The organism is Bartonella sp. CR127HXZ, assembly GCF_042194555.1.
GTDB classification, from domain to species: Bacteria; Pseudomonadota; Alphaproteobacteria; order Rhizobiales; family Rhizobiaceae; genus Bartonella; species Bartonella grahamii.
In genome coordinates, this window is the sequence record NZ_JBHIMZ010000007.1 from 57,672 (window position 1) to 115,342 (window position 57,671).

37 protein-coding genes and 2 pseudogenes (1 of these 39 only partly in view) are annotated in these 57,671 nt (G+C 38.8%); 13 read left to right on the forward strand and 26 right to left on the reverse strand.

Annotated elements, in window-relative coordinates; all coding sequences use genetic code 11:
• Positions 1-984: 984 nt before the first annotated feature.
• Together ACFIKY_RS05510 and rpmF are read right to left on the reverse strand one after the other, a co-directional pair.
• Positions 985-1,050, reverse strand: a pseudogene (locus ACFIKY_RS05510) (50S ribosomal protein L32); the annotation flags it as partial.
• Between the two features lie 108 nt (positions 1,051-1,158).
• Positions 1,159-1,338: a 50S ribosomal protein L32 gene (gene rpmF / locus ACFIKY_RS05515; protein WP_005774555.1), complete on the reverse strand. Its 180-nt coding sequence runs from the start codon at positions 1,336-1,338 to the stop codon at positions 1,159-1,161.
• A gap of 426 nt (positions 1,339-1,764) precedes the next feature.
• On the opposite strand from rpmF, the gene ACFIKY_RS05520 reads away from it, so the two are divergent.
• On the forward strand, positions 1,765-2,667 hold the full coding sequence (locus ACFIKY_RS05520; RefSeq protein WP_375652697.1) for a polyprenyl synthetase family protein: 903 nt from the start codon (positions 1,765-1,767) through the stop codon (positions 2,665-2,667).
• Between the two features lie 1,805 nt (positions 2,668-4,472).
• On the opposite strand, the gene ACFIKY_RS05525 is transcribed toward ACFIKY_RS05520, so the two are convergent.
• The 3 genes from ACFIKY_RS05525 to ispG form a co-directional block, all read right to left on the reverse strand.
• Positions 4,473-4,637: a hypothetical protein gene (locus ACFIKY_RS05525; protein WP_375635504.1), complete on the reverse strand. Its 165-nt coding sequence runs from the start codon at positions 4,635-4,637 to the stop codon at positions 4,473-4,475.
• An 809-nt stretch (positions 4,638-5,446) separates the two neighbouring features.
• Positions 5,447-6,598, reverse strand: a complete 1,152-nt coding sequence (locus ACFIKY_RS05530; RefSeq protein WP_375661524.1) for an MFS transporter — start codon at positions 6,596-6,598, stop codon at positions 5,447-5,449.
• A gap of 339 nt (positions 6,599-6,937) precedes the next feature.
• Positions 6,938-8,179 carry a flavodoxin-dependent (E)-4-hydroxy-3-methylbut-2-enyl-diphosphate synthase gene (ispG, locus tag ACFIKY_RS05535; RefSeq protein ID WP_375635501.1) on the reverse strand — a complete coding sequence of 414 codons (1,242 nt, stop codon included), beginning with the start codon at positions 8,177-8,179 and terminating at the stop codon, positions 6,938-6,940.
• A gap of 870 nt (positions 8,180-9,049) precedes the next feature.
• On the opposite strand from ispG, the gene ACFIKY_RS05540 reads away from it, so the two are divergent.
• Positions 9,050-9,334 (forward strand): hypothetical protein, encoded by a 285-nt coding sequence (locus tag ACFIKY_RS05540; protein WP_375635500.1) that lies wholly within the window; start codon positions 9,050-9,052, stop codon positions 9,332-9,334.
• A gap of 474 nt (positions 9,335-9,808) precedes the next feature.
• Here ACFIKY_RS05540 and ACFIKY_RS05545 read toward each other — a convergent pair whose 3' ends face one another.
• The 10 genes from ACFIKY_RS05545 to ACFIKY_RS05590 all read right to left on the reverse strand — a co-directional run bounded on the left by ACFIKY_RS05545 (position 9,809) and on the right by ACFIKY_RS05590 (position 22,288).
• Entirely contained in the window at positions 9,809-10,816 is a 1,008-nt protein-coding gene (locus ACFIKY_RS05545) for an HlyD family secretion protein (protein WP_273787657.1), read from the reverse strand.
• A 29-nt stretch (positions 10,817-10,845) separates the two neighbouring features.
• Entirely contained in the window at positions 10,846-12,474 is a 1,629-nt protein-coding gene (locus ACFIKY_RS05550) for an MFS transporter (protein WP_375635499.1), read from the reverse strand.
• A 24-nt stretch (positions 12,475-12,498) separates the two neighbouring features.
• Positions 12,499-12,915 (reverse strand): ATP synthase F1 subunit epsilon, encoded by a 417-nt coding sequence (gene atpC / locus ACFIKY_RS05555; protein ID WP_015856985.1) that lies wholly within the window; start codon positions 12,913-12,915, stop codon positions 12,499-12,501.
• Between the two features lie 108 nt (positions 12,916-13,023).
• Positions 13,024-14,667 carry a F0F1 ATP synthase subunit beta gene (atpD, locus tag ACFIKY_RS05560; protein ID WP_375644439.1) on the reverse strand — a complete coding sequence of 548 codons (1,644 nt, stop codon included), beginning with the start codon at positions 14,665-14,667 and terminating at the stop codon, positions 13,024-13,026.
• A 19-nt stretch (positions 14,668-14,686) separates the two neighbouring features.
• Positions 14,687-15,598 carry a F0F1 ATP synthase subunit gamma gene (locus ACFIKY_RS05565; protein WP_375635497.1) on the reverse strand — a complete coding sequence of 304 codons (912 nt, stop codon included), beginning with the start codon at positions 15,596-15,598 and terminating at the stop codon, positions 14,687-14,689.
• Between the two features lie 20 nt (positions 15,599-15,618).
• Positions 15,619-17,154, reverse strand: a complete 1,536-nt coding sequence (gene atpA, locus ACFIKY_RS05570) for a F0F1 ATP synthase subunit alpha (RefSeq protein ID WP_026500438.1) — start codon at positions 17,152-17,154, stop codon at positions 15,619-15,621.
• On the reverse strand, positions 17,154-17,738 hold the full coding sequence (gene atpH / locus ACFIKY_RS05575; RefSeq protein WP_375635496.1) for an ATP synthase F1 subunit delta: 585 nt from the start codon (positions 17,736-17,738) through the stop codon (positions 17,154-17,156). Before atpH ends, atpA begins: the two co-directional genes overlap by 1 nt.
• Positions 17,671-18,048 carry a hypothetical protein gene (locus ACFIKY_RS05580; protein ID WP_375661525.1) on the reverse strand — a complete coding sequence of 126 codons (378 nt, stop codon included), beginning with the start codon at positions 18,046-18,048 and terminating at the stop codon, positions 17,671-17,673. The genes atpH and ACFIKY_RS05580 overlap by 68 nt, the downstream gene beginning before the upstream one ends.
• Positions 18,049-19,729: 1,681 nt before the next feature.
• Positions 19,730-21,937 carry a primosomal protein N' gene (locus tag ACFIKY_RS05585; protein ID WP_375661526.1) on the reverse strand — a complete coding sequence of 736 codons (2,208 nt, stop codon included), beginning with the start codon at positions 21,935-21,937 and terminating at the stop codon, positions 19,730-19,732.
• 135 nt (positions 21,938-22,072) lie between these two features.
• The gene (locus ACFIKY_RS05590) at positions 22,073-22,288 is read right to left on the reverse strand and encodes a hypothetical protein (RefSeq protein ID WP_375644438.1); all 216 of its coding nucleotides are present in this window, start codon (positions 22,286-22,288) and stop codon (positions 22,073-22,075) included.
• Positions 22,289-22,454: 166 nt separating this feature from the next.
• Here ACFIKY_RS05590 and ACFIKY_RS05595 point away from each other — a divergent pair, with 166 nt between their 5' ends.
• Positions 22,455-22,613: a hypothetical protein gene (locus ACFIKY_RS05595; protein WP_375661527.1), complete on the forward strand. Its 159-nt coding sequence runs from the start codon at positions 22,455-22,457 to the stop codon at positions 22,611-22,613.
• Positions 22,614-23,074: 461 nt separating this feature from the next.
• Positions 23,075-23,728 (forward strand): fructose-6-phosphate aldolase, encoded by a 654-nt coding sequence (gene fsa / locus ACFIKY_RS05600; RefSeq protein WP_375661528.1) that lies wholly within the window; start codon positions 23,075-23,077, stop codon positions 23,726-23,728.
• Here the strand turns inward: fsa and lptE are convergent.
• Together lptE and leuS are read right to left on the reverse strand one after the other, a co-directional pair.
• Entirely contained in the window at positions 23,725-24,321 is a 597-nt protein-coding gene (gene lptE, locus ACFIKY_RS05605; protein ID WP_375635492.1) for an LPS assembly lipoprotein LptE, read from the reverse strand. The genes fsa and lptE overlap by 4 nt on opposite strands.
• Complete coding sequence (gene leuS / locus ACFIKY_RS05610; protein WP_375661529.1) at positions 24,308-26,968, reverse strand: leucine--tRNA ligase; 2,661 nt, start codon at positions 26,966-26,968, stop codon at positions 24,308-24,310. Before leuS ends, lptE begins: the two co-directional genes overlap by 14 nt.
• A gap of 165 nt (positions 26,969-27,133) precedes the next feature.
• On the opposite strand from leuS, the gene ACFIKY_RS05615 reads away from it, so the two are divergent.
• The 6 genes from ACFIKY_RS05615 (at position 27,134) to ACFIKY_RS05640 (ending at position 36,035) form a co-directional block, all read left to right on the forward strand.
• Positions 27,134-27,823, forward strand: coding sequence for a YggS family pyridoxal phosphate-dependent enzyme (locus ACFIKY_RS05615; RefSeq protein WP_375652692.1), 690 nt, complete (start codon positions 27,134-27,136; stop codon positions 27,821-27,823).
• Between the two features lie 1,117 nt (positions 27,824-28,940).
• On the forward strand, positions 28,941-29,234 hold the full coding sequence (locus ACFIKY_RS05620; protein ID WP_375635490.1) for a hypothetical protein: 294 nt from the start codon (positions 28,941-28,943) through the stop codon (positions 29,232-29,234).
• A gap of 2,017 nt (positions 29,235-31,251) precedes the next feature.
• Positions 31,252-33,195 (forward strand): acetate--CoA ligase, encoded by a 1,944-nt coding sequence (gene acs / locus ACFIKY_RS05625; RefSeq protein ID WP_375661530.1) that lies wholly within the window; start codon positions 31,252-31,254, stop codon positions 33,193-33,195.
• Positions 33,196-33,753: 558 nt separating this feature from the next.
• Positions 33,754-34,413 carry a cell division ATP-binding protein FtsE gene (gene ftsE, locus ACFIKY_RS05630; protein WP_015856996.1) on the forward strand — a complete coding sequence of 220 codons (660 nt, stop codon included), beginning with the start codon at positions 33,754-33,756 and terminating at the stop codon, positions 34,411-34,413.
• Positions 34,406-35,359 carry a cell division protein FtsX gene (locus tag ACFIKY_RS05635; RefSeq protein WP_375647345.1) on the forward strand — a complete coding sequence of 318 codons (954 nt, stop codon included), beginning with the start codon at positions 34,406-34,408 and terminating at the stop codon, positions 35,357-35,359. Before ftsE ends, ACFIKY_RS05635 begins: the two co-directional genes overlap by 8 nt.
• 4 nt (positions 35,360-35,363) lie before the next feature.
• Positions 35,364-36,035 carry a YdcF family protein gene (locus tag ACFIKY_RS05640; protein ID WP_375661539.1) on the forward strand — a complete coding sequence of 224 codons (672 nt, stop codon included), beginning with the start codon at positions 35,364-35,366 and terminating at the stop codon, positions 36,033-36,035.
• 1,307 nt (positions 36,036-37,342) lie between these two features.
• Here ACFIKY_RS05640 and ACFIKY_RS05645 read toward each other — a convergent pair.
• From ACFIKY_RS05645 to ACFIKY_RS05680, 8 genes and pseudogenes are all read right to left on the reverse strand, one after another.
• A complete protein-coding gene (locus tag ACFIKY_RS05645) occupies positions 37,343-42,301 on the reverse strand; it encodes a DEAD/DEAH box helicase (RefSeq protein ID WP_375661531.1) in 4,959 nt (1,652 codons plus the stop codon).
• A gap of 968 nt (positions 42,302-43,269) precedes the next feature.
• A complete protein-coding gene (locus ACFIKY_RS05650) occupies positions 43,270-45,279 on the reverse strand; it encodes a MacB family efflux pump subunit (RefSeq protein WP_375635487.1) in 2,010 nt (669 codons plus the stop codon).
• Positions 45,280-45,282: 3 nt separating this feature from the next.
• Positions 45,283-46,509: an efflux RND transporter periplasmic adaptor subunit gene (locus tag ACFIKY_RS05655; RefSeq protein WP_375635486.1), complete on the reverse strand. Its 1,227-nt coding sequence runs from the start codon at positions 46,507-46,509 to the stop codon at positions 45,283-45,285.
• On the reverse strand, positions 46,506-47,987 hold the full coding sequence (locus tag ACFIKY_RS05660; RefSeq protein ID WP_375635485.1) for an efflux transporter outer membrane subunit: 1,482 nt from the start codon (positions 47,985-47,987) through the stop codon (positions 46,506-46,508). Before ACFIKY_RS05660 ends, ACFIKY_RS05655 begins: the two co-directional genes overlap by 4 nt.
• A gap of 67 nt (positions 47,988-48,054) precedes the next feature.
• On the reverse strand, positions 48,055-48,864 hold the full coding sequence (locus ACFIKY_RS05665) for an exodeoxyribonuclease III (RefSeq protein ID WP_375635484.1): 810 nt from the start codon (positions 48,862-48,864) through the stop codon (positions 48,055-48,057).
• Between the two features lie 30 nt (positions 48,865-48,894).
• Positions 48,895-49,503, reverse strand: a complete 609-nt coding sequence (locus ACFIKY_RS05670; protein ID WP_375635483.1) for an outer membrane lipoprotein carrier protein LolA — start codon at positions 49,501-49,503, stop codon at positions 48,895-48,897.
• Positions 49,504-49,625: 122 nt separating this feature from the next.
• Positions 49,626-49,890, reverse strand: a pseudogene (locus ACFIKY_RS05675) (DNA translocase FtsK); the annotation flags it as partial.
• A gap of 716 nt (positions 49,891-50,606) precedes the next feature.
• Positions 50,607-53,048: a DNA translocase FtsK 4TM domain-containing protein gene (locus tag ACFIKY_RS05680; protein ID WP_375635482.1), complete on the reverse strand. Its 2,442-nt coding sequence runs from the start codon at positions 53,046-53,048 to the stop codon at positions 50,607-50,609.
• A gap of 733 nt (positions 53,049-53,781) precedes the next feature.
• Here ACFIKY_RS05680 and ACFIKY_RS05685 point away from each other — a divergent pair.
• Positions 53,782-55,059, forward strand: a complete 1,278-nt coding sequence (locus ACFIKY_RS05685; RefSeq protein WP_375661532.1) for a ubiquinone biosynthesis hydroxylase — start codon at positions 53,782-53,784, stop codon at positions 55,057-55,059.
• A 1,535-nt stretch (positions 55,060-56,594) separates the two neighbouring features.
• Here the strand turns inward: ACFIKY_RS05685 and ACFIKY_RS05690 are convergent.
• Positions 56,595-56,882 carry an H-NS family nucleoid-associated regulatory protein gene (locus ACFIKY_RS05690; protein ID WP_375635480.1) on the reverse strand — a complete coding sequence of 96 codons (288 nt, stop codon included), beginning with the start codon at positions 56,880-56,882 and terminating at the stop codon, positions 56,595-56,597.
• A gap of 128 nt (positions 56,883-57,010) precedes the next feature.
• Between ACFIKY_RS05690 and ACFIKY_RS05695 the strand changes: the two genes are divergently transcribed.
• Positions 57,011-57,625: a hypothetical protein gene (locus tag ACFIKY_RS05695; protein ID WP_375661533.1), complete on the forward strand. Its 615-nt coding sequence runs from the start codon at positions 57,011-57,013 to the stop codon at positions 57,623-57,625.
• Positions 57,625-57,671 carry the 5' end (the start) of a TrwN protein gene (locus ACFIKY_RS05700; RefSeq protein WP_375661534.1) on the forward strand. 586 nt of this gene lie beyond the right edge of the window, so 47 of the gene's 633 nt are visible here — the first part of the coding sequence; it begins with the start codon at positions 57,625-57,627; its stop codon lies off the right edge, out of view. Before ACFIKY_RS05695 ends, ACFIKY_RS05700 begins: the two co-directional genes overlap by 1 nt.

A 57,671-nucleotide genomic window follows, 5' to 3' on the forward strand; every position in this document is an offset into this window, starting at 1 on the left:
ACCATTCATAAACCAGCGATGAACTGGAGAGTCATACCGGCTTTGATAAAATACCTCGCTCAACCCCATACATAAAACATCTGGTTCTAAGTTTACTTATTTTTACAAGCTGTTCGTAACAAATCCCTTATATTCACAAAAATAAGAAAAAATATATGGACAATTCTTAGTTCAAAAATATAAAAAGAAAGCGTGATATTCATAGAAAAGTCTCATGTGCCTTTATCATCAAAAGCACTAAAGATTATTGAATGTGTACACCTTCTGTCTTGTAACGGTTTTCTCTTTTCTGCTTATAAGAAAACACCCTGGTATCAGCATACACTAACCCCCAATATTACAAAAATCCTTACATTTGAAAGTATTCATTATAGACATTTTGTCCTTTCTTATAGAGTTTTTACCCACATACCAGCCCCACTTATGACCGAAAAGCAAGTGATTGCCATTGATTCAACATGAGCGAAATTTGAAATGAGAAAATCCTACGATAGATCTTTCATTCAAGACGCAAAAAAAACGAATGATCTTTATAAATCAATGTGATGTAAATCTCTATTTTTTTATGGGGAATCACATGTCACAATATAAGCCTATAGACAAACCATTGCCTTAAATATTCTCATAAAAAACACCGGTATGCTTAAAGCCTTACATGGGTCAACCACCTTAAACGACGATATTTTACGGTTTAATAGGATTCCCTCTACAGTCAATAAAAATTAAGTGCGATACAAAATGATTCCATTCCTGACCTAACTTATATCAATACCCCAGCTCTTAACGAAATCATCATAAAAGACACTGACACAAGCAATCCTTTATAGCCTCTCAAAAAAACAAAAAAATCATCTCCCACAATAGAATCATTTTTCTATGGCCAAGCCTTACACATGTTCTCAAGAAAAAGCGAAAATACACGCTCCAAACGTGCATTCACTCATGAATCAAAAGAAGTTTACTACTGGAAAAGAGATAAAACGCTCAGTCTTTAACCACTAAAACGGAACGCCCGCGATACATTCCCGTTTTCAAATCAATGTGATAAGGGCCACATAAGGACACCTCAACATCCATCTTAAAGCGAAAATGCACGCCACAAACGTGCATTCACTCATGAATCAAAAGAAGTTTACTACTGGAAAAGAGATAAAACGCTCAGTCTTTAACCACTAAAACGGAACGCCCGCGATACATTCCCGTTTTCAAATCAATGTGATGAGGACGACGTAATTCACCAGAATTTTTATCTTCGATATAAGTCGGCGCCTTCAGAGCATCAGCCGAACGGCGCATGCCCCTCTTCGCTGGAGAGGTTTTTCGTTTAGGTACAGCCATAAAAAGACACTCCAAATCCATTAAAACAGAAAAAGCAATGTCAAAAATGACAATGCTTCATTTAAAAACACCATAAAATTTTAAGATGTTATACACTGATAAACAAGAAGAGGCAATGTCAAAATGCTCCTCCTCTTACCAAAAATGACCTTCTTTTTATCAAAAATGATGTCAAAATGATCAAATGAATATCAAAAACACCGCAAAATTTGAAAATTTTATACGCCAATGAAAGCATTCTCATAAGACCTTCATTCAATTTTTATTTGGCTTAAAAAGGGATTTGCACATACAATAGAGATACGGATAAAAAGAGAAATTGATTTTTAATAAAAAACGACGCCAATTTATGAAAACAAGAAAAAGCGACAACATTTCTCTTTAAAACTTCGTAATTTCATTTTTGTAAAAACAAAGGAAGCAAGAATGCACGAATTTACTACCCTTCTTGCAAAACATGGACACACCGTTGAAAAGCGGCTTGATACCCTGTTAAGTGATCAAATCCAAAATGGTGAAATTTCACGCCCTAAAAACTTAATCAAAGCCATGCGCTATGGCGTGCTGAACGGTGGAAAACGCCTGCGTCCTTTTCTTGTGATTCAAAGCGCTGCACTTTTTGATATCCCTGTAGAACATTCTCTTGATGTTGCATGTGCCTTAGAATGTATCCATTGTTATTCGCTCATTCATGATGATCTTCCCGCTATGGATAACGATATACTCCGGCGTGGAAAACCCACCGTCCATATAGCATTTGACGAAGCAACAGCAATTCTAGCAGGCAATGCTCTCTTAACATTTGCCTTTGAAATCATTGCCCATAAAGCCAGTACTTTATCTACAGACATTAGAATCAAACTGATCACGTCTCTTGCACAATCGGCAGGACTTGGCGGTATGTTAGGTGGACAAATGCTGGATCTTGCAGCTGAAAAAAAACCGCAAGGAAGTAGTGACATCATCACTCTACAACACATGAAAACAGCAGCCTTGATAAGCTTTGCTTGCCAAGCAGGCGCCATCATTGGCAATGCATCTAAAGAATTAACCGAAAAGCTTACTGATTTTGGTACCTATCTTGGTTTAGCCTTTCAATTAACCGATGACCTTCTTGATGTCACCGCCAACACGCAAACCCTAGGAAAAACTGCTGGGAAAGATGAAACGGCACAAAAAGCAACTTTTGTTCATCTTTATGGCATTGAAGAAACCCAAAAAAAGCGAGATACACTCATCAGTAAAGCAGAAGCATTCTTACATCCTTTTGGCGCTAAAGCACTCCCCCTCCAACAAGCAGCACACTTTAGTGCAATACGCAAAAATTAAACTTCATCTGCTCCATTGCACATAGTGTAAAACATCACCTTTGTTGAATGCATAATAGACTTTTCAAAGAAACGTTACCATTAATCTCCATTATAGTCCTTATCATGAAATGGGTGCGACAAATCTTGAGAGGGATTTCATTAAAACAAACCGCGTGAATTTATAACACAAGTGCATTCTGGGTATCCCATTTTGCATGAAAAATACCTTCCATTAAAGAATGAACGAAAGAAAATGTGAAACAATGCGCAATCACCATGCTTTAAAAGATATTACCGTGGATGCTTTAAAGCCGAATAAAAACGACCGGAAAGAAGAAATCTCGTTTTCTCCTTCATGTCTTTAATTTTCTAACGATAAGGCAAAAAATAAACAGGATAAGTATCAAACAAGGCATTTTATAAACCCGTAAAAAACAATAAAAGAAGTACAATGCCCTAAGTAAATGCCCTCAGTAGAGAATTGTAATTTTTATGCCTTTCCACGCTATCTTGTTGTAGAAGATCAAATATGGTTACATTCTGTAAATTCACTCGTGTATTGCTTGATCTCTAAAAACACTTTTACAAAAGTACTCGTTGTTTAGTTCAAGCATCATTTTTTTGAAGCCCGTATTTAAAATATCAGAAAAAAATGAACACAATGGCTATTTTGATTTTTATGCCACCCTCAAAGAACAAAGTTTTTTAACCCAATCTTCTCTGTAAACAGTCTAGATTCTTAACCGAGTAGGTTCCTCTAGCTTTCCACGCATGCGATTCACTTAAACTAAAGACTCGATAAACAAGACTTACGAATATTCACCATGCAATTTTTAAAATATTTAATGTGTCAAACAGGCGACCTTCACCACCCCTCAAATGACAGTGTATTACGGCATAATAGGATAAATAAAGTCATCAATTTCAATAGAACGAAAGACCAAAGCAGTATTATTACTGATCTCTCTTTTCTTCGCAAAAAAGCTACAAATAATTTATTTATAATGATAATTCAGCGTTATTCATATTGAATTAGAACTCTGAATACCGTAGGATTTTTTCATTTCAATCTGTGTATGTTGAATCAATCAAAATCATTTGCTTGCACCTCACAAACGGAGAAAGCCGCGTGGGGAAAAACATCAAAGAACGGATTAACAAATACCTCTTATGAATCGTCTCAAGAGCCAAGAGCTGTAGCAACCAACATTGGGGGGCAGCAAAGTGAATGATAGTGTCGGCGCGCTCCTTCAAAAGTAGAAACATTTTTACAAAACTATGTAATAATTTCAATTTAATAATAATCACGATCACTGTAGAACTTTAATTCGTCACGCTCTTTATCTCGTTTATTCAATTCATCGCATAAAAAGAGAATTGATAAGATTAAACAGAGAATGATCATTGAAACAGAAAGATAAAAAAGTCCTTATTATTAATATAATAGCGCAATTTAATTTATGATAAGTACTTTTTTCAAGCTAAGTGTAAATTTCCTCCTTTAAGTGAAATTTTCTTATTAAGATGAAGAGCATCATTGTAAGTGAACCTATACCTGTTGCCAAAGCTGGAAAATATGCCTACCTTTTGAAGACATAATAAAAAACACGCAACATAGCTAAGAAAATATCGTGATGATCAATAAAGTATTATAGCCATTTAATATCTTTCGAGAGAGTTTTGCCCATTACCCATTAAATGTCATTTGTAAGTTTTTCTTGGTTTCATCATGTCATATATCGTATTGAGCTCTATACAAAAACGCGCTATTTGTTTAGTGTTTTCATTATGACAAGCTTCCATACTAGACACAAGGTCAATAACTTATGTTGTTGGGCTAATGCCATTTCCGCTTGAAGAATTAAGAAATTTTTTCGCATAATCAATCATGGGACCCGTAGAGTTCATAGACATATTATATGCCCAAATAGAATTGTTTTCTCTCCAATTATAGTCATAACGCAAACTGCTTATAACATTAGGGAACATTGCCCATGACATCTCCTCATTATAATCCACCGCGCAATAAATTAACAAAGCGTCCATATAAAACAATAAGTATGTAATGATGCCATATAATATCAAATTTGGGCGCTATATTCTGATACCACGGCTATATACGAAGTTTCTTGCTTGCTCTTGTTTTTGAAAATGTTCAAAAGCCTCGTATTTTCCATTTATGTATTCTTCGTAAAGTTTATTGTACTGCTCTAGACTATCCACGCGAGTACATCCCAACAATACCAATACAGAGACCACAACCAAAGAGAAAATACTCAAAAATAAGAATGAAAGATGCCGTTATCTCAACAAGATAATTCATATTTTAAAGGAAACAGAAATAAAACGCGTTAGATATATCAACAATAAAATCGGTCATGAGGAAAGCCTTTTTGAACAGGCTAAAATTGTCCGACTGCTTAATGAGCTCTAATGAGATAAAGTGTTACCAGCAAGTAACCAATGAAAATGGGAAAACTGCTCCATCACCATTCCTTAATAAGCATATAATCCAGCACAATCATTTTCTTTATCAGCGTCCAATCTTGTCAGCAACTCTTGGTGCAATATTCATGAGAAGCATTTTTATTTCTTTTTTAATGATTGTGATGCCACGCCCATTTATAACGTACAAGCAGATGACTTTGATTGCTTCAACATACATAGATTTGAAATAAGAATAACGGATAACATTCTGCTTTCCCATTCAACATGCAAAAACAATGATGCGCCTTAATAAATAAAAGCCTTGATCCACTATAAACCCCATGAAACACACGTGAAATACGTTACTATTTTCACTGAGATTTCTTTAGGGCTCCTTCTAAAAAAAACATTGCCAACAGATAAACCAATAAATAGATACCCAAAATATAAACGAGTGAGAAAAAGCCAAATATATCGACCATATACGCACTCATGTAAAAAAATACCAATAAGCTAAATCTCCCAACGGTTGACAAGAAAGATTCATATGTAGCCCTGAAATGATCACTAATACTATCATGCAAAACAACTTCTACACGAAGATATGTATACTTAATTAAGTAAAAAATCATACAGACTAAAATAACAACAATTTCTTTTTTCGGCTCAAAGAAAACCACTGTAAAAATCAGTGAAACCAAAAGAAACAGCAATAAAACAAAATTCACCCTTTCACTTAGTTTTGTAAAGAGAAAACTAGCCAAGAGCTGAGAGAGCAATATCAGTGAAAATGTCACACCAAGATCAAAATAAGTGACATTAATATTATGATCTTTAAATATCCACTGCCAATATTGCGAGAATATATTGAAAAAGATCAGTGAAAAATAAAAGCATAAAGAGATATAAGGAACTTTAATAAAAATAGACAACATCTCTTTAGCATCATAAATGAGAGAATTCGCTTTATTTGTTTTTTTCTCTCCTTTCAGGTCATCAAGAAAAAACAAACCAAATAGTGTTGTCATCAACATTAAAAACGCCGCGATATACCATATATATTGGCTAGAATAATCAGCAAAATATGCACCGATCAAACTGAATATAAACATGCCGATGTAATTATATTGAGAGCTCGCTCCCAGCACTTTTTTAGTCGATGTCACTTTTGCTTTTGCATATTGAACAAGTAAAGCATTATAAGCCCCAGCAATCAATGTCAGCGATAAGGCATTAAAAGATTCTGCCAAAAGAAAACCATAAAAGCTTGTAGAAAATCCCATGAGACATAGCCATGTAGCAGCAAAAGCCGCTGCCAAAACGATCGATATTTTATAACTTTTTCTATCGGCAAAATATCCCAGAGGAATGTCTGTAACCATCATAATAAAAGCCTGAAACGACTTAATGATCCCGATATCAATAAGAGTTAGCCCTTTTTCAAGCATATAAAATACAATAAAGGCACCTGTTAAAATTCTTATACCGTTAAACAAAAATCCAAACGCTAATATATTTGTCATCTATTCCCCAATAACGCCACGAAAGGTGTCAATACATCCTTTTATATAAAGATAAAAGCTTAAATTTTATGACAAATATGGCAATAGCCGCTATGCGGATCTCCAATCCTATCAATTTGATATCCTGAAAATTTCTGGAAATAATGTCACGTTTAGTTTGCTATTGGATCTGTTTGAAAACAGTATTATCAAGGAGAAATGCTTGAAACCAATGAAGAAGCGCCTCAATTTATGAATAATCATCTTGTTCTCAACATGCAACCACAATGAAGACTGATATTGATTTACAAGCAAAAACACAGCCTTTAATGAAGAAAAAATGCACTCCAAGAATTTATTTCAACCCTGTCCAAAGCGTGTATGAATATAATCACTCAAAAGCGCTTCAAATTCTTCAGCAATGTGATCACCCCGCAAAGTTTTTACCTTTTGTCCCTCAATAAAAACAGGTGCCGCAGGACTTTCCCCCACTCCAGGCAAAGAGATTCCAATATCCGCATGTTTTGACTCCCCCGGCCCATTGACGATACATCCCATCACGGCAACCTTCAAACTTTCAACGCCAGGGTATTTTTCACGCCAAATAGGCATATTTTTGTATAAATCTGCTTCAATTTTTTGCGCCAATTGTTGAAAGACCGTTGAGGTTGTGCGCCCACAACCAGGACAAGCCGCAACCACGGGCAAAAATTGCCGAAAACCCATCACTTGCAAAAGTTCTTGCCCCACCTTTACTTCTCGTGTCCGATCACCACCAGGTTTTGGTGTTAAGGAAATTCGTATCGTATCGCCAATACCTTGCTGTAATAAAATACCCAAAGCCACCGAAGAAGCAACAACGCCCTTTGTTCCCATCCCAGCTTCCGTTAATCCCAAATGAAGAGCATAATCACAACGTGCCGCCAAGGTGGTATAGACAGCAATAAGATCTTGAACATCACTCACTTTAGCAGAAAGAATAATTTTATCACGTCCCAATCCCATCTCTTCAGCCCAAAGAGCCGATTGCAGAGCAGACTGCACAACAGTTTCCCGCATCACTTCAGCAACCGATAAAGGATTTTCTTGCTGTGCATTTTCATTCATAAGCCGTGTTAACAACGCATTATCAAGAGAGCCCCAATTCACGCCAATGCGAATAGGTTTATGATACCGACAAGCAATCTCAATAATTTCTGCAAATTGACGATCTTTTTTTGCGCCAAAACCAACATTTCCAGGATTGATGCGATATTTTGCAAGCGCCTCAGCACACGCAGGATGCTCAGATAAAAGCTTGTGTCCAATATAATGAAAATCCCCAACCAATGGTACAAAAAATCCTAACCTCTCCAATCGCTCCCGTATTTTTGGTACAGCTGCCGCCGCTTCATCACGATCAACAGTAATCCGAACCAATTGTGAACCAGCTTGCCAAAGAGCAGCCACTTGAGCAACAGTTGCATCAACATCAGCCGTATCCGTATTGGTCATTGACTGTACAACTATCGGGCTCTGCCCCCCAACGATCACATCACCAACAGCAACACCAATAGACCGACGACGCTCAAGTGGTTTAGATAAAAAATAGGTCGTACTCATCAAGTCCTCAAATTTTTAAAACCTGCGCTATCAATCATCATTTACATTGACTTCCTCCGCGCTTCAAAGGACGAAAATTACACCGCCCCCCAATCTTAACAGATTACTCTCAAAAGGTTCCACCTACTAACCACTGATGCAATTCAACTCATAGGTGCGATTCATCCTATAGACGCACCGGATAAGTTTTACTACTTCTGTTCAAGTTTATACTTCTACACTTGGGTGATTCAAAAAGAAACCGAAACCAAACAGAGACAATACTGTATTTTTAAGTTGCATGCCGATACCGTACATCCACGTCATCGCAAAACGTGTTTTACAACACAACAGATAACGCCTATCAAAGCGCAATTTTTAAAAATTGCATGAAAGACACCGCCAAATTAATCCAACACATTGATTTATAATAATCTATTTTTTACAAATTTGAATAGAAAACCCAAATATCGTAAGATTTTCTCATTTTAAATCTTCTTAATTGAATCAATCAACACCACTTCTCCTAAAGCCGCAAGAGAACATGTAGATAAAAATTCTTTATAAACTATTTCAAGTGCTAAAAGCTATCCCAACACTTTAAACAAACAAAAAAATGAAGATACCGACTTACATCTTTATGAAATAAAGATGATAGAATGAATTCTACACCATTTTGTAAAATTTTTTACCTCACATCCTTAACAAACACCATCATGAAATGAACTCGAGCACATTAAGAAATTCCTCATTAAACCCAAACTCTTAATTCTCATCTCACCCACGCGCGGCATTATCAATGCAACCTTTCAATTTTCAAGCCGTTATAGCAAAACCCCAAACACAATTCCAACTGTCACGCAACAATTTAACACATGAAGGAGTCAATAAATGTGTCTATTTTCACCCAACGCCAAAAATGCTAAAATTAAAAAACGTATAGCACAATTAAAAAGAGAGCTGGTCCCCGTAAATCATTGGAGTTCTCAAAATGATAGCTTTGAAAACATTTCTGAGCTGTTTAACACATGGAAACAAAAAGGCCGTCACGCGCTTTATCACCTCAACGAACATGCTACAGAATTAAAGAAAAAAGCGAAAGAAAATCCTAAAAAAACCCTCGCACTAGCAGCAGGAGTCGTTTTAGTAAGCTTCTTGCTGATCCGTAAAAATTAACAACACAACCAACAACCTTCCCTTTTAATGCCCGACTCAAAGCGGGCATTTTTTATAGTTTACAAAATATAAAATTTACGTCTTTCCCCCTAACTTTACACTTTCCTCCAAAAGATAAGTTTTCATCCATCCCGCCAGTCTATTATCCAATTTTCTATCTGGCAGTCCCCTACCCCTGTCCTCAAAACACGCGGTGACACCACACTTCAAAGGACAGTGTTGTGAGAAATTATAAGAAAATTTTTCAACATTGCATCCATCCCGCTACTGAGTTAGTTCAAAAGAAATGGAAGTGAGTAAACATGCATGCGCTTTAATATTCTAAGGAACATTAATTGACATCATGATATAGAAGTATAAGAAGCCTAAGAGCTTTAAAAGATGTATTATAAAAAACCAAACGAAATCTTCCAATGTGAATACCCATTTGCTATAAGTAAATGACACAAGAATTAAACTGAAAAAACCCAAAATTTATCCTCCAGAATCGACCCGCTGCGAAGTATCCACATACGTAACCACAGACATCCCAGGAATGAGTTTTTCAATCCCCTCCTGCCCAGGATCTAAAGAAATCCGTACTGAAATACGTTGCGCAATTTTGATAAAATTACCAATTGTCGTATCTGTTTTTAACAATGAAAACTCTGAACCTGTCGCTGGAGCAAAACGAACCACACGCCCCGTTAACTTTTTGTTGTTCAATGCATCAACAGAAAAAACAACCGGTTGTCCCACACGCATCTGAGAAAGTTGCGTTTCCTTATAATTAGCAATAATCCAAATGTCATCAGAAATAACAGAGACCAATTGTGTCCCCGGCATAACATATTGCCCTACCCTAGCGCCAACCAATCCAATATAGCCTGTTCTAGGAGATAAAATCTTTGTGTGATCGAGATTAAGTTTTGCCAACTCAACACTCACCTTTGCTCCCGCAACTTCTGACTGTAAACTTTGTTTTTCAAGATTTAATTGTTTTTGCAATTGTCGTTTTGTTTCTAGGGCTGCCAAGAGTTGTGAAAGAGGGCGAGAAACAGAAACTGCCGCATCACCAAAGCCTAACTTTTTACTATCAGAAACAACATTAGAGAATGCTCGTGAACGCGCTAATTCCGCTTCTGCAGCATTAACTTCTCCCTGTAAAATCTGAGCTTGCAATTCAATACTTGCCAGTTTTGCATTTTTTGAATCGAGAACAGCCTGTGCCCGTGCAAGCTGCTGACGAAAAAGAGAATCATCAAGCTCAAAAAGCAGCATTCCTTTTTCAACACGTTGATAATCTTGCACATAAATCCGTGCAATCACCCCAGAGATCTGTGAACTAACCAAAGTAACATTGCCCTTAATGGAAGCATTATCCGTTATTTGAATGTTATTTACAAAAGGAGGAAGTCTCCAAGCCCACAAAATTAGCAAAACACCCGTAATACCTGACAGGAATGCAACAATCGTAGCTTTTGACCGTAATGCTTTTATCATTTTTTGCACCCCTCTTCTATACCATCACTCTACTTTTCTAACGCCCGCAAAGAGCATGACTTAACAACTATTGTGACAAGAAAGATAATGAATACAACCATTGAAATATAAAAATAAAGCCGAAAAACGTCATCATAAGCAAAAATATTTGCTGTTAACTTAAATTTTTCTATCAACAGAGAAGTTCCCTGTTCACTCCCTAAGCCATGAGGGACAGAAGTAGCATAAGAAGGCGAAAACAAAGTATTCATCTCACCAGAAATAAGCGGATCAGTCACAACAATATTTTGTGTTAAGGACTCAAAGTTTTTATGGGCAAAATAAAACTGTAGGCTGCCAAAAAAAGCCGATCCCATCAATCCCCCTGTCACTTGCGTTAGCAAAAAAACCGCAATAAAACTCAAAACATAACGCGGTCCTCGCTCACCAGCGATCACAAACCCTTTGAAAAGAGCAGGAGGCAAAAAAAGTGCATAACTAAAACTCACCAACCCTTGGCTCAACATCATATCTTTCGGACGTGTTAAATAGTTTACACGACTGTCTAAATAAGCTCCCAGCGCCAAACAACCTAAAGATAACAAATAAAAATAATCTTCACGTCCCGCCCGTAAAAAAAAGACACAAACAGCCCCCCCTAACAGAATACCCAATGTCACCGCAAGATACATGGGCGCCATCTCACGATTAAGCAAACCAAAAAGATTAAAAAAACCTACGGGCAAATTTGACCGCTCTAACAAAAAAACATGAAAGATCAATAAAATAAAAACAGATTGGACCATTTCTTTACTGAAAATCCAACGTAAATCAATCAACGGTTTTTCTCTATTAAGCTCAATAATAATAGCAATAGCCAACGAGAAAATAGCAAGTGCAAGCCCCCAACCAATCCATGGTGCTTCATACCACCAATACAATATGCCAACAGACATAATCACGGCATTTAATCCAAGACCAAGAGCAATCAAACCATAACTTATCCAATCTAACTTTTGAATAACCTTACTGCGGACAACAGGCGTTAGAGGCAAAGTATAGATACAGACCAAGCTGATGAGAACCAACCCCATTTCCAGAGCGGAAAGACTGGAAAAGCCACCATTTTCCAGCAAATCAGGAGAAATCAAACGTGATAAAGGCGCCGCTAAAGCCGCATTCATATAATTCAAACTAAGACCAATAGTAAACTTCTTTGCTGGAGCAAAAGCCTCCATCATATAAAGCAGCGCAAGCGAAGCCAAAGGCGCAGCAGCAATCCCAGCAAAAAAGCGAATAATCAATGCAGAACGCAAATCCGTAACAAAGAGTTGCAACACGCAAACCAAAACGAAGCCAAGGATTGATAATTCAGCAAAAGCACGCAACCCAAATTGATAGCGGATTTTGATCAACATAATCGCTACACTCACATTTGGCGCCATATAAGCCGCTACCAACCATGTTGTCTCGGTTAAAGTTGCGTGAAAATCACCCGTAAGATGGACAATGTTAGACTGAACAATATTAGCCCCTAAACCATAAGCCCATTGCAAAATAAGAGAAGCAAAAATATAAACAAAACATTTTGGCAAAGGTCCTGCAAAAATACGACCAGGACGAGGAAAAGGTTTTCCACCCCTTTTAGCAAACACAACCGTACTCTTTTTTCCGCTCATGTCACCTTTTTCCTGTATACGCTGCTACGCTTCTATCAACACAGCACCATCAGCTGACAATTGCTGGAAAAAAGCCTCTATTTTATGATTATCCTCATCTCTTGTCCCCCCTTCTAATGTCGCTTGGACCTGCAAAATCCGCTGTTCCAATACATCAAAAGAAAGATGCTCTACAGCCACAACGTGCTCTACCAATAAAGAGCAGCCCGAAAAGGTAATATTTGCAACGCCCCCGCATACAGCAAATAATTTTTCACCCAAAGAGGTGCGAACACGCACACTACCCAACACAATGCTTGCCACCAATGGCGCATGATGCGCCATAACTGTCAAAGAACCTGAGGCTGAAGGAAGAACAACAGACACTACCTGCTCTGAAAACACAATTTTTTCAGGCGATACAAGCTCAAATAAAAAATGCTCTTCTCTATTGTTTTCCACAAAAGTCTCCACAATACCCGATATAAGGACTCTCTGTTTTCTTCAACGACTTATCCTTTTTAACGAAAAACATCCATGACAGTTTTCTCTTGAACAAGAAGCTTCTCACTAAGACGCCTCCGCCATAAGACGCTTTCCTTTTTCAAGTGCTTCATCAATCGAACCAACCATATAAAAAGCAGCTTCTGGCAAATCATCATAATCGCCAGCACAAAGACCTTTAAAGCCTTTAATCGTCTCTTCTAAAGGAACGAGTTTCCCTGGCGAACCAGTAAAGGCTTCCGCAACATGGAAAGGTTGCGAAAGAAAACGTTCAATTTTACGCGCCCGTCCCACCAGCAATTTGTCATCTTCAGAAAGTTCATCCATTCCAAGAATAGCAATAATATCCTGAAGCGCTCTATAACGTTGTAAAATGGTTTGCACTTGACAAGCAACAGTGTAATGCTCTTCCCCTACAATCAATGGATCTAACATACGCGAGAAAGAGTCAAGCGGATCAACCGCCGGATAAATTCCCTTTTCCGCAATAGAGCGCGAAAGAACAGTTGTTGCATCCAAATGGGTAAAAGATGCCGCAGGTGCCGGATCAGTCAAGTCATCAGCCGGAACATAAATAGCCTGCACAGAGGTAATAGAGCCTGTTTTCGTACTGGTAATACGCTCTTGCAAAGCCCCCATATCTGTTGCCAAAGTTGGTTGATAGCCCACAGCAGAAGGGATACGTCCTAAAAGCGCTGACACTTCAGCACCAGCTTGCGTGAAACGGAAAATATTATCCACGAAGAAAAGAACGTCTTGTCCTTCATCACGGAAACTTTCTGCAATTGTCAATCCTGAAAGAGCGACACGCGCACGCGCTCCTGGTGGTTCATTCATTTGCCCGTAAACAAGGGCACACTTTGACCCTTCCGTTGAACCATTATTCTCTTTTGGATTCACATTCACGCGGCTTTCGATCATTTCATAATAAAGATCATTTCCTTCACGTGTACGTTCTCCCACACCAGCAAATACAGAATAGCCACCATGTGCCTTTGCAATATTGTTTATAAGCTCCATAATGAGAACGGTTTTTCCAACACCAGCACCACCAAACAAGCCAATTTTACCTCCTTTAGAATAAGGAGCTAACAAATCCACAACTTTAATACCGGTGACGAGAATTTCTGAAATGGTTGATTGCTCAACATATGCAGGTGCCTCTTGGTGAATCGAACGCGTTTTGGTTGCAGGAATTGGTCCCACATTATCCACCGGCTCTCCAATCACATTCATAATACGTCCCAATGTTGCTTCTCCTACAGGAACGCTAATTTGCATGCCTGTATCCACAACCTTTTGGCCACGCGCCAACCCATCGGTTGTATCCATAGCAATCGTACGCACAGTATTTTCACCCAAATGCTGCGCAACTTCTAATACCAAGCGATTGCCTAAATTGTCTGTTTCTAATGCATTAAGAATATTTGGCAATTCACCTTCAAATTGCACATCAACGACAGCACCAATAACCTGCTTGATCTCACCAACAGCGCCTTTTGCACGCTCTTCTTTTTTTGCGGATGCATCTTTTTTTACAGGTGTCTCTTTAGCTGCACTACGCGCAGGCGCAGAGGAAGCCTTTACATCCGCTGAAGCCTTTACATCCACTTGAGACTTCGAAGCGGCTTTTTTCACGCCGGAACGAGCAGCTGATTTCTTTTTTTCACCTTTTTCTATTCCTTTGCTTGAGGTTACTGCTTTTACCATCAATCCTTACCTTTTCCATTTAAAGCGCTTCAGCGCCCGCAATAATTTCGATCAGTTCTGTCGTAATCTGTGCCTGACGTTGACGATTATAAGCTACCGTCAATTTATTAATCATTTCACCCGCATTGCGCGATGCATTGTCCATAGCTGTCATCTTGGCACCCATCTCACCAGCAACATTTTCTAGCAAAGCCCGAAAGATTTGCACCGAAAGATTGCGTGGCACAAGCGCCTCTAAAAGAGAAGCCGCATCAGGTTCATACTCATAAACAATTGATTGTGAACCTTTGCTATGATCGGTTTGCTCCTCAACATCTATTGCCTCAATAGCTGCTTTTGGAGCAATCATCGGAATCAAGCCAAAAGCTGTTGGACGCTGATTAATCACAGAAATAAATTCAGAATAAAACAGCGTACAAACATCGAAAGCGCCTTCATTGAATAAATCAACAATCCGTTGACTAATCATCACCGCCTCTGCAAAACCAATGCGCTTTACAGCATGCAAATCGATATGATCAATTATCAAACCTTTGTAATCACGCGATAAAATATCCGCACCTTTTTTGCCCACAGTGATAATTTTCACTATTTTACCAGATGCCAACAATGCCTTAATCTGTTCACGTGCACGACGAGCGATTTGCACATTAAAAGCACCACACAAACCGCGCTCAGCAGTACACACCACCAAGAGATGCACATCATCTCGCCCCGTACCACGCATAAGAGCAGGCGCATCAACACCATCTACATCAGCAGCAACACTGGTCAAAATATCAGCCATCTTCTTCGCATAAGGACGCGCAGACTGCGCTGCCTCTTGAGCACGATGCAACCTTGCCGCTGCAACCATCTGCATAGCTTTGGTGATCTTTTGTGTTGCTTTAACCGAAGCGATACGGTCTCTAAGATCTTTTAGTGAGGCCATTCAAGCATTCCATCAATTCATCACGAGAAATTTTTCGCATAAGTATTAAGAACAGTTATCAACTTGTCTTTCAGCTCGTCTGTTATTTGCTTTTGCTCAGCAATTGCCTTTAAGAGATCTTGATAATCACTACGCAAAAGCACCAAAAGTCCCTGCTCAAACCGCGCAACATCAGAAACCGCCAAAGCATCAAGATAGCCATTCACACCCGCGAAAATAACCACCACTTGTTCTTCTGTTTTGAGTGGAGAAAATTGTGGCTGCTTCAACAACTCTGTCAAGCGCGCACCCCGATTCAACAGACGCTGGGTTGACGCATCCAAATCAGAGCCAAACTGCGCAAAAGCTGCCATTTCACGATATTGCGCCAATTCACCTTTAATCGAGCCAGCAACTTGCTTCATCGCCTTAATTTGTGCGGCAGAACCAACACGCGACACGGAAAGACCAACATTTACAGCAGGACGAATTCCTTGATAAAATAAATTAGTCTCTAGAAAAATTTGCCCATCAGTAATCGAAATCACATTTGTAGGAATATAGGCAGAAACATCATTTGCTTGCGTTTCAATAACCGGCAAAGCTGTCAGTGACCCAGATCCATTTTCCGCATTCAACTTCGCAGCCCGCTCTAAAAGACGCGAATGAAGATAGAAAACGTCTCCCGGATAAGCTTCACGACCTGGAGGACGACGCAACAAAAGAGACATCTGACGATACGCCACCGCCTGTTTTGACAAGTCATCATAACCGATCAAAGCATGTTGCCCATTATCACGGAAATACTCACCCATAGCACATCCAGCAAGAGGTGCAATAAATTGCAGTGGTGCTGGATCAGAAGCGGTCGCTGCAACAATAATAGAATATTCCAACGCTCCACGTTCTTCTAAAACTTTAACGAATTGTGCCACCGTCGAACGTTTTTGACCGATAGCCACATAAATACAATAAACTTTGTCTTGCTCTCGTCCAGCCCCTTTTTCATGAAAAGGTTTTTGGTTTAAAAATGTATCGAGCAAAATTGCTGTTTTTCCTGTTTGGCGATCACCAATCACCAATTCACGCTGCCCCCGTCCAATAGGAATAAGTGCGTCAATCGCTTTCAATCCGGTCGACATCGGTTCATGCACTGACTGACGCGGAATAATTCCAGGAGCCTTAACATCGACACGACGACGCTCCGTTGCTTTAATGGGCCCCTTACCATCTATAGGGTTTCCCAACGCATCAACCACACGCCCCAGCAAAGCGGGCCCCACAGGAACATCGACGATAGCGCCTAACCGCTTTACACAATCACCTTCACGAATATCGCGATCTGAGCCAAAAATGACCACACCAACATTATCAACTTCCAAATTGAGGGCCATACCACGCACACCGTTTGGAAAAGCAACCATTTCCCCTGCTTGGACATTATCCAAACCATAAACGCGAGCGATACCATCCCCTACAGAGAGAACCCAACCAATTTCTGAAACCTCAGCCTTTTGGTCAAAGTTTTTGATTTGCTCTTTTAGAATTTTTGAAATTTCAGATGGTCTAATATCCATCAGCTGACCTCTTTTTTCAATGAAAGCTTAAGCGAAGACAATTTTGTGAGAAGAGACGTATCAATTTGAGACGACCCCACACGAACGATTAATCCACCAAGAATTGTTGGATCCACAATGCTGTGTAGCAAAACTTTTCCTCCAACGACACCTTCCAAAGCCTCACACAACTCTTGTCTTTGTTGAGAACTTAAGGGGCGCGCAGAAATAATTTGCGCAGTCACCTGCCTACGAGCGCGCGCAACACAACGCTGAAAAGCATGTAAAATACCAAATACGGCACTAAGCCTACGGTTTGTTGCAATAACGCGTAAAAAATTACCAATAATCTGACCTGCGTTTTTATCAGCAAATTGGATGTTTGCACAAACAGATTGCATCACCTTAATTTGCTCTTTAACTGAAAAGAATGGACTAAGCACAAAGCGTTTTAAATCTTTATTTTGCTCCAAAACAAGCAAAAGATCTTCCACTGCCTTTTCAACCTTTTCAACGTTTCCAGCTTCTTGAACGCAATCAAAAAGCGCTTGCGCATAGCGTTGATCTACCAACGGCAGCGGTATGAGAGAAAATGAATCCGACACGAAATACCGCCTCTTTCCCTTGAGCGACTCTCTGATAGTTATCAGATGAAATGAAACAGACATTCTCAATCTTAAGAATCTTCTTCTTAAAACCTAGAACAAAAACCTCTTGGTTTCTAGCATAGACATAGCCGACTCGCAACACCACAAATCGCTGCTTTTTAAAAATTTTAATAAAATATTCAAAATATTTTTGAAAAGAATTTTTTTTAGATATCCAGGATGGCGTCACAGTTTTTTTATGCCTCTTTTTGACATTCTCTGAGCGATTTTTCACTCTCTTTGATTTTGCTTCAAATGCTCTTGCCACTATAACAAAACACTTCTTCTCTAAAAATCACTCCCTTTATCACCTCAAGACCTTCAACAAGATGCGACTGCGACTAAAAAAGTCTATTCTTTTAAACTGATAAGAAAGAAAAAATAATGAATATCCTCCTAAAAACTAAAGAAAAAATTGATCTTTTTTCTTCAAATACCCACACCTTTTAAAAAAATTCACCAAGTATATTTTCTTGTAAACACACTCTTTAAGCATACAATGCATTGATTTATAATGATAATGTATCATTTTTCATACCAGATGAGCCCCAAACATCGAAAGATTCTCTTATTTCAAATCTTTCTATCAAAATCACTCCCTTGCTCCATCACAAACAAAAGAGGAAATAATTAAAGAAAAAACACCTCGTATAAACGCTCTCAAGTACCAAGAGCTTTCGTAATCCTAAAAGCTAAATAATAAATGGCGCCATTTTATACCTTTATGAAATAAAGATAGGGAGCCTTAATGCGTTTTTTTCATTCATGAAAGCTTTTACATTCTACACTCGAAAAACATCGTAAAATGAATCCGAGCATGCTGAGAAACATTTGCTTAAACAAGCATATGAATACAGTAATACAATAGATGTTCTGTAATATTCCGTTTTGGGCGTTCTGCTTTACATGAAGCTTTACATGAAGAATGTGCCCCCATTAGAGAACGAAAGTAACAAAAGCGTGAAGCAATGGATAATCTCCATTTCACGACAGCGTCCATAAATGCTATAATGATAACTCCATTGAGCAGCCTCATCTTTACACTTATGAAAGAACAAGCCGGCACCATCACATACTTTGCCATCTCCCAATTTTACGACAGCCCTTAACACTTGAAATGATGAGGTATTTCAGTCCTTTCTTATATAGTTTCACCCGACACAAGCTCCCCCATCTGTAACATGCAAACGAATGGTTTTGATTGATCAATATAAACAGATTTGAAATAAGAGAATCCTACAATAGTTGAAATTCTAAAGCGAATAACGGCATATTATCACTATAAATCAATATGTTATTATTTATAAAATTATAATTATGGGCGCTTTTGAAAATTCTAGAGCCATAAATAAGGACGACAACGATAAATGCTCATTTTAACCTTTACGCTCCCAAATGAGTCTATGTTCTCGTCAAAGATAAATAAAATAGATATATGCAATACTCTCGCCCTAATCTAGCATACAAAAGCAGATACGACTCGTATAGCACTAATACATCTTATGAATGCTGCTTCATAAGTTTTTAAGGTCAAACAACATCAAAAACACGACCTTCATTAAGCCTACATAGCTTCACTTTATATGGCACTATATTGCACTGATTTTAGAAAAAGCATAGATCAATATCAATTTGAACCCGTATAAATTTGGATATTTTTGGTGTATTTACAAGCATTTTCAGCCCCTATAATCAGCCATTATAAAAAAATCCGCCTATCAAAAGGATACTGTCCCTAAAACAAAAAAGGAGTAAAAGCCAAAATGATAGCGCCCTCAAATAAAAGAGACGCTTCTGCTGGTTCCATAACAAAGATATTTTTTCCCGTGGCTCTGCTTAATGCAATGCACATGTATCATATTCTGCTGCTTGGATGCTTATTCTGAATAGATAGTATTAAAGTAAAGCACCTTAAGCTAAAGGGACCTTCACTTTATGCGAGACTGGTTTTAGAAAAAACTTTGCGGATCAATATCAATTTGAACCCGAACGGAACTGGGCATTTTGGGTATACCGCTAAGCATTGCACGTATAAACCCTTGTATATCAAAAGAGCGCTGTCCTTGCAGCAAAAGCCGAAAGCGATAACGCCCCCGAACCAGAGCTAAAGGCGCTTCTGCTGGTCCCATAACCGAGATATTTTTCTCCCGTGGCGCTGCTTGGCGCAATGCGCGCGCATAATATTCTGCTGCTTGGCGCTGTTGTGCAGATACAATCAAAGAGGCAAGCCGCCCATAGGGAGGCAAATGATAATGCTGACGCGCTGCAATCTCACGTGTGTAAAAATCTTCTGGCTGGCATGAAAGTAAGGCTTTGATGACCGGATGATCTGGTTGATAAGTTTGCAATAATCCTAAACTTTCCAATCCCACACGCCCTGCTCTTCCGGTAACTTGAGAAAGCAGCTGGTAGGTACGTTCACTTGCGCGTAAATCGCCATTGGCAAGACCAAGATCAGCATCAATAACGCCAACCAAAGAGAGCTTGGGAAAATGATGTCCTTTAGCGACCAACTGTGTTCCAATAATAATGTCCACATCGCCATTTGCAATGGCTTGTAATTCGCTTCGCAATTGCCCAATCCCTCCTTTGAGATCTGTTGAAAGAATCAATGATCGCGCTTGAGGAAAAAGCATTTGTGTTTCTTCTGCAATTCTTTCCACACCCGGTCCACAAGCCACGAGATGATCTAATGTCCCGCATTCAGGACAGGCTTGAGGAAGTGGTTCATGATATCCACAATGATGACATTTCAATTGCCCTTGCGCACGATGTTCGACCAACCAACTTGAACAATCAGTACAATGAAAACGATGTCCGCAAATTCGGCATAAAGTTAAAGGTGCATAACCACGACGATTAAGAAAAAGAAGAGCTTGTTCGCCCTTATCAAGCGTTTGTTTTAAAGCCCTTTCAAGAGCAAAGGAAATAAAGCGCCCCTTTTGCACCCCTCCTTGGCGCATATCAACTACCCGCAACTGTGGAAGTGCTACTTCTTTAAAACGGGAAGGTAAATGCACCTTTTGATAACGCCCTTTTAAAACATTGGCTTGGCTTTCAATCGACGGTGTAGCTGAAGATAAAATAACAGGAAAATGCTCAAAAGAACCCCGTGCAACAGCCATATCACGCGCATGGTAAAAAATGCGCTCTTCTTGTTTATAAGCGCTATCATGTTCTTCATCGACAACAATCAAGCCAAGCTCATGAAAGGGAAGAAAAAGCGCTGAACGAGCCCCCGCAACGACACGCACCCGCCCTTCTGCAACTTGCCGCCAGACACGTTCTCTACGACGTGGCGTCAAATCAGAATGCCATTCCGCTGCCGCAGCTCCAAAGCGTGCATAAAAACGATCTAAAAACTGCTGTGTTAAAGCAATTTCCGGCAATAAAATTAAAACCTGCTTGCCCCCTTTGAAGGCTTGAGCAACCGCTTCAAAATAAACCTCTGTCTTTCCTGATCCCGTAACACCATCAAGCAAAAAAACTTGAAATTGAGAAGATAAAACACCTTCTCGCAACATTGTTGCTGCTTCATTTTGCGCTCCCTGCAACTGAGGGGGACAAAAGTCAGGATCAGGCATTGCCACAAGATCAGGAGCAGGAACTATAACATCTTCAAAAACCCCTAACGCTTTTAAACCTTCAACAACAGAAACCGAAGTTCCAGCCGCATGCGCAAGACCAGAACGTGTCCATATCTTCTCATTACGCACCAATTCCAAAACCCGTAATCGCGCTGGTGTGAGACGTTCTACATTTCCACCACAATATCGCAAACCCAACATCTGTGCTTCCGGCTCTAAAGCAGCCGGTACAGACAAAACCAATCGCGCCACAAGACCGAAAGGCGCCATTGTATAGCGACTGACAAAACGCAAAAATGTGACCATTTCTGCCTTTAATGGGGGACAATCAAAAACATGAAGCAGAGAGCGTAATTTTTCACACGCCACCAAACCAGACCTTTGCCCATCTGCTGTCTTCTCTCCGACATCCACAACAAAACCGCAAAGCTCACGCCCCATCACCGGAACCCGAACAAAGGAACCAACGTTCACCTCCATAGAAGATGGAACTTTATAACTATAAGCGTGAGCAACAGGAAGAGGAACCAATACGGATACAATCTCTTCCTCTATCACATTTGAATGCATCTTTTAAACCAATCTACGACCTCTTGAGCACCAACAGGTCTACACCTTATCTTTAAACACTCTTATAAAATTCATTGCGGGATTCAATCTCTCCCCCTATCACAACACTTTTCTCACAAAAATTCTTTTTAACACTCATTTCATCACCAAAGTGCCAATAAAAGAACCAATCTCATCGTCTATAATAAAAAACTCTATAGCAAAAAAAACCAGCGCCATTCTTCTGTGCAAATAAAGCTCATCACTATAAGCATTCAACATGATATTGTAAGTGCGCTCTTCAACAAAGCTATCCCATAGTGTAACTTCTTCCCAACACACACGTTTATTTTTTACCGTCTCATATCTCAATTTATCTTCAACAAACTGATTTATAAAGATATAATCATCATTTTACCTATTGTAATAAAAACCCTCAATACGATGAATTTTTCTCATTTCAAACCCATCGAGGAACATTTGTAAATCCTTATTGATGAGAGAGTCTCCCATGATTTTAATTACAGGGAGAATAATATTGCAAATGGAACCGTTACAATATTCACCTTGGCTTTGTGCCAAAACGTGGAAACACGTGCGTACATCTTTCAGCTTGATTGAGAATCAAGCAACAATACAAGCAGCACAAAAGCGTACTGTTGAAGAATGGGTAACACAGAATAAATCAATGTATTGACCATAAAAAACACTTCATGTGTAAAATTTTACATGCCTTCTTCAATGGTGTTTTACGATAAAATAAATCCATTCGCTTCTATTAAAAATGAGGTTAAACCTACCCCCTGAAAAAGGGAGGTATCTTATGATGCACTCTCAAATATCAAGAGCAATCGCAAATAGGAAATGAGCAAAGTGTGTGATAATGCTAGCTTATTTTCATAAGTATAAAAATACCGCTACGCAAAGATTCCAATACGCAAAAATGTTGGTACGCAATGAACTCTATGCCTTATCACGAGCAACGATATAAAATAGGTATGGAAACAATAAGTAATATTTCTTTACTAAAAACGAGTACATGGTTAACATCATAGCATTCTTGTTCTTTACACAGAGATTAATTCTTTCTCTTGCTTTTGCAGTCAACAATAGCGCATAACAAAAAATAGGATAAAAGCTAAAAAGAAGAGGTTAGATATGAAATTTTTTGTGGATAGCGCCAATATCGAAGAAATCCAAGAGTTACAGAATTTAAGCCTTGTTGATGGTGTCACCACCAATCCCTCTCTTATCCTAAAATCAGGACGCAATATTCTTGATGTTACAAAAGAAATTTGTGCTCTCATTAGCGGGCCTGTTTCTGCTGAAGTTGCAGCAACGGAATTTGAAAACATCATGAAAGAAGCGGCTGTTTTAGCAAAGATTGCCGACAATATTTGTATCAAGCTTCCTTTAACACTCGATGGATTAAAAGCCTGTAAAGCCCTCACAAAAGAAGGACTAAAAACAAATCTCACACTTTGCTTTTCTGCCAATCAAGCCTTACTTGCAGCCAAAGCAGGCGCGACATTTGTTTCGCCTTTTATTGGTAGACTTGATGATTGCGGAAATGATGGAAGTGAACTGCTTCATGAAATTCGCACAATTTATGATAACTATAACTTTGAAACACAAATCCTGGCCGCTTCAATCCGCACCGTTAATCATGTCAAAGAAGCAGCACTCAGTGGTGCTGACGTTGCAACAGTTCCACCAGAAATTTTAAAAGCACTGGTCAAACACCCTCTCACTGATAAAGGGTTGCAAATATTTCTCAACGACTGGAAAAAAACAGGACAAAATATTGCTTAATATCTAGAATTTTTATTGGAAAGATCTTTTGAAAGTAACAAAAAAATCTGTTCAGCCAACTCTTCAGCAACACGTTTTTTTGCATCTTCTTCTGCTTGCATCGTTGCATATTCTTGACGAAGTCGGTCAAAAGATGCATTCATCATTGCTGTTCCTTTTGCAACAAGAGTATTTTTCATATCCTGCAAAGTGTAAGAAGCTCTGCTCATAACAGTTCCAACAGAAGGTCGTCCTTTTCGTTTTTTCTCGAAATCAACCTCTATCTGCATAGATTCTCTTGTAGATACGGATATCTGCAATGCCAATCGATAAGCAGGTAGAGAAGGTTTACCACCATTTCCATACAAAAGAAACAGCAGATGATTGCGCACCATTTGACCAAAACGATCCGAAGGCTCTTCCACAACAATAGAGGCAAGCTTTTGCGCAAGCCCCAAAGAAGCTTGCCCAGAAACAGGATTCCTATAGGAAGCAGAATTCATTGTCATTGCACTCTGCAACTCTTGACGATAAAGCGGTTCAACTTTGCATCCACACAACAGTGTGAATACACCAGCTAAAACGACAAGAATCAAACTTTTAAAAAACGACATTTACAATCCTTTGTGGAACAATAATGATTTTTTTCACAGACTTTTCAACCAGCTGTGCCTTTACAAAATCTAAAGCCAAAACCGCTTCTTTAATCATCGTTTCATTTGCTGTTGCTGCAACGCTCACCTCACCGCGTTTTTTACCATTAATTTGTACTGGCAAAGTATAGCATTCCGCAACGGTTAACGCACTGTCATAAACAGGCCAAGCAAGCGCAGACATTAAAGTTTTTCCCCCTAAAGCAGCATGACATTCTTCTGCTAAATGAGGCATCATCGGTGCAATCATGGCAAGAAAAAAATCCATGGCTTGACGTAAAGAAGCTTTCATTTCATCGTCAACACTTGCTATTTTGTTGAGCAACGGTGCCATAATATTCAAGAATTCATAAAGGCGTGCAATAGCCCGATTAAAAGCAAATTTTTCCAAATCATCTTCTACAGCGCAAAGCGTACGATGTGCAGCCTTTGAGAGTTCCAAAGCCGCCCCCTGATGCCCTGCACAAGGCGCCACATCCTTTAAAACAGAAGCGCTCAAAGCCACACAACGCCAGACACGCTGTACAAAGCGATGAGCTCCTTCAACACCAGATTCTGTCCAGATGACATCCCGATCAGGGGGAGAATCTGACAACACAAACCAACGCACAGTATCAGCGCCATAGGATGCGATAATATCATCAGGATCAACGACATTCTTTTTGGATTTCGACATTTTTTCAATCGAACCAATCATCACTTCACTTTGATCAGTCAATTTATAAGCCTGTCGTTTTCCATCCTTTTCAACAATGGAAATTTCTGCTGGAGAAACCCACCCTTGATCATCCCGATAGGTTTCATGAACCACCATACCTTGGGTAAAAAGCCCCTTAAAAGGCTCATCAACAGTCACATGACCGATCAATTTCATGGCACGCATAAAAAAGCGTGCATAAAGAAGATGCAAAATGGCATGCTCAATTCCACCAATATATTGTTGCACAGGCAACCATTCAGAGATTGCTTGTTTGTCGACAGGTTCCTGCGCAAAAGGGGCCGTAAAGCGTGCATAATACCAAGAAGAGTCAACAAATGTATCCATGGTATCGGTTTCACGTTTGGCAGGTTGACCACAGGAAGGACAAGTAACATTCTGCCAGGTTCCATGCCGTGCAAGAGGATTTCCAGGTTGATCAAAAGTAACATCATCAGGCAACACAACCGGTAAATCGGTGCGTGGCACAGGAATCACTCCACAAGATGTACAATGGATCATCGGAATGGGGCACCCCCAATAACGCTGCCGCGAAATCCCCCAATCACGCAGACGAAATTGCACTGTTTTTTTCCCTTGCGGTTGCCCATTGAGCATTTGTTTCTCAAGCCTTTTGGCTGCTTCTTCAAAAGCTTGTTTAGGTGTCAAACCATCCAAAAAGCTGGAATTGATCATCACACCATCACCCGTATAAGCTGTTTCAGCAATGACAAGATCTTCTGCTTGCTCTCCTTTTGGCAAAACCACTGGTTTTATTGGAAGATCATATTTACGCGCAAAATCGAAATCTCTCTGATCATGAGCCGGACAACCAAAAACAACCCCTGTTCCATAATCCATAAGCACAAAATTCGCGATATAAACAGGAATATGTACTGTTGAATCAAAAGGATGAACTGCCAAAAGGGGCGTAAGAAATCCTTGTTTTTCAGCTGTTTCAAGTGCTGCCGTTGTCGTTCCACCACACCGACAGTTTTCGATAAAAGCACTCAACGCTTTATCTTTCTTTGCCAAAGCTTGTGCAATGGGATGGTCAACAGACAGAGCTAAAAAAGAGGCGCCAAAAAGTGTATCAGGACGTGTTGAATAACAAACAACCTCATTAAACATCTCACAAACATCATCAACACCACTTGCATCATCAACACCACTTGTTGCCTTTAAAGCCCAACGAATCAGTAAACCTTGCGATTTTCCAATCCAATTTTTTTGCATAGTGCGAACTTTTTCAGGCCACTGCTCCAGCTCTTCAAGCCCAGCCAAGAGCTCTTCACTAAAGTCGCTAATTTTGAAAAACCACTGTGTCAATTCACGCTGTTCCACCAACGCACCAGAACGCCATCCCCGCCCATCAACAACCTGCTCATTTGCCAAAACGGTGTGGTCAACAGGATCCCAATTCACCTTAGCCACTTTACGTGCAACCAACCCCTTTTGATAAAAATCAAGGAACAACATTTGTTGACGATGGTAATATTCCACATCACAAGTCGCAAATTCACGCGTCCAATCTAGTGAGAGCCCTAATTGCTTTAATTGCCCGCGCATCACAGCAATATTCTGATAGGTCCAAGTTTTAGGATGCACTTTACTTTGCAGAGCAGCATTTTCAGCCGGCATACCAAAAGCATCCCAGCCCATAGGATGAAGCACATTAAAACCCTTTGCCCTTTTATAGCGTGCCACCACATCCCCCATGGCATAATTGCGCACATGCCCCATGTGAATGCGGCCTGACGGATAAGGAAACATTTCTAAAACATAATATTTTTCACGAGCATCTTCTTGAACAGTCTGAAAAATTTTCTTTTCATCCCAAATTTCTTGCCATTTTTTTTCTCTCGCACGTGGATTATAGCGTTCGCCTATATTATAATGTTCAATCGTCATTCCCATTATACTCTTTTAATAAAACAGAACCAAAAACTTGTTTTATTATGCTTGACCATGGATTAACCTCATCGTCAACATTTTCGTGAAATATTTCCCTAAGTATTTTATAAAACTTTTAAAAAAACGACCAACTCTTGAACAAAAAAGGTAAAACACAAAAATATGAATACACAAACGCCCCTCGATGCCCCTTCCATTGAAGCATGGCAAAACCTTCAAAAAGACATTGCTGAAACATGCCAAGAGTTACAACGCCCTGTAGAAGAAATTGAACTTATCGCTGTTTCAAAAACTGTTCCTGCCACTGATATACGTCCCCTTTTACAAGCAGGCCAATCTTTGTTTGCAGAAAACCGCGTACAAGAAGCAGCACAAAAATGGCCTGCTTTACGTCAACAATTTGAAAATATTAAACTTCATCTCATCGGTCCCTTACAATCAAATAAAGCCGCCGAAGCTATCAAAATTTTTGATGTCATTCAAACGGTTGACCGTGAAAAAATAGCCAAAATTTTATCCGAAGAAATGCAAAAACAAAAAAGGCATCTTCCTTGCTATGTTCAGGTCAATATTGGCTTAGAACCTCAAAAAAGTGGTGTTGCACCACAAGAAGCGACATCTTTTGTCAACCAATGCAAAAACAACTATGGACTTGATATCATCGGTCTTATGGGCATCCCCCCCGTCAATGAAAACCCCGGCCCCTATTTCGCACTGTTAGCAAAATTAGCAAAACAAGCAGGTCTTCCAAAGCTTTCCATGGGTATGTCCAGTGACTTCAAAACCGCTCTACAGTTTGGCTCTAACGTCCTTCGCATTGGCTCTACTTTATTTGGAAAACGCCCTGTGTAAAGCAATTTCCTCTCATATAAATTCATTCCCCCTTCATATAAACTCCCATTGAAAATTCTACGAACAAGCCAAAAACAGCAGAAATGAGAAAAAATATTTCCTTCAATATTAATAAAAAAGCAATTCTAGCAAAAAAGATTCCAGTCCCTCTTTCATCCTGTTAGCAAAATAAGCAAAAAAGCTGGTCTTCTCAAATTTCTCACCGGCACATCCACAACACATACAATAGCTTCAAGATAGCATTGCAATTTGGCTCTCATATTCTCGCACATTGGCTCTACTTCACCTCCCCTCTGACCGCCTCTCCAGCAAAAGCAACGTAAAAAATAAATCCTTATATAAAGGCAAAATGATAAGAGGGGCGTTGCGCATGAATGAAAAAACTGTCGCAAAATCACCAATTGCAAAAGAATATTCAATACGATTATCGCAATGATTTCCATTAAAAACCACGAATTCTCTTAACTTCTCCAACACGCGTAAACAATTTCCCCACATGCCAATGGCGTAAAGCAGGCAAAAAGAGGCTTATGGCTGCATAATACAGTAACAAAACTCTTTCATGTAAGTCACTTGAGCAAAATAAACATCTCAAATGCTCAATAGAGCACCAAGAGCCGCGCTAAACAACATGAATAGCAATCCTATAAGATCACAACGATAGCATAGAGACTTTCTATGCTCTACAAAGCGTAAATACAGTCAATATCCGCCTGAAAAATAAAAGAACGAATCCCGTGCATATGCGCATAATACATGCATGCAAAACAATGGCAATGAAACCGATCCCAATAACGATATTTCTTTATCATTATTCCTTTGTGGATTTCTTAAACAAAGAGAAAAACTTCAACTTTTAATATACGCAATTTTTCTAAATTTAAACTTTAATTAAGAAAAAATATGGTGTCATTTCTTATATTTTAAAAACTTATAATTAATATTATTATCTTTTTAAGAAAAAATTCATATATACATAATTTATATATTATTTATACAGTATTTTTATTGTTATTTTTAAAGTTTATCTTTGACATTTCTCTAAAAATACGTGATAGCCATTTGAAATGTATCATTGTGATGCTACTTTTACTGTAGATAATTAAGAAGAATTAATATGTTTGGTTCATTCAACACATTCGGTCATATGGCGACAAAGCATTCTTTTGGTCATTCGCACAATTCAAGACCTACTCATGGAAATGCATTTAGTCCTGGTGCTTTTATGTCTCACATGAATGCACGTGGCAGCGAAGTAGGAGTTCCGGCAGGAGTAGTTGGTGCAATTCAAGGTGGTATAACTGGGGGACCAGTGGGTGCATTTACAGGTGGAATGGGAGCTTTGTCATTGGGATACATAGGAGGTGCTGCTTGGGGCTTTATAGAAAAAGGTCGTGAGTGTTGGTTCTAATTTATAGAGAATAGCGACAAAGATATCTCTGAAATTAATAGTTTTGTAAGTATATTTGAAAGAATATACCAAAGTTAAGTATCTACATCTATGGATAAAATATTTTTCAGGGATATCTATTGCGGATCACCTCTTATAATCAGGATTTTGTTATAATGAATATTCTTTATGAAATCATAAGACTGTTTTGCATTCTCATTGTCTTTATCCCTATATATGCTATTGGTTTAAAAAAAATTGGTGGCTACAGTTGGAAACTATCTATAAAAATAGCCTTATTGTCAGTTATTGTGTTTTTTATTTTTGATAGTTTGTGTAGATACTTCGGTTTATATTAATATTTATCGGATGAGTTTCGAGTATACTGAAAAAATAATTTTCAGAGGTATCTATTGATATCACATACTATAACTAGGATTTTGTTATAATGGATATTCATTATGAAATTGTAAGAATGTTTTGCATGTTAATTATAATTACTCCTATAATTGCCATTTCTTTTAAAATATTCAATGGCGTAGGTTGGAGATTGTCTATTATAATGGCATTATCGTCATTTATTATGTTCTTTATTTCTAATTTTTTGCGTAGATATTTTGGTTTATATTAATCTTTATCGGATGAGTTCCAAGTACACTGAATAAAGTAGCGATGGCGCTATTAATGAGAAATTATAATTTCTAATGACAGATTTTGCTTATAGCAACATTTTTTTGGTTTAATATATCTTTTTTATTATAATTTTATTTCTTATAGTTGGAAAGATTCTCTAAAAAATCATTATTAATAAGCTGTATATTCTTTCTTATTAGTATTTTATTTAACTATATTGGTTTATATCAAATTATAAGTAATATTTTATAATGTATATTTTTAAATATTAATATTATATAGATACATATTTACAAATATGTATATTTAAGATAGCATTCAACGCTGTATGTTACAATCGCAACTTTTATGAAGGTACTTATAATGGATCTTATGGATCTTATGACTATTAGTGATACTCTTCTTCTTATTTATTTTTTTGGTTTCATTTCTGTTTGGTGTATTTTGTAAATATAACGTTGATAATTTAAAAGATATAATATTAAAAGCATTACACTAAAATTATTATTTATACATAATAATTTTTTATATTGTATTTTATACAAATACAATAGATGATTGCGAAATTATTCGCCGTATTAATTATATCTATTACTATATTTATTTTTTTAGAAAAAATTTTGTTACATTTAGAAAATATTATAACGGCATTATAGTCAGTTATTATGTTCTTTATTTCTAATAACTTATTTATATATTTGTGTTTATATTAATTAAAAAACAGTCAAATCGATAAATTACCCAGCATGTTTATAACACTGCTTTAAAGGATGATATTTTTAGGGCGTGCACAATCGGATAGTTAACTTGATTTTTTCCTTTCCCTAAAAAACAAGCAAGAATTAATTTTAGATTTTCAATGCGTTCCTAGCCTTAAGTGGATCTTGAAGGAACATTTGTCCTTGCTCCCAATACCATTTCCTAGTATAATCAGTGAATGGCATAACGCAAAACACTAAGTGTCAGTATTTTACATTTATGGAAGTAATAAATCTGTAGTGTGGTAATATTCGCCCTTCGAAAATGACTTTACAAATAATGCCGATAATCTACGAATCCCCATCTCCTTTTAACTTTTATATGAATTTGTTTTTAAAATTTAATTTCTTATCGGCACATAAAGAGCTCTCTCTACAACAATACGATCTTTTTGTATTTCTATACAATTTACAGCTCTTTATGACGATATACTTTGTCACACGTTACCCCCTAAAACAGCATAAAAAAGCTCTCTTAAAATATAAACGTAAAGACAAACACAGATGATTTTAAAAATTGACTATTCTAATCTTTGTCATTTAGTCTAACCTCACAATGAAAAGCTTTTGGAAAACTCTGCCAAAAATATAAACATACGAAAGTATAGAGGCAAATTTTTCCAAACAATAAATTAAAAGAGGGACACATGACTGAAAAAATTTATCCAATATCAGAAGAAATCAAAAAAAATGCGCTTATCAATGAGGAGACCTATCAACAATGGTATCGAGAAAGCGTCAATGATCCAGAAAGCTTCTGGGCAAAACATGGACAATGCATTGAATGGTTTAAACCTTATACAAAAGTAAAAAACACTTCCTTTAATGGAGATGTATCAATAAAATGGTACGAAGATGGAATAACAAATGTTGCCTATAACTGCATTGATCGCCACCTGAAAACCCATGGAGACAAAATCGCGCTTATTTGGGAAGGAGATAATCCTTATCATGATAAAAAAATAACCTATAACGAGCTTTATGAACATGTTTGTCGTTTTGCTAATCTTTTGAAAAGTCGTGGTATTAAAAAAGACGATAAAGTAACCATTTATCTCCCCATGATTCCCGAAGCAGCCTATGCTATGCTCGCGTGTGCCCGCATTGGTGCCGTTCATTCGGTTATCTTTGCTGGCTTTTCTGCTGAGGCAATAGCAGGACGCCTTGTTGACTGCGAATCAACCTTCATCATTACCGCTGATCAAGGCTTGCGTGGCAGCAAACGGATCAACTTAAAAGACAATGTTGATCATGCTATTGAGATAGCAGCGCGCCAAAACGTGCATGTGGACCAAGTCATGGTTATACGGCGGACTTGTGGACCCATTCAATGGATAGAGGGACGTGATTTTTGGTACCACGAAGAGATAGCTCATGCCAAAACAGACTGCCCACCAGAACCAATGAACGCTGAAGATCCGCTTTTTATTCTTTATACTTCAGGCTCCACCGGCAAACCCAAAGGTGTTTTGCATACTACAGCGGGCTATCTTGTTTATGCCGCAATGACACATCAATACGTTTTTGATTATCACCCTGATGAAATTTACTGGTGTACAGCTGATATTGGTTGGATTACCGGTCATTCTTACTTGGTTTATGGACCTTTATGCAATGGTGCAACCACTTTAATGTTTGAAGGCACACCAACCTTTCCTGATAAAGGAAGATTTTGGGAAATTGTCGACAAGCATCAAGTCAATACACTCTATACCGCACCAACAGCTATCCGCACCTTAATGGGAGCAGGAAATTCGTTTGTTGAACACTCAAACAGGACATCGTTGCGTCTTTTAGGCACGGTAGGAGAACCGATTAACCCAGAAGCATGGGAATGGTTTTATCATACAGTTGGAAATGACCGTTGTCCGATTCTCGATACATGGTGGCAAACGGAAACAGGAGGGCATATGATCACGCCCTTGCCTGGTGCAACCCCCCTCAAAGCAGGATCAGCCACACGTCCTTTTTTTGGTGTTCAACCCCAAATTGTTGATGCTCAAGGCAATATTTTAGAAGGTGAAGCAGAAGGCAATCTTTGTATCAGTGATTCATGGCCAGGACAAATGCGCACGCTTTATAAAGATCATGAGCGCTTTATTCAAACTTATTTTTCCTCCTATAAAGGAAGATATTTTACAGGCGATGGTTGTAGGCGTGATAGTGACGGCTATTACTGGATTACAGGGCGGGTTGATGACATTCTCAATGTCTCGGGGCACAGGTTAGGAACTGCTGAAATTGAATCAGCCCTTGTTTCTCATCCCGCTGTATCAGAAGCAGCCATTGTGGGTTACCCGCATCCCATTAAAGGACAAGGAATTTATAGTTTTATCACCTTAATGGAAGGGACAGCTCCAAATGAAGAGTTGCAAAAAGAGCTTATTAAACATGTAAGACAAGAAATAGGCTCCATTGCCATATTGGATAAAATTCAATTTGCCCCACAGCTTCCCAAAACGCGATCAGGAAAAATTATGAGACGTATTTTACGAAAAATCGCCGAAAACGATTTTGATACTCTCGGAGATATCTCAACTCTTGCCGAACCACAAGTTGTTGAAGATCTGATTGCTAACCGACAAAATTAAAGAACCCACGAAGAAATATAACATACGGTGGTTTTTGTTTTTCTGCTAAAATTATCCTAGCATTGTTACGAAAACCACCCATGAGAATAAAAAAACAAAACAATTCATGGGAAGCTCAACAACTCTAACAACAAACGCTTTTCTTCATAACAAATAAGAAACAATTGAAGAAAAAACTTCACGATTGGAAGATGTCAAGATTGGAATATGAATACAGATAAGAATAAGAAAGTGAGATAAAAAGAGCAACATAGCTTTTTAAAATCGCCCAGTACCCACTCAATGCAAAAAAGCCTCTGAGAAAGAAGGGAAAATAGTTCTGATGTTTATGCTAGAATCACTTTGAAATTCCTGCTAAAATCATAAATAAAGCTAAAAAGAGAAAGTATAAGTGATAATATTTTTGAGCAAAAATATTTATCTATAACGAGGGTGTGTAAAAAATATTGAAAACCATGAAATCTAAAATAACCAAGCTTACAACAAAAATCTAAAGTAATGAAAGTAAGAGTTCTTAGAATAAATGATGCAATATAAAATCAGGAGTAATAATAAAAAGTGATTCATTTTGAAAATGTCGGTCTACGCTATGGAATGGGACCTGAGGTCCTTCGTGATATTAGCTTTCATATTCCTCCTGGATCATTTCAATTTCTCACTGGCGCCTCTGGAGCAGGGAAAACGTCGTTGATGCGTCTTATGTTTTTGGCAATCAAACCCACCCGCGGTCATATTGATCTCTTTGGAACAGACACAGCATTACTCAAACGACAGGAGCTCCCTGCGCTGCGACAACGTATCGGTGTTGTTTTTCAAGATTTTCGTTTACTCGACCACATGACCACTTATGAAAATGTCTCCTTACCTTTACGCATTAAAGGACAAGAAGAGGCAACCTATCGCAGTGAAGTGGAAGATCTTCTCTGTTGGGTAGGTCTTGGAGATCATATTCATGTTTTACCACCAGTTCTTTCCGGCGGAGAAAAACAAAGGGTAGCCATTGCACGCGCGCTCATTGATCAACCTGAAATTCTACTTGCCGATGAACCTACCGGAAATGTCGATCCGCCCTTGGCAAAACGCCTACTCCGTTTGTTTATTGAATTAAATCGTTTTGGAACAGCTGTTATCATTGCTACCCATGATATTGCCTTAATGGAACAAGTTGCAGCACGGCGTATGCTTCTCCATAACGGACGGATGACGATTCATGAATAAGTCTTTCCCCATTTTTACAAGCAACAAAAAAAATACAACAGCGATTATTCCCAGTGGTAATATTTCTGGAAAAGCACTGGTTGCCGTGATTGCTATTATGACATTTCTTTCAAGCCTCACCTTAATCGGTGTTGATTTAGTCCAACGTGCCGCCCAAAATTGGAGTAATCAGATTAGCTATGAAGCAACAATACAAATACGCCCCATGGACAATGTTGATATCAATAAAGCACTCCGTGATGCCGTACAATTGGTTAAAACATTTTCTGGTGTACAAGATGCAAAAATTGTTGACCAAAAAGCTACAGAAAAATTACTGGAACCATGGCTTGGAACAGGCTTTAATGTCAATGAACTGCCCCTTCCCCGTCTTATCATTGTGACCCTGAAAGAGGATGAAAAAATCAATTTTGCAGCCATTAATCACGCCATTAAAACCCAAATTCCAGGAGGTCAATTTGATGATCACCGTGTTTGGGTCCATCGTTTTGCAACCATGGCACACACCACTGTTTTCATCGGTTTTTCAATTTTAGCATTGGTTCTAGGCTCTCTTATTCTTACCATCATTTTTACCACCCGCAATGCATTGGCAGAAAATGCGCATATTATCAATGTCTTATATTTCCTTGGTACTGAAACTCTTTTCATTGCCCGCCAATTTGACTGGCATTTTTTTAAAACTGCGCTGCGTGGTGCTTTATATGGTGGTCTCACAAGCATATTTCTGTTTTTAGCTTTTTGTCTCTGGACGAATTATAACTTGGGAAGAGTGGAAGCTAGCCAAGTAACAGCTTTGTTTGGACATATTTCCATAAGTTCCATTCCTTACGGAAAAATCATTTTTCTTATTATTTTCGTTTCTTTTCTTACTACCCTTACAAACCGCATGACTATTTTAGCGCAACTGAAAAAAATCGATCAATGTGAAAACGGTTTATTTTAATTTTATGACTTACCACTCCTACCATTCCAACTCGTTGAGGCAAAACAATTTAGAACGTCCTCTTCCAAAACGACCCCACTATCGTTGGTCTGTGTGCTTTTTATTTCGCTATTTTCCACCGACAACACTTACTCTTGCAATCATTGTTTTCATTTTCTGGGGCGGTTTTATTGTTTTTTCTGAAAAAACTGAACGACTTTCTCCCCCAAAGCCTCTCCCCAAAGCTGATGCCATCATTGTGCTTACAGGCGGAGAAAACCGAATAGAGACAGGAATCCATCTCTTACAAAAGGGGCTTGGTTCACGACTCCTTATCAGTGGCGTAAACGCCACAACCAATCTGAAAGGTTTCATGCATAACAGGCATATTACCCCACAGCTTGTCTCCTGTTGTATTGACATTGGGCATCAAGCGATTAACACCCAAGGGAACGCTAAAGAAAGTGCTTCTTGGATCAAAAAACACCACTATAAAACCCTTTATATCGTCACCCATGATTACCATATGTGGCGCTCGATGCGAGAACTTAAGTATTTAATGCCTGATATCCATTTCATTGCTTATCCTGTTAAAAAGAACAATGCTGAAAGCGCAATACAACAGATCAATCAAATCCGCATTCTCATATTCCAATATATTAAAACGCTCCAAGTCTATATCAGAACCGCATTCTAATCTTTATCCTTCTGACTTTTTTAAAAACCTTGCCATCTTCTGACCGCTTCATACCGTTCTTTCCATAGCCTTCCACACGAGGTTGCCTCTATAAAAGCTCGACAGAGCTACCCTCATATAACACAGAATACCCCAATACACGTATCACTGTATTGCACATTCACCCAAGACATCTCTCACATCCCAAACATATCTCACAGCACGGGATCTGTACATGCCATCTCAATATATAAGCTCTTGTAAATAGAGCACCCAGCCAACTATAAGATCTCCCGACTTGTTATAGAGATCTATTTATACCACCCTCTTTACGCTTCATAAAAAAGACAAACCGCCCCATCCTATATTTTACCGCCCCCAATATTACGATAGCTCTTACGCCACTTGGGATGATTGGTAAGAGACATGCTTTCGCCTTTTTTAAACATGAGCATACCAACCTCATATGACATGAAAAGAAGTAATTTTAATAGATTTAAAATAAGAAAATTTATGATACTTAGATTTCTCATTCAACAGAGAGAAGGTTAAACTATCATTACAAACCAATATATTAGTAACAATCTCTTCATTCAACAAAGCATCTTCATAAGGGCATTTTAGATCACAGATAGGAATAAGCTCAAAACGCACACCACCACGAACATCCCACACTTTTTATCGCAATCTTTTTTGAAATCATTTCCCACTAAAAACACTTTTTGTTTGGCTGCCTCCCCAAAAAAGAACGAAAATTTTTAAACTCTAGCGATCTGTAAACAATAACAATCCAGCTTCTTGTCTAACGCGTTCTCCCTGTTCACTTCCAATCACCCCCGCTCAAAGGACGATGATTCCTATCAGCAACGGTTTGTAAACAATCCTACTTCTCTAGGCAGGTTCCTCTCTGCTTCCCCATTTATATGGTTTACTCACATAAGACTCAACGAACAAGCTCTGCTTAAAGCTATTCATCACGGTCGCTAAAGCGCATGCGTCATCATTTTATCCGTCTACTACCTAAGATGTTTTATCACATACAACATATTGATTTATAAGGAAAGTTTATACGCTACAACTTGAATGAGATCTCTCAATATCATCAGATTCTCTCATTTTAAATCTATTCTCTGTTGAATCAATCAAAACCATTTTCTTGCACATCACAAAGGACTTGTACATCACAAGGGAAGAGAGCTTGCGTGGCGTAAAACTGTACAAGAAAGGCATGCCTCTTATGGACTTGTCTCAAGTGCCAAAAACTGTCGCAATACCCACGAGCTGGCAAAGTGTATGATAGTGCCAGTTTGTTACGACACAGCGCTGTTTTACCGCACAATGGATAACTGAACATTTTCAGTTTCTCTCACTTCCAATTTTGGAAGACTGCGCACAATTTTCATTGTTTCCAAGCTTACCGTAATAACCCGCTGAAACAATTCCAGAGGATAGGCCGGATTACCCACCGTTTCAACAGCATAGCGATTAGCATCATTAACAATCCCGCTCGCTTTGTCCGTTTTGACAATCTGCCGTTCCATAACCCATTCAAGAGCAGACCTGCCATTGACTACATAATCATAAGCTTCAAGAGGAATATTCTGCATCGTGATATGCGCATTATAAATCACTGTGCTTTTATCAATAGCGCCACGCTTACCAGCAAATTTCATCGCTTCAACACGATAGAAACTCTTCTCATCAGAAATCATCCAAGTTCTTGGATCACCCTGTTTATAGGTAACAGGATAGGGCTCAACCTCTTCATAATTCATATGCAAATCACCAAGCTTTCGCCCCGCTTTTACAAAAGCCCAAAAATCCTCTACCTTTTTAACTGTTGGAATACGCGGCAATTGTTTAGACAAATTATGCGCATAACGAGCACGGTAATCTTCAGAATGCAAAATCCCATAAACATAATAAAACAAATCATCCTTTGTTATCATTTCACCAGGATATGCTGCCTTAAAATATACCAACCCTTCATCCGTGAGAGCATCACGCCGCTGCAAACCAGTTTCTTTGCTTTCCTCTGCAAAATTTGCAAACAAATGAACCTGATCCTTCTCTTTACCTCCTAAGGATGCAGCATCTTCATAAACATACCGTGGAAAACACTGACCTTTTTCCATTGCATCTAAGCTAGGCAAAACCCTGCTCATCAGAACAGAAAAACCACTACTTGCTCCAACTCCTGTAATTTGTATTACCCTATTTTCAACCGCTTTTTCTAATGGAAATATACGCGACATTTGGTAAATCATTTCATTAAAAGCACGATTATAATAGAGCCACTGTCGTGTAAAAGGACGGTATGAGCTCTGAATAAGACATGTCTCTTTAAGTTCAAAAACCTTTCCTTTAGCTAACTGTTGTTTAAGTGCACGACTCCAACTGATCTTTTTGGCATCCGTGTTAACAAAATCGTCTACAGCACCTATACGTGTTTTACGATCAGAATGTGCATAAGCATTATTAAAACGTTTCACTTCATTGTTATAAAAAGTTATCGTGTTACGCATATTCTTCGCTAAAGCTCCACGGCTTGAATTATATGCCCAAGCATCACGACCAGTTTGTATGCCACGAGAAAACGTTTCAAAGAGTTTTTTATCACTGCCCTTCTTATCACCTAAGGCCAGAAATTTTTCAAAATCACTGTTGCGCTGATCCAACCAATCACCATGCTCATCTGGTGTAATCATCTGCCAGCCTTGTGCACGCTTGATCCCACCAACACTATTCAACCGCTGAAGTTGAGATAATTTCTCTTTTGTCGTGAGATTATCACCAATATCGTAATAGTGAATTTTGCAATGCTCCATGACATTTGGATTTTTAATAAATAGTGTCACAGCAATTCCTGCCATACTTCCACTTCCGAAAACATTTTGCCCTTCTTGAGCACGTCCTTTGCTCATCATATTTTTGCGAATATCACCACGCAAATTGAGAACATAAATGCTTGAAAATTCTTCATTCAATTCTTTTCGTAATCCACTCGTAGAATATCCATTGATAAAACCTGAATTTGTCACAAAACCAATAACACCACAGTCTTTTATGCGATCACTTGCCCAGCGAATAGCACGAATATAACTGTCATAAAGTCCATTAACATTACTCGCTTTGGATTGAGCAGCATAAGTTTCACGAATGCGACGATCCAATTTAGGATAGCCAATATTTTTCGCATTGTCGTTTTCACTTTTTTGCCCCGAAGAATAAGGAGGGTTGCCAACAATAACACGAATATCCAGTTCCTTCTGGCGTGATCGGCGTGTGCTGTTATCCACCAGCAAATCACTGATCAGGTCCTTTTCTTGCTCATAAAGCTGGAATGTATCAGTTAAACAAATTCCCTCAAAAGGAACATAACCTCCCCCCATCAGACCATGATAGGTTGTTTCAATATTAATGGCTGCAATATAATAGGCTAAAAGCACAATTTCATTGGCATGAATTTCATGACAAAATTTATGCTTCATCTCCTCTGGCTTTATCAGACCCGATTGTAAAAGCCGCGTGATAAAAGTCCCCGTTCCTGTAAAGGGATCCATGATGTGCACACCCGATGAGCCAAGCGTTTGCCCAAATTCTTGCTCTAAGACATCATTGACAGAGTGCAAAATAAAATCCACAACCTCAACGGGGGTATAAACAATGCCTAGTTTTTCTACAGTACGTGGAAAAGCATAACGAAAAAACTTATCATAAAGCTCTACAATCAACCTCTGTTTTGCTTTTGGATCCGTAATGCCACTGGCGCGTAATTTTACACTTGCATAAAATTTCTCAAGATCTTTAGATTCCTTATCAAGGTTTGCCTCATCAAGCACATCAAGCATACGCTGCATAGCACGCGAGACAGGATTCTCACGTGTGAACTGATACCCTTCAAACAACACCTGAAAGACAGGACGCGTGATAATATGCTGTGCCAACATCTCAATCGCATCAGCCTCTGTAACAGCATCATTTAAATCATCACGCAGTTCTGCTACAAACCTGTCAAAGGCTTGACGCGCCTCAGTATTTGGCTCTGCCAGAATACCTGTTAAACGCGTGATATGATTCTTAGCAATTTCAGCAATGTTGCTCGCCCAATCTTCCCAATAATCACGTGTCCCACATTTCTTGACAATCTTTGCCAAAATCGCACGAGAAATTTCATCCACCGGGAAAGAAAACTCCTTGTTTACCTGATCTGTACGAGTTAAATCATATTCCGGTGTCCCAATGCCTGCTCGTGCCGGTTGTGCGCGTAGTGGAAGATTGTCTACAACAGCTGTAACAGCCTGTAACTCAGTGCTCTGCGTGACACCAATAATCTCAATCACATTGCTAATATCTTGGCTCAACGATGCCATATTAATCGTCGAATCAAAACTATCATCATGCGCACGCAAAGCATTTAAAATTTGCCAAACAACCCGATATTTATCATTGTTGTTCAAAGCCTGTTCCACTGGAATCCCAGAGGGAATACCAATTGGCAAAATGACATATCCCATCTTTTTGCCCTCAGACCGACGCATCACCCGCCCAACCGCTTGCACAACATCAATCTGGCTCTTGCGTGGATTTAAAAACATGATCGCATCAAGAGCCGGAACATCCACCCCCTCAGACAAACACCGCGCATTGGTCAAAATACGACAAACATCCTCACCACTATCAGCCTTCAGCCAATCAAGTAATGCACCACGATCCTTCGCATTGAAAGTGCCATCAACATGCTCAATTTCACACTTCAGAAAGTGCTCATTTTCCTTATCCTCTTTCGTATAATCAAGATATTCTCTAACAACCGCAGAAAATTCATCACACACCAGTTTAGAACTTTTAATAGTTTTACAAAACGCCAAAGCACGACGCATGGGGTGTGGATCCGCACCAACATCAGCCTTCAGATCTTGTTTTGTCAGCGCCTTATAACAACCAATAATCTTCGTTGCATCATCAAGAACAAGTGAAGACTGGTTATCACTAAGACGCTTCTGAACAGCTGAACTGACCAATTTTTCGTCCATTGCTAAGACAATAACCTTATAATCCGTTAAAAGATCATTTTGTACTGCCCATGAAAAACCCCGATAAAAAAGTGTTTTACCAAAAAGCTTTTCATCATCCATCGAAGCAAGAACAACATTAACTTCATTCGCGCGACTTTTTGCGTTATCACCAAAAATACGTGGTGTCGCTGTCATATAAAGGCGCTTCTTGGCACGAATAACATCATTAGAATGCACCTTAACAAAATTGGATTCATCCTCTCCAACCAGCGTTGCCCCTGTTGTACGGTGCGCTTCATCACAAATGATAAGATCAAATGTTGGCAAACCATACTTTTTCTGAGCATCCGCAACCACCTGAATGGATTGATAGGTTGCAAACACAACGGTCATCCTATCTGCAACACTCTTACCCGCCTGTTCTGCAAGTTTAGCAGCATCGGTTGTCGCCGGAAAAGCAAGATCAAACACATCAATTTCAGCAACATCATCACTATTTTTACGACGCTTTCCCACTTGTGTATCTGAACAGACAGCAAAGGATCTCAATCCGATTTCTGCATCCGTTGTCCATTCACGGACCGTCTGTGACATCAGTGCCAAGGAAGGAACAAGAAACAGAACAAACTTGCCTTCACCCGCTAAATCCTCAGCAATTTTAAGACTGGTAAATGTCTTACCAGTACCACAAGCCATAATAAGCTTACCCCGATCTGCTTGAGCAAGCCCAGCACGCACATCACGCAATGCATCCTGCTGATGTGGACGGATTTTCTTTTTATCCTCCAACACAACTTTGCCCTGGGCTGCAAAAGTTTCCCAACGGATCGGACTTTGTTGTATATCGGAAAGATTAATCCGTATAACAGGAATATCCTGCCCCCGTATCATTGTTTCAGCGTTATCACTCCAAGCACTCTCAGTACTATCTATAATAACACGCCGCTTGAATGGAGCTTTCCCTGATGCCGAAATAAAACTATCAATATCTGCTTTTCTAATCCGATATGCTGCATCATAAAATTTACATTGGATTGCCGCAAAACCCTCTTCATTACGAATCTTTGCCACAAGATCGATGCCAGTATCATGACCATCCCAATCATTTTCACGAGCCCAATCCTTAAAGGTTTGAACCTTTTCATAACACCCAAACTGAAGAGGATCATGTGTCAGATAAGCAAGAGCAAAACGCTCAAAATATGTACCTTTGTCCCGTTCGGTACGCGCTTCGTCACGATATGTCTGTAAAAGCGATTGCAGCGTCATGCTTCCACCCAACTCAAAATACTTTCAATTATCGAGTCTAGCCAAATTGGTCAATGCCTATTATTTCCCCCAAAAGACTTTAGATAACTCAATTTACTGAATGAACCAATATTTATAATGGAATATGTACTAAACAAAACAAATGAATAAAGTTTTACTTATCAACAAAAGAATAGAATCTGCTCTTCCCACATCCCTGATAAATATCATGTAATCACGCACAAGAATGTAGAGATTTCCTTCATTATTTTGGTAAGCTTCTTTTTGATATTTATCTATTGAAAATAGTTTAAGCTCATATTCAGGAGGTGCTAAATGCAATAAAAGCATAACGTAAAACTAACAACTAGCTATACCAATACACATAATAATGAATACAGCAATTAACATTCCCAGCAGCATGAGCCCATAAGTGTATTCATCTCGTTCTCCCTACAAAACTGGAGCTTCGTAAAAACCTATATCTCCGTCGCATAAAGCCATAAAGAATCTTAAAACCAAACGTTACCAATACCAACGCCCCTCCCTTTGCCATACAATTTGTGAGAAAAAACAGGGTAACGAATAAACAAAAGGAAAAGAAAAACTATAGAAGACCAACTCGCCTCGTATATCCGTTCATTTTTGGGATATAAGCTGCTTTTCGTTTAAACTTGCTTCTTTTTTATCTTGTTTATTAACAGATATACACTCCCCTTTCCCCTCTTACTTTTAGGTTAAAATCCTAAAGTTATCGCGCCTTGTATTTTGTATAGCTATAAAAATACAAGGGAAATTTATTCATGATACGTTGTGCCGTAAAACTTCATCCTTTAACGTTATATAAAGCACGCTTCACTTAACGAATAAAGCGTTTTCTAAAATAGAACAGCAAATAATGCTAAACTTTTCCCATCCATGTTTCGCTTCATAAACGCTTCTTCCAAGTGGAAAACATCACAACAAACATGCCCTACAATTGATAAAGCTTAATCGCGTGAAAGAGCGACAACAGGGTCAAGCCGTGAAGCTTGCCGCGCTGGAGAAAAACCAAAACAGATTCCAATGAGGGTTGAAAAAGTAAGGGATAAAATGATCGAATCAATCGTATAAACCAAGTGGATAGGCGCTTTAAACAGAAGAAATAAACCACCGATAGAAAGCCCAAGCAAGATCCCCAAACCACCACCAATGACACAAACCAACACCGCTTCAATGAGAAACTGCTGCAAAATATCACTTTGGCGTGCACCAACTGCCATACGCACACCAATTTCATTGATCCGCTCAGAAACGGTGACCAGCATAATATTCATCACCCCAATACCACCCACAATCAGGGAAATAGCTGCAATTGAAGAAATTAAAAGTGTTAAGATATGTGTACTTTCCATGATACGTTCACGAAAGAATTCTGAATTTCTAATGAAAAAATCTTCTCCACCATGCCGCATAATGAGAAAACGTTTCACCATGTTTTCCGCTAAATGTGAATCGACATCATCAGCAATCCTAACGGTAATCGCACGAACTTCTGTTGTGCCAAGAAAACGCGTTTGCACTGTTGTATAGGGCAAATAAAGCTGTAATGTATTTGATGTATTTCCATTTGCGTTATTTTGCGAATCAACAACACCAATAATGCGCGCTGGAACATTACCCACAAGCACCACTTTGCCAAGGGGGCTCTCATGGCTATGGGGAAAAAGAACAGACAATGCTTCTTTCTCAATCACGAGATCAACCGCCCGATCATGCACACTTTTTTGATCAAAAAACTGTCCTTTGAAAACTTTAAGCCCCTGTGTCTGAAAGAATTGTTCTCCCACCCCCACAATGACGGCATTGACTTCAACTGCACCAAAACGCACTTTCGAACTTGTTGAAATCTGAGGCGTTACACCAGAAACATAAGGTAACCCAGACAAGGCTTCTGCATCAGCTTCAACAAGAGTTGTTATTTTCTCTGCTTGTGGATCAGAAAAACTTTTGCCAGGTAAAATTGTTAATGTATTAGCACCCAAGCTTTTAAAATTTTCCAAAATTTTCTCTCGTGTACCATTTCCCAAAGCCACCATAGCAATAATCGCCCCAATACCGATAATCACCCCAAGCATTGTTAAAAAAGTTCGCATTCGATGTGCATTCATTGCCAACAAAGCCATAATAAATGCCTCACGAAACCGCTCAACAAAAGACCGAAAAGAGCCAAGCTGTTGTTTAACTTTTAGTTTCTGTTTTTCATAAAAAGATTGACTATCCGTTTTTATTTTTGCCCCCGCTGCTCTTTTCTTTGCAACCTTTGTCATACTGTCAGCAATAATTTCTCCATCACTGATTTCGATAATACGCTCTGCTCTTTTGGCCACCTGCATATCGTGGGTTACAATGATAATAGTACGACCTTCTTGATGAAGCTCATCCAAAATACGCAACACTTCCTGTCCACTCTGTTTATCTAGTGCACCAGTTGGCTCATCGGCAAGAATGACCTCCGCATTATTCATCAACGCTCGAGCAATAGACACCCGTTGTTGCTGACCACCTGAGAGTTGATTTGGACGATGATTCACCCGATCACCCATGCCCAAGCGCGTTAAAAGATCTTGTGCACGCTTTTTCCTTGCTTCCACAGCACATCCTGCATAAATAGCCGGAATTTCAACATTCCCAAGAGCTGTCAACTCATTCAACAAATGATAACGCTGGAAAATAAAACCAAAATGATTACGCCGCAAAGCCGATAATTCATCAGCTGAAAGAGAGGCTGTTTCTTTCCCTGCAATCCAATAACGACCAGAAGTTGCCCGATCAAGACAGCCCAAGATATTCATCAATGTAGATTTTCCTGAACCAGAAGCTCCCACAATCGCTACCATTTCACCGCGCTTAATGGTAAGATTGATATCCTTCAAAACAGTAACAAATGTTTCGCCCGCTGGAAATTTACGTACAATATTTTCCAACACAAGGACAGCATCTGCTTGGTTTGTGTTCATGGTTTAAATCTCGTCTTCACTATGCACGTCAGAAGGTTCTGGCATCACCCCATCAGGCGAGCCGGTGATAACAACATCGCCCTCATTAAGTCCTGAAACAATCTCTGCCATCACCTTATTATTCAACCCAACGCTCACCTGTTTAGTAACCACCTTGTTCCCCCCCTCCAAAACAGAAACCCATGCCTTATGCTCTTTTGTCTCATCGCGTAAAGCATCGCTTGGAACCAACAAGACATTTTGAGCACGCCCTAAGATAATATGAACTTGAGCAGTCATATAGGTTCGCAAAAAATTGTCCGCATTATCAACATGTAAAATTCCGTTATAATAAATAGCTGATGAGATTAAAGCACTAGACCCCCCTACCATACCAGGGTTAATACTCACATCAGCACGAATTGCTTCAGGAGCCGGCTCTATCTTTTCTAAAACGCCCTCATAACGACGCTGCGCATTCCCTAAAACTGTAAAATAAAGTGGTTGTCCAGCCTGAACTTTAAGAACATCAGCTTCTGAGATTTGCGCCTTGATCGTCATCTTTGACAAATCGCCCAAAATAACAATTGTTGGCGCCGACTGAACTGCATTCACATTCTGCCCTTCTTCCACAACTGTTGCCAAAACCGTTCCCGCTGAAGGGGCAGTTATGCGTGTATAACCTAAATTGACCTCTGCACTATCCACATCAATTTGTGCTTGCACAATCTGCTGTTGAAGTTGAGCAATTTGCGCCTCACGTATTTTTACTTGTGTCACAGCATCATCGAGATTAGCCCGTGAAACCGCACGTGACTCGATCATTTTTTTCTGACGTGCTAAATTTTTCTGCGCAAGAGAAAGATGGGCTTCTTGTTCTACCAAACTCGCATAATAGTGAGATAATGCTGCTTTTTTTCTTTTTAAATCATTTTCTTGATCTGTAGGATCAATTTCTGCCAAGAGATCGCCTTCTTTCACAACACTCCCAGGAGAAACGCGCATTGACACCACACGCCCTGTTGCACGCGCACCAACAGCCACCAACCGATAAGGACGTACAAGACCAGAAGCTAAAACACTTTCCTCAATATCCCCACGCTTCACCACCGCTGTTATATAAGTTGGGCTAGATGTTCCAAAAACAACAGAACGCAACCATAAAAACAAGAGAAGAAGGAATATGGCAGTTAAAAAGAAGGAAAGTTTTTTGTGTTTTGTAATGAAATTTTTGAGTAGACTTTTTTTCATTTCCCTACCTTTGCACGCGAACGAGGTGCACCATCAACGACTTCCGGACGTGATACATCAACAACGCCATCCCAGCCCCCCCCCAATGCTTTCATCAACGTGATATATTGCGTAACCAAAGAAACACGGCTATCTTTAAGTGCCATTTGTGCAGAATAATAAGAGCGATCAGCGTTTAACAATTCAAGAAAACTGGTATTTCCATTCTCAAAAAGGCTCCGTGAAAGTTTTAAGGAATGAAGAGAAGCTTTATTCGCAACGATTAGCTTTTCTAAGCGTTGATGTTCTTTAGTTAATCTTACCAGCGCATTTTCTACATCTTCTAAAGCTCCCAACACAGCAGCCCGATAAGTAATAAAAGCTTGATCACGTTGTGCACGCGCAACAGCAATAGAAGCCTCAACCTGACCTCCATTAAAAAGAGGTAAACGAAGACCAGGTCCAAAAGACCAGCCAATCGTTGAATTTTTCCATAACTGATCAATCGCCGTTGCGGCTGTCGAAATATTACCTGTTAAAGTAAGTGATGGATAGCGATCTGCTTCACGCTGACCAATCCGCGCTGTTGCTTGCGCGTATTGACGCTCTGCCCGTCGCAAATCCGGACGTGTTAACAAAATATCGGCTGGAATTCCTGCTGGTATCGGCCAGCGTGGTTGTGGAATCTTTGCATGTTTAGCATTTTTTTGTAAAAGATCCTTCAATGCCGTAGGCACACGACCAGTTAAGACAGAAAGGCGATGAACGCTCATTGCTAAATTCGCTTCCATCTGTGATATATCTGCTTCTGTATTTGCCATTTGTGCTTGCGCATTTGAAACATCGAGCTCAGAAACATCACCAGCTGTTAATCTAGCGCGCATCAATTCATAGGTTTTACGTTGTGATACAGCAATTTGCCGCACAATCAACAACTTCTGTTGCCAACCACGCATTTGCACATAATTTGTTGCCACATCTCCTAACAATATCACCATGGTAGCGCGCATATCTTCCACAGCCGCATCAAGACCATAACGCGCTGCTTCAACCGCTCGTTTATGCCCACCAAAAAAATCAAGCTCCCAGCTTGCATCAAAACCACTATGATATTGGTTTAACAATGCATCAGACTGTCCAGAATGACTACGGGTTCCTGAAATTGAATTGGACACATTTGGTAAAAGAGTTCCTACAACCTGCCCTAAACCCGCACGCGCCTCACGTACCCGAGCTTTGGCAACAGCAACATTATTATTTCCAGAAATCGCATAATCCATTAACGCATCTAGAACGGGGTCATTCAAACGCCGCCACCATCCGGCAAGCGCAACTGACTGCCCAGACGCCTGTGCAGATTTTTCTCCCCAAACTGCTGGAACACGAAAAGATGTTTTCTGGTAATTAGGACCAACCATACATCCTGACAAAAGCAAACACAAAAAGATACTAGAAAGTAATCCACGAGAAGCGCCCCTTTTGAGATTTCTGATATACATCTAGTCTCCCGCATTCTTTCAGAATCATTATTTAATATTAATACTTTATTTACTTCTTATTTCAAACTTAACGTGAAAAATCAAATACAGTTTGCACAGGAATATGATCTGAAGGACGTTCCCATCCGCGCGCATCACGAAAAATCGAAAGATCTACAACAAAAGGTGCTAAATCAGGAGAAGACCAAATATGGTCAAGCCGCCGCCCATAATCGGTAAATGCCCAATCGCGTGCACGATAACTCCACCATGTGTAAAGCTTGGTAGGAACAGGGATATGTAACCGCATCAGATCAACCCATCCACCTTGACAGCATAAAGCTTTTAAACGCTCGGTTTCAATGGGAGTATGGCTTACAACCTTCAACAATTTCTGATGAGACCAAACATCCTCTGCCAAAGGAGCAATATTTAAATCGCCCACCAAAAGAGAAGAAAGACCATCTCCTTGATCCGCACATACGGAGGACATTTCTTCTAAAAAATCAAGCTTATGCCGAAATTTTTCATTCACATCAGCATCAGGAATATCTCCCCCAGCAGGAACATAAAAATTATGAATCCGCAAGCTTCTCCCATGGGCTTCCACAATAACTGAGATATAGCGACAATCTTGGTTTTGGCAAAAGAAACGCTTTTCTACCTTTTTAAAAGGCAACCGAGAAACAATAGCCACCCCGTTATAAGATTTTTGTCCACTCAATGCGATATGCTTATAACCCGCCGCTTCAAAAGCCTCCACTGGAAATAAAGCATCTGGACATTTTGTTTCCTGTAGACACAAAACATCTGCGGAAAAGAGTTCCAAATACTGAAAAACCTGTGCAAGACGCAAACGAATAGAATTAATATTCCAAGTTGCAATACGAAAGAACATCCATTTCAATCCCAATGAAATAACACAGCACTATTTCTTTGAAGGAAGTGTAAACATTCCATTAGCGAAGCGGACGTCCGTCCGCACATTCATAATCTGCACAGTAGTTTCCAAATTTTGTTGGTCAACAATTGTCCACTGGCGCAAAGCAGAGCCTTTAGAATCAAAAACCATCCTTATTTGCCCTGCCCCAATCGTTTTATCACGCAGAACAATCGTCACAGCCCCTGGATCTTCGCGAAATGCCAACAAGCGCCCAGAAGATACATCAATTTTATCACCCAACAGAAACTTCATTGGCGTTTGCGAAAGTTGTGAAAAGTTCCAAGTATTCAAAGCCCGATTGTTAATACCTACAAATTGACCATCTGCAATAATCTGTAAGGGCATTTTTTTGTAAATGAAACGAATTTTCCCTGGACGCTCTAGGTAAAATGTCCCCTGAGACATTTTCCCCTTTGGACTAAACTGAATAAAATCACCTGTCATTGTTTTGATTGCCGCAAAGTGATTTACAACATTTTGCGCCTTTATCACTTTATTAGACGCTTGCGAAAAAACAGGAAAAGTTAAACACCAAAAGATAATAATTCCCACCAACCCAAAGACTCTTCTTTGCGACAAAAAAGACGTTTTCATAAAAAAATGCTCCCAAGCAATACTTAATTGACTTTATAATTTATAACTTAAGTAATCAACGATGAATAAATACCCTTCTTTATAAGATAACGATATTGTTTGAAAAAACTATCAAAAGATTTTTAAAAGTATTCTTCTTCGACCGTCCCCAAAACTTTCCGCTTACCCATATCATTTGCTGGACTAATAATGCCTTCTCCTTCCATCCTTTCAATCAATGTTGCGGCACAATTATAACCAATACCTAAACGGCGTTGAATATAAGAAGTCGAAGCCTTACTGTTCACGAAGCACAACTGCCACAGCTTGACTATAGGAATCATCTTCTAAAGAAAAAGCTAAAGAAACATCCTTCTTTATTTCTTGCGGTATCGTTTCCAAATAATTAGTCTGCGTTTAAGTTTCCGAAAGCATCCAAATTTCCCGTTTTTCTGCTGATTTTCTAAACGCATAATATATTCTTTCCCACCCCTAATCTGTGAAGCAACATAAATTATAGTCAATACATAACGGATTAAGTACTAAACATATTGCTCACGCACCTGAAAACTCTTTTAAGTGGCAAAAATGCTTTTTTGACTTCCTTCCAATCCAAAAGAATAAAAATTTTCACCCGAACCAGTCTGTAAACAGTTTGGAGTTTAGCAGATTTCACTTGGCTTCCCACCCCATATGATTCATTTATATAAGGCTCGACAGATAAGCCTTGCCCTCAATATTTAGAGCGCACTTAAAAAAACACTTAAATATCAAGCCTTACATGCTTTTATACCCCTACATTCGCAATGACATTATTTTATACCAAGATATTGATTTATAATAATTTATCTTTTTAACTTAAATCATAACGCCAAATACAGGAAGGTTCTCTCATCACATACTTTCTCATATCGAATCAATTGAAATCATTTTCTTGCACGTTACAAGCAAGGTTGGTGTGTGGATAAAAATTATATAAGATAAAGAATCCCCTTATAAAGAGTCTCAAGTGCCAAGGAGCTATCGCAAATCGAGAGCTGGTGTATGAAAATGCAGAATTTCTACGATAAAGTGGGATAAACACTTGTTTTATAAGATATTATAAAAACAACTATAAAGATTTTTCAAAAGCGTTCTTCTTCGGCAGGCACTAAAATTTCTCGTTTCCCTGCGTGATTTGCTGGACTAATGATACCTTCTTCTTCCATCCTCTCAATCAATGTCGCAGCACGGTTATAACCAATGCCTAAACGGCGTTGAATATAAGAGGTCGAAGCCTTACGATCACGAAGCACAATAGCAACAGCTTGACTATAGGGATCATCTTCTGAAGGAGAAGCCAAAGAAACATCAGCACCATCCTCTTCAACTTCTTGCGTAATTGTTTCCAAATAATCAGGTCGTGCTTGCGCTTTGAGATGCGCAACAACCTGCTCCACTTCATCATCCGCAACAAAAGGACCATGCACACGTTGAACACGTCCTCCTCCCATCATAAAAAGCATATCTCCTTGTCCCAATAATTGCTCAGCCCCCTGTTCACCTAAAATTGTTCGGCTATCGATTTTTGAACTCACCGAAAAAGAAATACGTGTAGGAAAATTGGCTTTGATCGTTCCAGTAATAACATCGACGGAAGGACGCTGTGTCGCCATAATTACATGGATACCGGCAGCACGTGCCATTTGTGCCAAGCGTTGAACCGCGCCTTCAATGTCTTTACCAGCAACCATCATCAAATCAGCCATTTCATCAATAATAACAACAATATAGGGCATAGGACTAAAATCAAGCGTTTCCGTTTCATAAAGAGGCTCACCAGTTTCATGATCAAAGCCCACTTGAATTGTCCGCGCCATTGTCTCTCCCTGACTTGCTGCTTCCCTAAGACGTGCATTAAACCCATCAATATTACGAACGCCCAGTTTTGACATTTTACTATAGCGCTCTTCCATTTCACGAACAGCCCACTTTAAAGCAATCACGGCTTTTTTAGGATCTGTCACCACGGGCGTTAATAAATGAGGAATGCCATCATAAACCGAAAGCTCAAGCATTTTCGGGTCCACCATAATGAGACGACATTGTTCAGGTGTCATCCGATAAAGCAATGATAAAATCATTGTATTGATAGCAACAGACTTTCCCGATCCTGTTGTACCAGCAACCAAAAGATGGGGCATTTTTGCTAAATCTGCAATAACAGCTTCCCCCCCAATTGTCTTACCCAAAGCAAGCCCTAATTTTGCTTTGCTTTCAATAAATTCTTGCGCCTGCAACATTTCTCGTAAATAAACCATCTCACGCTTTGCATTGGGCAATTCTATTCCAATCACATTACGTCCTGGAACCACCGCAACACGCGCCGAAATCGCACGCATCGAGCGTGCAATATCATCTGCCAAACCAATAATACGGGAAGACTTAATGCCGGCAGCCGGTTCAAATTCATACAAAGTTACCACCGGTCCAGGACAAGCATCAATAATTTGCCCCTTGACTCCAAAATCTAACAAAACCCCTTCAAGTTCCTGAGAATTTGCTCTTAAAACAGCAGGAGAAAGTTTTGCATCCCTAACAGACGGTGGTGGAACCGAAAGATAATCTACAAGAGGAAGAACAAAACCACCATTTGAAGAAGCTGTTAAAGACTTTCGATTTTTAACAGGAGAAACATAGGCTTTATTTTGATTTTCCTCACACTTTACTTTTTCACCCAAAAAAGTTGGCTCAATCCGATCAAATGACTTTCCTTGCCCCTTACTCTGAAAACGCCTTTTGAAACAGAACAAACGAAAGAAACGCGCTTGTAAAAAATAAAAAAGATGTAAAAGAGCGCCAAAAGTTGTCGCAAAAAAACCATGATTTTCACGATCATCCTCTGCAGCATATTCCGTGTCTTCTTCCAATTCAAAGACTGGATTAACGATTGCATCTTTTGGAATGCTTTTTTCTTTTCTTTTCTTTGTTCGACGCCGCCATATCACATTGCCAGCAAAAGCAGCAGTGAAAAAACCTAAAAGAATAAAAACAACACTGAAAAACACCGTGTAAAGAGGAGAAAGAAAAAGAGGAAAGATTGAAGAAGCAACACTTAAAGCTTTATCTCCTAAAACCCCTCCCAATCCCATTGGCAATGGCCAATAAGTAAAAGAAGCAACAGGTGACATAAGGGCAAAAGCAATTAAAAAACAAATCGTTGATAGCACCCATAAAAAAAAGCGCAAAGTCAAATTGTAGATATTCTTTTGCGCCAATAAGAGAAAAGACCAAAATAATGGCGGCAACAAAACAGCAAGACTTGCCAAGCCAAAAAACTGCATAATAAAATCTGAAAAAATTGCCCCCATCCACCCCATAAGGTTTGTAACCTCATTTGTACTTGCATGGGTTAAAGATGGGTCCGCAACATTCCACGTCGCCAAAGCAAACACACAAAAAATAATAAAGCCCAAAAGCCCAAGCCCAATAAATACCCCTATCTGACGTAAAAACATCTCAATAAGACGCGAACCTTGAGAATTTCGCACTTCTAATGAATCATAAGGAGAAGAACTTCGGTGCATCTATCAATTCCAAATACAAAACTTTCATATTTTAAAGAGTTATAACTCCCTCTCTCTTACAAAAGGGTGAAGCTTAAACTCTGTGCCGATCTGTAAACAAAATAGCCTGTAAACAATCCGACTTCTTATCTAGCGCGTTCTACCTGCTAACCACTTCATATCATTCATATATCACCACCCTAAGAGACAATCCTTCATAAGGCGCACAAAAAGCTCTCCTAGGATATTTATCACACGATCAACCAAAAAACACCTCATGTGTAAAGTTTTACATGGGTCCTATAGGCACCTTCCTAAACAGATGATGTTTTTTACACTACATCATGATAACGGCAAAATATTAATACTGTTTTAACCATCACGAATGAACACAATTTTTTATCTATCATACTAACTAAATATACCCCTTCAGGACAGGCATACTAAAGTACACTCATACAACTTAAAAAATACACGACCATCTTTGTTTATTTTTAGTTTTCTTTTTTATCAACCAAGTGTAAAAAGAATTGAAGAGGACATTCAAAAAAGCTTATCCGATAAATCTGTAAAATGAATCACATAAATGATGAAGCAGAAGAACTCTCAAAAACCAATCTGTCATCAGATTGACGCCAAAAAAGAACCTCGTTTTTGTAAAGCAGAAAGAAAAGTAAAAGTTAAAATATTTTAGGCAATTTAAAAAGATATTCTTTTTAAAAGAAAGCAAACTGTAAACAATGGAAGAAGTATTGTGTGTTCTAATCGCAATAAAGACGTACAACCCAATAAAAAAATTAAATCTCATAAAACAAAACAATGTGATCTTCTCATTGCAGGGGGAGCGGCTGTCGGTTTAACCTTAGCGATAGCACTCAAGCAAACAGCCCCTAATCTGAAAATAAAAATCGTTGATGCTGCTCCACAAGAAGATACTCCTGCTTCTAACATACGAACCATTGCCCTTGCTGCTGCTTCTATTCGTATGTTAAAACAATTACAATGTTGGGAACCTATAAAACCCTATGCGCAACCCATTCATTCAATGATCATCACAGATACAAGCACAAGTGACCCTGTCAAACCCACTCTTTTAACCTTTGAAGGCGACATTAACCCTGGTGAGCCCTTTGCTGCTATGGTAGAGCAGAGAGAACTCATCAACACTTTAAAAAAACGTGTCAAAGATCTCAATATCCCTGTTATTGCAAACACGCGTGTCATTGATTTTCATCAAGAAGACCAACATAAAACCGTCACTTTAAATAATGAAGAGGTTTGGCAAACAAAATTGCTTATTGCAGCCGACGGAGCCCATTCGAAATTACGCCAAAAAGCAGGTCTTAAAAACTTTTCTCATCCCTATAAACAAACAGCAATCATCTGTACAGTTGAACATGAAAAACCCCATAATGGTCAAGCAATTCAACATTTTTTACCTGCCGGTCCTTTTGCTCTTCTCCCTCTCAAAGGCAACCGATCTGCCATTGTGTGGAATGAAGATCATAAAACTGCGCAATATTATCTCAAAGCTAATGCCCTTATTTTTGAAACAGAACTCGAAAGACGCATTGGCCATCGATTAGGCAAACTCTCTTGGAATGGCGAACGTCAAGCTTTTCCTTTGAGTCTTTCTTTAACACGTCAATGCGTTAAACCACGTTTTGCTCTCGTTGGCGATGCCGCCCATACCATCCACCCCATTGCAGGACAAGGACTCAATTTAGGATTACGTGATAGCGCTGCCCTCGCTGAAGTGATTATTGAAACAGCACGACTAGGTCTTGACATTGGCTCCCTCACTGCTTTAGAGCGCTATCAAAGCTGGAGACGTTTTGAAGTTGTCCGTATGGCTTTAAGCAATGATTGGCTTAATAAACTCTTTTCTAATGATAGCCTTCTTTTACGGATGCTCCGCGATACCGGCCTTGGTATTGTTAATCAAGCGCCAAAAATAAAAAAATACTTCATCCAAGAAGCTGCCGGACTCACTCCAAATGCCCCACGCCTTCTACACGGCTTCCCACTTTAAGCAAAAATTCATCCTATTTCACTTTTTTACAACCTTTGCCTCCCTCCTTCAAAGAACAAAAAATTCCTATCTCATCCAATCTGTTTACAAACCAGATTCCTGTCGAGTAATTTTCTCTTGACTTCCTCCTGCCATATTTCACTTAATATAAGACTCGACAAGCGAGATACATTCTAAGAATATTCACCACGCACTGAAAAAAAACATTTAATGTCTCAAAGAGGTTGCCTTATATCACCACACCTTAAAAGAAGCCATTTCACGTCATAACGAAATAAACAAGACCTTTTAGCACACAACATTTTATTTATAATAATAAATTCATTGTTCTCATATTGAGTGATAAATCTAACGATCATAAAATACCCTTAATTCAAATCTCTCTCATGTTGAAGCAATCAAAATCATTCACTTGCACATCACAAGCAGGAGTGTCGTATAAATAAAACAGCAATAAAAATCCTTACCCTCTCAAGTACTAAGGGCTTTAGTAACATTGGAGGTGAGTAAAGTGTATAATGGCGCCGGCTTATATTTTTTATTGAAATAAAAATGGTGGTGTACAAAATGGATTTTATGTAATCATAGGGACTTTTACGTTATACTATTCACGAGAAGCACCATAAAATAAGCTTAGTTGCATTGAAAAATTTTTCTTTTAAAAAAAGCACGTAAATTGGTAACACAACTGTATTCTGTTTGAGGTATTCTGTTCCTCAGACTAACCCTTTAACTTATTGTGGAATACCACACGATTTTAGAAAAAATATTCTAATATATAACAAAGTGTTCCGTACTCTATACCATCACACATAATTGTAAACTTGCATATCACCCCCCCTATTTCACACCATAAAAGAAGATAAACCGCAATAGAAATGACTCAATCCTTTTATTTTCAAATAAGCTCTTTATTCATTATTCATAAATGCTCATAAATGAATTTTAATCACAAACGCTCAGAAATATGTCATAAATTCTATAAACCCCATAACAGCCATAAAAATTTTTCATTTCCTACACACTCACTCATCTCAACAAAACGAACGATAAATAAAGTAAATGCCTCATATATAATCTTACAGAAAAAAGACCAAACAAAATCTATAACATCAGGCTTGTTCTACAGAACAATATTCCAAAAATATAAGTATGCTAATTTATTAACTTATTAATTGATAAAATTATCATTTTACATATTAAGTGAAAATCCCCATGCAATAAATTATTCTCATTTCGACCACTTTTGTAAAGAGTCAATAAAACTATAAAAAGAAGTAAAATATCCCCCTCTCTCAAATGCCAAAAGCAATTACAATATTATAATCTGGCATCATCATTATGCTTGCCAGATTATAACAACAAGACCTTTTTCATTTAAATACATTTGTTCATGCCCCCTATCATTTTATTTGATCACTCAATACTTTAATATATTCGTTCAGTATATCTATACAATCAAATTACCCAAAAGAGCATACTTCTTACATTTACATTCCTTGGTATTCCCTTATCTTGTAAATATCGCACACGTGTTATGTTACTTCAAGTTCATCAAGTGTATACCCATTCTCCAACCACTCTTTAATCCACTTAGGCCTACGTCCACGCCCATTCCATAATTCCCATTGGTTATTGGGATTTCTATAATGGCGCTCTTTGCTCACAAGATCAGCGATATCAATTCCATGGGCATTAGCAATTTCAAGAATTTTTCGTCGCGCATTTTGCTTTTCCTTTGCTTGCCGTTTTTTTAATTCCATATCGATTTGTGTACGCATCTCTTGTAGTTCATCAAAATTCATATTTTTGAGATCATTCACCTTAATTACTCCCCTTGCAAAAAAGAATTTTTTCTTGCCATATTTTAAACACAATTATAGACAATTTTCGTCTATTTATTATCGAAATTAAAATTACGATACATATATCACTTTGACGGAGATGTGCTTTGGACCACAAAGAACTGTTTATTGGTACATCAATTACCACCACTGCATCTTTTTTCAGTTCAATCGCTGGAACTACTAAATGTAGTGCTCAAACACCATCACACCTCTCTGACTCTCATGAATCAGTAGTCAAAAGTAAATATAAATCGTCACTCTATAAGTTATGGCAATACGCAACAAAGAACAAGCCCTCTCTGTATAATGATAGTGTGGTTCATTATGACAATAAAACCTCCCCTCATACACAACGGATTTTTACTTCGTATAAATTTTTTTTGAAAAGATTTTTGCAACTAGAAAATTATATAAAACAAGCAGCTTCAATACAGTATCAAAGATTATTATTTTTTAAAAGCAGCGCATTTTTTCGTGATTCCAATAATATTGGTTGGCGTAATGTGCTCTATTTTATTCCACACTTTTATCTTGTTGGTTGGATATTCGCATATATTAGAAATATTCTTAGAAGAGAACAAAACAGTAATCACAGGGAATATTCTACGCTAAACAATTTCGTTCTGCAAATTTATAAAATCAAAAGACAACGAAAAAACGCACCACAAAGAATTAGCATTTGTATTAATAAAATTTTTCATAATAAGGTGTATTGCTAATGATTGTTCCAGATTTCACATTTTTTGCTGCTGCATACATATCCAA

Bases quoted from the DNA above. Each gene is read 5' to 3' on its own strand.
- acs (WP_375661530.1), top strand. From the start codon at position 31,252: ATGACTGAAAAAATTTATCCAATATCAGAAGAAATCAAAAAAAATGCG.
- rpmF (WP_005774555.1), bottom strand. From the start codon at position 1,338: ATGGCTGTACCTAAACGAAAAACCTCTCCAGCGAAGAGGGGCATGCGC.
- fsa (WP_375661528.1), top strand. From the start codon at position 23,075: ATGAAATTTTTTGTGGATAGCGCCAATATCGAAGAAATCCAAGAGTTA.
- ACFIKY_RS05660 (WP_375635485.1), bottom strand. From the start codon at position 47,987: ATGTATATCAGAAATCTCAAAAGGGGCGCTTCTCGTGGATTACTTTCT.
- ACFIKY_RS05550 (WP_375635499.1), bottom strand. From the start codon at position 12,474: ATGAGCGGAAAAAAGAGTACGGTTGTGTTTGCTAAAAGGGGTGGAAAA.
- ACFIKY_RS05670 (WP_375635483.1), bottom strand. From the start codon at position 49,503: ATGAAAACGTCTTTTTTGTCGCAAAGAAGAGTCTTTGGGTTGGTGGGA.
- ispG (WP_375635501.1), bottom strand. From the start codon at position 8,179: ATGAGTACGACCTATTTTTTATCTAAACCACTTGAGCGTCGTCGGTCT.
- ACFIKY_RS05565 (WP_375635497.1), bottom strand. From the start codon at position 15,598: ATGGCCTCACTAAAAGATCTTAGAGACCGTATCGCTTCGGTTAAAGCA.
- ACFIKY_RS05525 (WP_375635504.1), bottom strand. From the start codon at position 4,637: ATGTTCCCTAATGTTATAAGCAGTTTGCGTTATGACTATAATTGGAGA.
- ACFIKY_RS05635 (WP_375647345.1), top strand. From the start codon at position 34,406: ATGAATAAGTCTTTCCCCATTTTTACAAGCAACAAAAAAAATACAACA.
- lptE (WP_375635492.1), bottom strand. From the start codon at position 24,321: ATGTCGTTTTTTAAAAGTTTGATTCTTGTCGTTTTAGCTGGTGTATTC.
- ACFIKY_RS05640 (WP_375661539.1), top strand. From the start codon at position 35,364: ATGACTTACCACTCCTACCATTCCAACTCGTTGAGGCAAAACAATTTA.
- ACFIKY_RS05585 (WP_375661526.1), bottom strand. From the start codon at position 21,937: ATGCATTCAAATGTGATAGAGGAAGAGATTGTATCCGTATTGGTTCCT.
- ACFIKY_RS05530 (WP_375661524.1), bottom strand. From the start codon at position 6,598: ATGACAAATATATTAGCGTTTGGATTTTTGTTTAACGGTATAAGAATT.
- ACFIKY_RS05540 (WP_375635500.1), top strand. From the start codon at position 9,050: ATGTGTCTATTTTCACCCAACGCCAAAAATGCTAAAATTAAAAAACGT.
- atpD (WP_375644439.1), bottom strand. From the start codon at position 14,667: ATGGTAAAAGCAGTAACCTCAAGCAAAGGAATAGAAAAAGGTGAAAAA.
- leuS (WP_375661529.1), bottom strand. From the start codon at position 26,968: ATGACGATTGAACATTATAATATAGGCGAACGCTATAATCCACGTGCG.
- ACFIKY_RS05520 (WP_375652697.1), top strand. From the start codon at position 1,765: ATGCACGAATTTACTACCCTTCTTGCAAAACATGGACACACCGTTGAA.
- ACFIKY_RS05620 (WP_375635490.1), top strand. From the start codon at position 28,941: ATGTTTGGTTCATTCAACACATTCGGTCATATGGCGACAAAGCATTCT.
- ACFIKY_RS05545 (WP_273787657.1), bottom strand. From the start codon at position 10,816: ATGATAAAAGCATTACGGTCAAAAGCTACGATTGTTGCATTCCTGTCA.
- ACFIKY_RS05650 (WP_375635487.1), bottom strand. From the start codon at position 45,279: ATGAACACAAACCAAGCAGATGCTGTCCTTGTGTTGGAAAATATTGTA.
- ACFIKY_RS05645 (WP_375661531.1), bottom strand. From the start codon at position 42,301: ATGACGCTGCAATCGCTTTTACAGACATATCGTGACGAAGCGCGTACC.
- ACFIKY_RS05680 (WP_375635482.1), bottom strand. From the start codon at position 53,048: ATGCACCGAAGTTCTTCTCCTTATGATTCATTAGAAGTGCGAAATTCT.
- ACFIKY_RS05665 (WP_375635484.1), bottom strand. From the start codon at position 48,864: ATGTTCTTTCGTATTGCAACTTGGAATATTAATTCTATTCGTTTGCGT.
- ACFIKY_RS05655 (WP_375635486.1), bottom strand. From the start codon at position 46,509: ATGAAAAAAAGTCTACTCAAAAATTTCATTACAAAACACAAAAAACTT.
- ACFIKY_RS05615 (WP_375652692.1), top strand. From the start codon at position 27,134: ATGAATACACAAACGCCCCTCGATGCCCCTTCCATTGAAGCATGGCAA.
- atpA (WP_026500438.1), bottom strand. From the start codon at position 17,154: ATGGATATTAGACCATCTGAAATTTCAAAAATTCTAAAAGAGCAAATC.